The following is a 57,354-nucleotide window of genomic DNA, read 5'->3' on the forward strand; positions in this document are numbered from 1 at the left end:
TAGGTCGCTCACTCAACGTACTGACGAATTGTTCAATCATCTTGCGATGAAAAAACCTTCCTTTCATTACTGTGTGAGACTTGATACTTTCGCTTCGCGGCAAACCCCGAAAGGCCCACCGCCGCGTCGCCATCAAGCGCCCACACTTATCGGCTGTTAATTTTTAAAGATCGGTACGCATTCACCACCAAACCGGCACCGCGTTGCATCACCCTCACAACCCTTCGGTACCGCTTCGTTCTGCGTCGCTGCATCAGCAGCAGAGAAACGAGATTATGAAGAATCTTTTTCGCTTCGTCAACAACATTTTTTCGCTTCCGCTTAAAACCTTGTTGACGCTACGGCCACTGGTTTCCGCAGCGGCGCTCGTCCGCAAACGAGGAGCCGAATAGTAGGTGAGCAATGGCCGTATGACAAGGGTTTGACGGAAATATTTTTTTGGCGAGTCACTTTCGAGTCGAATTTACTACCACATCGAGCGGAATCGCCTGAGCCATCGCCGCGTAACCTGCATCGCTCGGATGGATGTGGTCGCCACTGTCATACCCCTCCTGCAAACGCGCAGGCTGGGCGGGATCGCGCAGCGCAGCATCGAAATCGACCACACCATCGAACGCTCCCGCGGTCCTGATCCATTGATTCGCCGCCAGCCGGATGCTTTCGCGTTGTGGTGGCAGCGAGGCAGGCGTGAGCGTCGCACCGAACACGCGCACGCCACGACGATGCGCCTCGGCAATCACCCGCTTGTAGCCGTCGATGAGGTCCTCGGCATTCACAGACGTATGCGGATAATCGCAATCAAGCCCGGCGCGCGGCGGCATCGAAGAGAAATTGATGTCATTGATGCCGATCAGCAGGATCGCCACTTTCACGCCCGGTCGCTCCAGCACATCCCGGCCGAAACGTTTAACGAGCGCCTCGCCATAGCAGGGCGAATCGTTAAGCAGACGGTTGCCGCTGATCCCTAGATTGACGACCGCAGTCGACCGGTCCCCTGCCTGAGTCAACCGGCGCGCGAACGCATCCGGCCAGCGGTGGTTTTCATTCAAGCTAGACCGCATGCCATCGGTAATGGAATCGCCGATCGTAGCAACGGCGGCTGCCGACGGCGCCTCCACGGACAACCCCGTCACCCACACAAACTGGGTGAACCGCTGATGAAATGCTCCTGACATAGAGTCATCAGTGTGATTGCCAGGCAGCGAGACGTAATTCACCTGATTCGACACGCGATGCCACGCCACCAGATTTTGATCCGCCCCCATGTACGAGCTGATCGCATACGGCGCACCGGCGACAATATCGACCTCGGCCGCATCGCTATCCAGTTCACTGCCGGGTGGCACTGTTACAGAGGCTCTCCCGCCAAACGTCACCTTGGCGCCGCCGTTCGCTTGTGTGGCCGCGCCACCCGCCGAACGCGCAATCCGTAAATCCTGGATCACCAACGGCGTCTTTCCATATTCGTTGCTGAGGTGAACCCGGACGGCGCGACCCGAAAGAGTTGGATACACGATTTGCCGGACCGTACGCCCAGCGATCTCCGGCGCCCTGTACAGCGGCGGCAGGTTAGCCTGCTGGGGAATCGACTGAAGGGCGGTCGCCCATGCGGACACCCAGTGCGTAGGAGCATCCGCGGCAATCGCTGCTGGTGCGACGGCGAATTGAACAAGCAGAACAGCGCCGCACACAGCGGCCAGAGTACGGAGGGTCATTCGGTTCGTGGGCAAAAAGCAAAGCGCCCATTGTGCCCGATCGATTGCGACGGGTGGCCGGCGCGAACAAACATCCCGATCACACCGCCCGCGCCTTCGCGAGCAAGGCAACGCAAGCTCAGTGAGCAGCGCCCGCCGTCATGTCCAACGCCAATGCTTGCGCCACTTCAATTCCGTCGATCGCCGCAGAATAAATCCCGCCGGCGTAACCCGCGCCCTCGCCGGCTGGATAGAGCCCTTCCACATTCATGCTCTGATAATCGTCTTTGCGGCGAATCCGGATCGGCGACGACGTGCGCGTCTCCACCCCCGTCAACACTGCATCGTCCATGGCGAAACCGGCGATCTTGCGGTCGAGTTGCGGCAGTGCTTCGCGGATGGCCTCGATGACATAGTCGGGCAGCGCCGTGCTGAGATCGGTCGGATGGACGCCTGGTTTATAGGAGGGGACAACCGAACCGAGCGACGTAGACGGCCGGCCGGCAATGAAGTCGCCCACCCGCTGGCCCGGCGCGCAGTAATTGCTGCCGCCCAGTTCGAACGCCCGCTCTTCCCATTTGCGCTGAAACGCGATGCCGGCAAGCGGCCCGCCCGGATAATCCTCCGGCGTAATGCCAACCACGATGCCGGCATTGGCGTTGCGCTCCGCCCGGGAATACTGGCTCATCCCGTTGGTAACCACGCGGCCCGGCTCCGAAGTCGCCGCGACCACCGTGCCACCAGGACACATGCAGAAGCTATACACCGCCCGGCCGTTGCTGCAGTGATGCACCACCTTGTAATCAGCGGCGCCCAGTTGCTTGTGCCCGGCAAACTTGCCAAAGCGGCTGCGGTCGATCATCCCTTGCGGATGTTCAATCCGGAATCCGAGCGAAAACGGCTTCGCTTCAATGTACACGCCGCGCTTGTGCAGCATTTCGAAGGTGTCGCGCGCGCTGTGACCGACTGCGAGCACCACGTGGTCGCACGGTAGTGTTTCACCATTGGACAACTGCAGAGCACGCACCTTGCCCTGCTCGATCTCAATATCCTCGACGCGCGTCTCAAACCGCACTTCGCCGCCGAGTTCATGAATGGTGGCGCGCATCTTCTCCACCATGCTGACCAGACGAAAAGTGCCGATATGCGGCCTGCTCAGATAGAGAATGTCTTCCGGCGCACCCGCTTTCACGAACTCATCGAGCACCTTGCGGCCGTAGTGATGCGGATCCTTGATCTGGCTGTAGAGCTTGCCGTCCGAGAATGTGCCGGCTCCGCCTTCACCGAACTGCACATTGGATTCGGGATTGAGCACGGACTTGCGCCACAGCCCGAACGTATCTTTAGTACGCTCACGAACAGCCTTGCCGCGCTCGAGAATAATGGGGCGAAAACCCATCTGGGCGAGGATCAACCCCGCGAACAGCCCACACGGCCCCATGCCGATCACCACCGGCCGCAGCGCCGTCATAGGCTCGGGCGCCTTCGCGACAAAGCGGTACGCCATGTCCGGTGTCACGGCGCAGTGAGGCACGCTCGCGAGGCGTTTCAGAGCGGCCGCTTCATCCTTCACCTCGACATCGACGATATACGTCAGCTTGATATCGGCGCGCTTGCGCGCATCGTGTGCGCGACGGAACACGGTGTAACGGACGAGTCCGTCCGGCGGTACGCCCAGCTCGGCGAGGCGCGCGAGAACGGCGGCATCGAGAGCGCTATCGGGGTGATCGAGCGGGAGTTTGACTTCGCTTAGACGTAACATGGGAACCAGGAATGCAGGGGGCGCAAAATTGCAGCCAATCCGCGATTTTATAGGTTCTGCAGCGGGCTAGGCCAGCAGCGGTTGAGCTAGAACCGTCCAAAGGCGTTATTTCGGACCGGAGCACCGCTATCGCAGCACCCCTGTTTCAGGCCCCGGACCTTTGATCACGTAACCTTTGCGTTCCAGGTCGCGGCGGTACCACTGGTTGGCATTCATACCGCAGTAAATCGCAAACACGATACTCAGCACCAGGCTGACCACATCGGCGGTGACGCCTGCGAACCCGATCAGGCCAATCGCCAGATCCACCGCCAGCAGCACCAGCGCGATCAGCCACATGCGCTTCATGAGTGCCCAGACAAAACCCAGCAGAAACGCCGACCAGCTAAAGCCAGTACTCACTTCGACCGTTTCAGTCTTCGTGGGATGTTGCAAATAGATCCGCTCCGCCATTTCTCTTTCGTCCTTGAGATTAATCTTCGCAAACTCACGCGTCGTGCCGGCCTCCACCGTACCCTATCTACACCGTCCGAACCCACCCTCAGTCAATCTCAAAAAAATCATTAACCGACCGGTCGGTTGGTTTATACTCCACCCACGGACAACTTTGGACGAGAGTGCTCGCCATGTACACGCAATCCCTCGACATATCAGGCAACGTTGCGCCGCTAGATGGTGCCGCCGGCTCGCCCGAACAGGCGCGTTTCGATGCGGTCATGGCCGCCGACGGCAAGATCGAACCGCAAGACTGGATGCCCGATGCCTATCGTAAAACGCTCGTGCGTCAGATTTCACAGCACGCGCATTCGGAAATCGTCGGCATGCTGCCCGAAGGCAACTGGATTACCCGCGCGCCGAGTCTGAAGCGCAAGGCAATTCTGCTCGCCAAGGTGCAGGACGAGGCGGGCCACGGTCTTTATCTATATAGCGCCGCTGAAACGCTCGCGGTTTCACGCGATCAGCTGATCGACGCCCTGCACGCCGGCAAAGCCAAATATTCGAGCATTTTCAATTATCCGACACCCACGTGGGCGGATGTCGGCGTGATCGGCTGGCTGGTCGACGGCGCGGCGATCATGAACCAGATCCCGCTGTGCCGCTGCACCTACGGCCCATATGCCCGGGCGATGATCCGCATCTGCAAGGAGGAGTCGTTCCACCAGCGCCAGGGATTCGACGCGCTGCTGTCGATGATGAGCGGCACCGAAGCGCAGCGCGAGATGGTCCAGCAGGCGGTGAACCGCTGGTGGTGGCCGGTGCTGATGATGTTCGGCCCGAGCGACAAGGATTCGATCCACAGCAATCAATCGTCGAAATGGGGCATCAAGCGCATTTCCAATGACGATCTGCGTCAAAAATTTGTCGACGCCACCGTCGACCAGGCCAAGGTCCTCGGCGTCACGCTGCCGGATCCAGACCTGAAGTGGAACGAAGCGCGCGGTCATCACGACTACGGCGACATCGACTGGGAAGAGTTCTGGCGCGTGGTCAACGGCGACGGCCCGTGCAACCGCGAGCGTCTCGCCACCCGCGTGAAAGCTCATAACGACGGCGCCTGGGTCCGCGAAGCGGCCCTCGCCCACGCGGAAAAGCAGCGCCAACGCGCGCAGCAGCACGCAGCGTAAGCACAGCGACGCAGCGACGATTAGCTCGATACAGGCACAGCGTCCGGCAGCAACAGGCACTAACAGACATTTAATAGCTGCCAACCGGTACGAGCCAACAGCAAAAGATTCAGGAGATTTCGAGAATGGACAAGTCGACAAACAAAGAGTGGCCGATCTGGGAAGTGTTCGTGCGCAGCAAGCAGGGCCTCGACCACAAGCACTGCGGCAGTCTGCACGCTGCCGACGCGCCGATGGCGCTGCGCATGGCGCGCGACGTGTACACCCGCCGTCAGGAAGGCGTGAGCATCTGGGTGGTGCCGTCCTCGGCGATCACCGCATCCGACCCGCAGAACAAGGCGGAGCTGTTCGAACCGGCTGGCGACAAGATCTATCGCCATCCGACGTTCTACACACTCCCCGACGAAGTCAACCACATGTAAGCGCGTCATGGACATCACGCCCCAACACCTTTCCTACGTGCTGCGTCTCGCGGACACCGCACTGATCCTCGGTCAGCGCAACGCCGAGTGGTGCGGTCACGGCCCGATTCTCGAAGAGGACATCGCGCTCGCCAACATGAGCCTCGACCTGATCGGCCAGGCGCGGCTGCTGTACACGCACGCCGCAACGCTCGAGCATGCGCTCACCGGCGCCAGCAAGAGCGAAGACGACTACGCGTATTTCCGCACCGAGCGCGAATTCGCCAACTACATGCTCGCCGAGTTGCCGCATTACGGGCCGCTCGCCGGCACCGCGCACGCGGACAAGGACTACGCGGTTACGATCGTGCGCAACTTCCTGTACTCGACGCTGATGGCGCATCTCTGGACGGCGCTTACCGCGTCGACCGACGCACAACTCGCGGCCATCGCCGCGAAGTCGATCAAGGAAACGCGCTACCACGTCCATCACGCCGGCGAATGGCTGATCCGGCTCGGCGACGGCACGGATGAGTCGCATCGCCGCGCGCAAGACGCGCTCGACTACCTGATGCCCTACACGCGCGAGTTCTTCAGCGTGGACGCGGTTGAGGAAGTCATCGCCGCAACGGGCATCGGTCCGCTGACCGCCGATCTGCAAGGCGCCTGGGAAGAAGACGTACGAGCCGCGCTCGACGAAGCCACGCTCACGTCACCTGAACCGGTGAAGCATGTCACGACGGGCAAGCTTGGCGAACACTCGGAACACATGGGCTACGTGCTGGCTGAGATGCAAAGCCTCGCGCGGCAGCACCCCGGCGCGAGCTGGTAGGCCCTGGAGCACAAGACGATGGCCGCGAACCTCACCACGACCATGGACCCGACGCTGGAGCGCGCATGGACAGCGCTAGAAGCGGTACCCGACCCGGAGATTCCGGTGGTGTCGATTCGCGAACTCGGCATCCTGCGCGACGTCCGGCGTGCTGCGGATGGCATGCTCGAAGTCGTCATCACCCCGACGTACTCCGGCTGCCCGGCCATGTCGCAGATTGCCGAGGACGTCGCACACGCGCTCGAGGCCGCGCAGCTCACGCCGTACCGCATCGCCACTGTCCTCGCCCCTGCCTGGACCACCGACTGGATGACCGCCGACGCGCGCGAAAAGCTGCGTGCCTACGGCATCGCCCCGCCCACCGGCAATTGCGCGAGCGATGTACCTCAGGAAAAAGTAATCCGCTTCGTCCGCACGGCAGCAGTCCCCGCCCCGGCGTGCCCGCGTTGCGGCTCGGTCCATACCGAACGTCTCGCGCAATTCGGCTCGACGGCCTGCAAGGCGCTGTACCGCTGTCTCGACTGCCGCGAACCCTTCGACTATTTCAAACCCTACTGATATGGCCACCCCGCAATTTCACCCCCTGCGTATCCGCGAAGTCCGGCCCGAAACCGCCGACGCGGTCTCGGTCGCCTTCGAAGTCCCCGCCGAACTGCGCGAGCAGTATCGCTTCACGCAGGGCCAGTTCGTCACGCTGAAGACGCACATCGACGGTGAGGAGACGCGCCGCTCGTATTCGATCTGCGTCGGCGTGACCGACTACGACCGCGACGGCGAACTGCGTATCGGCATCAAGCGCGTGCGGGGCGGCCGCTTTTCGAACTTCGCATTCGACACCCTGCAGCCCGGTCACACGATCGACGTGATGACGCCCGACGGCCGCTTCTTCACGCACCTGAACGCGGAACAGGGGCAGCAATACCTCGCCTTTTCCGGCGGTTCGGGCATCACGCCGGTGCTCGCGATCATCAAGACTACCCTCGAATTCGAGCCGCGCAGCACCTTCACGCTGGTCTACGGCAACCGCAGCGTCGACCAGATCATGTTTGCAGAAGAACTGGAAGACCTGAAGAATCGCTTCATGAACCGGTTCGTGCTGTATCACGTGCTGTCGGACGATCTGCAGGACGTCGAACTGTTCAACGGTGTGCTCGACCAGCAGAAGTGCGCAGCGTTTATCGAAAACCTGGTGCCAGCCGAAGTCATTGACGAAGCCTTTATCTGCGGTCCCGCGCCGATGATGGACGCCGCCGAGGCCGCGCTGAAAGCCGCGGGCCTGCCGACCGCCAAGGTCCACGTCGAACGGTTCGGCTCGCCACTGCCGCAGGCGGGCGTGCCGCCCGTCGAGATCACCGAAAACACGCCGGCGGCGGACCTCGAGATCATCCTCGACGGCAAAAAACGCAAGCTGCGCCTGCCTTACGAGGGCGTGAGCGTGCTCGACGTCGGCCTGAAGGCCGGCCTCGCGCTGCCATATGCCTGCAAGGGCGGCGTGTGCTGCACCTGCCGCGCCAAGGTGCTCGAAGGCGAAGTACGGATGGAAAAGAACTACACGCTCGAAGACCACGAAATCCGCGACGGCTTCGTGCTGACCTGCCAGTGCCATCCGGTGAGCGACCGGGTGGTGGTCAGCTACGATGAGCGTTAGACAACATTGCGGGCGCACATCTTCCACGATGCACGCCTGAGCGCTTTCAGCTCACCCGCGATCCGCTTACACTAAGGGCCGCTCGCGATCGGGACCTGGTTCCGCTCGCCACGCGGCCCTTTCTGTGACCGATTTGCCAGCGAGCTGTTGATGAGCACAATCCACCTGACTAACGGCGACGTCGCCGCCGACTCCCTGCGAAGCGCCCTGCGACAGGCGGGGCGCGACGATCCCGTGCAGTCGTTGCGCGACGATCTCGCGGTCGGTCCGCTGCGCGGGGTCGACGACACGCCCGAGGTGCGCGCCGAATTCTGGCAACGCGTGACGGACGGAGCCCCACACGACGGCGCACCACGCAATTTCCAGGGCGAATTCACCGAACAGGCAACATTGCTGGAGCAACTCGTGGCCGGTGACGCGCAGGTGGCCGTCTGGCACGCCGAAAGCGCGGCCGACCAGTTGACCCTGCGAAGGGTCTGCTACCACCTGCGCAACAGTCCTCAGCGCCTGAACGAAGTCCGCCTCTCGATCCGCGACCTTACCGACCCCGGTGCCTTCGCCCATAGCCGGCCAGACCACGCGACGTCGGTCGGGATGTTTGCGCCGGACATCCTGCAGACGCGGCTTCCGGACGTTGCGCCGATCTCGGTGCTGCGCATCAGCCGGCTCGCCCTCGAATGGCAGGAGGTCAAGCAGGCGAACGGCGAAACCCGCCGCTGGCGCGACAACACCTTCACGAGCGGCACGTTCGCCGAGCTGGACGCGCTCATCCTGGAACACGCCAGCGACGCCTGGCGCCCCGCCGCCCGTATCGCCGCGCAACTGATGGTCGCCGACCTGGGCTTTCTCGTCAGCGACAGCCTCGTGTTCTGGCGCTTCCGCGAACTGGCCGCAAGCGGGCGCGTGAGCCTGCGCGGCGATCCTTCCGCATGGCGCGCGCTGGAATTGCGCGCGGACCTTTCCACCTGTTCCAGCTAAGGACCCCAAGGACCATGGCCCGCACCCGCGCACCAGACCACGAAACCCAGCGCGACCAGATCCTCGAACTGGCCGCGGCCAAGTTCGCGCAGACGAGCTATCCAAGCACCTCGATGGCCGATCTGGCTGCCGCGAGCGGCACTTCGAAGGCGCGCCTCTACCACTATTACGAAAGCAAGGAAGCGATCCTGTTCGATCTGCTCGACCGCTACACCAGGCGCCTGATGCTGATCATCGCGGAAGTGGAAGGCTCGAGCCAGCGACGTGGCCTGACCGAGCGGGAAACCTTCGCCGAGCTGATCCGCGCGTTTCTGTCCGAATATGAGAACTCTCACAGCCGGCATGTCGCGCTGCTGAACGACGTCAAATATCTGGTCGACGCGCAACGCGAGATCATCCTGAATCGCCAGCGCGACGTGGTCGCGGCATTTGCGCGCCAGCTAACGCGCGCCTATCCGGAACGCGCCAACCGCGACAACCAGACAGCGCTGACGATGATGGTGTTCGGCATGATCAACTGGACTTTCACCTGGCTGAAGCCGGGCGGCCGGATGGGCTACGGGGAATTCGCGGAACAGGTCGTCGACATGGTCGACCATGGACTGCGGGCCAAGGATTAGCATCGAAATATTGCGATGCAACAGCTTCAAGAGACGGAGGTTGCCTGCAAGCCACAGTTGATGATGTGACGTATGCAGAATCAATAACTGTTAATAATCATATATATAAAAATAGGTTCCCAACAGAATAGAGCGTGACATCAAATCGATATCCGGGTTTTCCCTAGTTATGGGATTGCGCTTCCGATAGAATTTGACCTTGCGGTGCACCATGCCGCTAGATCAAAAGGAGAACCCAACCATGACCACGCCCACTACTCGCGCCGCCGAGCCGATCGTCACACCCGATCGCCTGTCGCAGGCAGCCGGTCACGCGCATGCTCTGGTGCGGGAGCTGACCGCTATCGACCGCGAACGCCTGCTGACGCACTTTCTCGCACTGGCCGAAGACGACCGCCTGCTGCGCTTCGGTCAGCTCGTGCCGGACCACGTAATCGAAAACTACGTGCGCGCCATCGATTTCACCCGTGACACCGTGTTCGGTGTTTTCGACAACCAGTTGCAACTGGTTGGCGTGGGCCACCTCGCCTATCTGCCCGTTGAGGGCGACAAGCGCACCGCCGAGTTCGGCGTATCGGTGCTGGAAAGCACGCGTGGCCAGGGCATTGGCAGCAAGCTGTTCGAGCGCGCCGCCATCCGCAGCCGCAACACGCACGTAAGCATGCTCTATATGCACTGCCTGTCGCGCAACTCCACGATGATGCACATCGCGAAGAAGGCCGGCATGAAGATCGAATACGCGTACGGCGAAGCCGATGCGTATCTGACACTGCCGCCGGCCGACCAGTCGAGCATCATCGCTGAAATGCTGCAGGAACAGGCCGCCGTGTTCGACTACGCGTTGAAGCGCCAGGCGCGTCAGGCTTCGAAGATTTTCGAATCGTTCATGCCGGCTGCGGCGGCGGCCTGAATCGCCTAAGCACATCCTCGCTGGATAAGCAAAAGGGCGGCTCAGCCGCCCTTTTGCTATTGCACCGCCGAAGTTTGCCGCCGCCGCGATTTCCCCTAGAACAGGCCAATATGTCCTAACACGGTCATCTGCTCCGCTCAAAGAATCGGCAACGCCGTCGTCTCCTTGAACGTCTCCAGCGAGAAACTCGATTTCACGTCGATCACTGACGGATGGTGCAGCAACCGGTCCTGCACGAAGCGCGAAAAGTGCGCCATGTCCTGAACCTGCACGCGCAGCAGGTAATCCATATCCCCCGTCATGGCATGGCAGGCGACCACCTCCGGCCAGGTCTGGACCGCGGCGCGAAACAGATCGGCATGCGTCGCGCCCGCTCGCACCGGTGCGCCGTCGCCGCGCGGGCTGATCGTCGGGACGCTGCGCTTTTCCAGCCGCACATTTACATACGCAAGCAAATCGAGGCCCAGCTGCTGGGCGTCGAGCAATGCGACATAGCCGCGAATCACGCCACTCTCCTCCAGCCGCCGGATACGTCGCAGACACGGACTGGGTGAGAGGCTCACCCGTTCTGCGATTTCCTGATTCGACAGTCGACCATTCTCCTGGAGGATGGTGAGAATTCGTCGATCGATGACATCCATCTCGATATTAGCCATCTTCTGCCACCAAACCCTATTTTTGAGCCATGAACTAGCGCCAGCCTACGCAATCACGATTAAGTTCGCAAGTTTCCATCGCGTACGCCCCTTTAAACTGGCGGCATTCGACACAGGAGACAGATATGCAGGTTCAAACGTGGGACAACCCCGTCGGCACCGACGGCTTCGAGTTCATCGAGTACACCGCGCCGGATCCCAAGGCACTGGGCAAGCTGTTTGAACAGATGGGCTTCACTGCGATCGCGCGGCATCGTCACAAGGACGTGACGCTGTACCGTCAGGGCGACATCAATTTCATCGTCAACGCGGAGCCCGATTCGTTCGCGCAGCGCTTCGCGCGCCTGCATGGCCCGTCGATCTGCGCCATCGCCTTTCGCGTACAGGACGCCGCCAAGGCGTACAGGCAGGCGCTCGAAAAAGGCGCATGGGGCTTCGATAACAAGACCGGCCCGATGGAACTGAACATTCCGGCGATCAAGGGCGTCGGCGATTCGCTGATCTATTTCGTGGACCGCTGGCGTGGCAAGAATGGCGCGGAGCCGAACAGCATCGGCGATATCGGCATCTACGATGTCGACTTCGTGCCGATTCCCGGCGCCAACCCGAACCCGGTCGGCCACGGCCTCACCTATATCGACCACCTGACGCACAACGTCCACCGCGGCCGCATGCAGGAATGGGCGGAGTTCTACGAGCGCCTCTTCAACTTCCGGGAAGTGCGTTACTTCGACATCGAAGGCAAGGTGACGGGCGTGAAGTCGAAGGCGATGACTTCACCGTGCGGCAAGATCCGTATTCCGATCAACGAAGAAGGCTCGGAAACTGCCGGTCAGATTCAGGAATACCTCGACGCGTATCACGGCGAAGGCATTCAGCACATTGCGCTCGGCAGCGACAACATCTACCGCACCGTCGACGGGCTGCGCGAGGCGAAGATTGCGTTGCTCGATACGATCGACACTTACTACGAACTGGTCGATCGGCGCGTGCCAAATCACGGCGAGCCGCTCGACGAGCTGCGCAGGCGCAAGATCCTGATCGACGGCGCGCCCGAAGATCTGCTGCTGCAGATCTTCACCGAAAACCAGATTGGCCCGATCTTCTTCGAGATCATTCAACGCAAGGGGAATCAGGGGTTCGGCGAAGGTAATTTCAAGGCGCTGTTCGAATCGATCGAGTTGGATCAGATCCGACGCGGCGTGGTGCAGGACAAGGCGTAGCCCCGGACCAACACCAACGCGCCATAAGAAAAGGGCGAGGATCGCAAGATCCCCGCCCTTTGTTGTTTCAGCAGCCGCCCAGCCTCAGGCGACCGCAAGAATTGGATCGACGAATCGCCTCAGCGATACATCACGAAAGCTGCTCGTCCTCGCTGGCCTCGCTCGAAGGCGTAGCACGATTGGAAGCAATGCGAGCGGGTGCGACGCGCGCCGTACAAGCCACCGCGTTTGCGAGGGTACTCGCGCTGTTGGAGCGCACCGGCGCGCTCATCGCAAAGAATGCGGCGGAGACCATCAGGAAGGTCTGGATATTTCTGGTGTTCATGCGTACTCCTTTTCTAACTGCCTGCTTGTCGTGAAGCTCCACCAACCGCGGAGCGTTGCGCGGACACGTGCACAGGTGGGTGGTTAGACTGGGTTTTCAAGATGGGTTCCGGGAAATTGAAGCTTTTACAGCTTGTTACACGATGCTCTGGAAATAATTCAACATCTCCCTTGACTGTCACAATCACGTCATTGGCACCGTAGCGATTCGCGCCGCAGTACAGCATTTTTAATGCCATGCGGCGGGTTTCTCCCAGTGCTACCATCACTTAAAACACGTCAATATGGCCACCCCGGCCGAAGCATTCACAAGATGCCGAGGCCAACAAGTTTTGGCGATCCCAAACAGGTTGGAGGAGTACAGACAATGAATGCCCCGCTAGACGCCGGTCAGCGAGCCTCGCTCGAAGCCGCGCTCAATTCCGTCACGCTCGACGACAAATACACGCTGGAACGCGGCCGCGCATACATGAGCGGCATCCAGGCCCTCGTGCGTCTGCCCATGTTGCAGCAGGAACGTGACAAAGCCGCAGGGCTCAATACTGCCGGGTTCATCTCCGGCTATCGCGGATCTCCGCTTGGCGGTCTCGACCAGTCGCTGTGGAAGGCGAAGCAGCATCTCGCCGCACACCAGGTCGTATTCCAGCCCGGCGTCAATGAAGACCTTGCCGCCACCGCCGTGTGGGGCTCGCAACAGGTCAACCTGTATCCGAACGCCAAATTCGACGGCGTCTTCTCGATGTGGTACGGCAAAGGCCCTGGCGTCGACCGTTCCGGCGACGTGCTCAAGCACGGCAATTCGGCCGGCTCGTCGCAACATGGCGGCGTCCTCGTGCTCGCCGGCGACGACCATGCCGCCAAGTCCTCGACGCTCGCGCATCAGTCCGAGCACATGTTCAAGGCTTGCGGCCTGCCGGTGCTGTTTCCGTCGAACGTGCAGGAATACCTCGACTTCGGCCTGCACGGCTGGGCCATGAGCCGCTATTCCGGTCTGTGGGTCGCGATGAAGTGCGTGACAGATGTGGTCGAATCGTCGGCTTCGGTGGATATCGACCCGCACCGCACGAAAATCGTGCTGCCTGAAGATTTCGCCATGCCGGACGGTGGCCTGAATATCCGTTGGCCCGATCCGCCGCTGGTCCAGGAAGCGCGTCTGCTCGACTACAAGTGGTACGCCGCGCTCGCCTACGTGCGCGCCAACAAGCTGGACCGCGTGGAAATCGATTCGCCGCAGGCGCGCTTCGGCATCATGACGGCTGGCAAGGCTTATCTCGACGTGCGTCAGGCGCTGACCGACCTCGGACTCGACGACGACACCTGCTCGCGCATCGGCATCCGCCTTTACAAGGTGGGTTGCGTGTGGCCGCTCGAAGCGCAAGGCGCACATAGTTTCGCGCAAGGGCTCGAAGAAATTCTGGTGGTCGAGGAAAAGCGCCAGATCCTCGAATACGCGATCAAGGAAGAGCTGTACAACTGGCCCGACGCACAACGTCCGCGCGTATTCGGCAAATTCGACGAGAAGGATGGCGCCGGCGGCGAATGGTCCGTGCCGATGGGCAACTGGCTGCTACCGGCGCACTACGAGTTATCGCCAGCGATCATCGCCAAGGCCATCGCCACGCGTCTGGAAAAGTTCGACCTGCCTTCCGATGTACGCGCACGCATTGCTACGCGTATTGCCGTAATCGAGGCGAAGGAAAAAGCGCTGGCCCGGCCGCGCGTCGAAGTCGAGCGCAAGCCGTGGTTCTGCTCCGGCTGCCCGCACAACACGTCGACCAATGTGCCGGAAGGTTCGCGGGCGATGGCGGGTATCGGCTGTCACTACATGACCGTGTGGATGGACCGCAGCACCAGCACGTTCAGCCAGATGGGCGGTGAAGGCGTGGCATGGGTTGGCCAGGCGCCGTTCACCAACGACAAGCATGTCTTTGCCAACCTCGGCGACGGCACCTACTTCCACTCGGGACTGCTGGCGATTCGCGCGGCGATAGCCTCGAAAGCGAATATTACCTACAAGATTCTGTACAACGACGCGGTTGCGATGACGGGCGGCCAACCGGTCGACGGCGTGCTGACCGTGCCGCAGATCACGCATCAGCTTGCCGCCGAGGGCGCAGCGAAAATCGTGATCGTCACCGACGAGCCGGAGAAGTACCACGCGAACGTCGGTCTCGCGCCGGGCATCACGATCCATCATCGCGACCAGCTCGACGACGTGCAGCGTGAGCTGCGCGAGATCGCCGGCACCTCGATCCTGATCTACGACCAGACCTGTGCAACCGAGAAGCGCCGCCGTCGCAAACGCGGCACGTATCCGGATCCGGCGCGCCGCGTGGTGATCAACGAAGCAGTCTGCGAAGGCTGCGGCGACTGCTCGGTGAAGTCCAACTGTCTGTCGGTCGAACCGCTGGATACCGAGTACGGCACCAAGCGTCAGATCAACCAGTCGACCTGCAACAAAGACTTCTCGTGCGTGAACGGCTTCTGCCCGAGCTTCGTCTCGGTTGAAGGCGGACAGTTGAAGAAGCCTAAGGCTTCATCTGGCGCGAGCGCAGAGGCGATGCCACCGGTGCCCATGCCTGAGCTGCCGTCGATCGAGCGTCCGTATGGCGTGCTCGTCACCGGCGTAGGCGGTACGGGCGTGGTGACGATCGGCGCGCTGCTCGGCATGGCCGCTCACCTCGAGAGCAAGGGCGTGACGGTACTGGACGTGACCGGCCTCGCGCAAAAGGGCGGCGCCGTGATGAGCCACGTGCAGATCGCGAAGCAGCCCGCCGACATCCACGCAACGCGCATCGCCATGGGCGAAGCCAGTCTTGTGATCGGCTGCGACGCGATCGTGACTGCCAGCGACGAATGCGTCTCGCGGATGCAGGTGGGCCGCACGCGCGTCGTGCTGAACAGCGCGCACACGCCGACCGCAGCATTCATCAAGAACCCGAACTGGCAATTCCCGGGTGCCGATGCGGAATCGGATGTACGCACGGGCGCTGGCGAGGCAGGGGTCGACGCAATCGACGCCAACCACTTCGCTGTTGCGCTGCTCGGCGATGCGATCTATACGAACCCGTTCGTGCTCGGCTACGCCTGGCAAAAGGGCTGGGTACCGCTGACGTATGAATCGCTGATGCGTGCCATCGAACTGAACGCGGTGCAGGTTGAAAAGAACCGTTCAGCATTCGAATGGGGCCGCCGTGCGGCACATGACCTCGCGGCTGTGCGCAAGATCGCGCAATCGCAAGGCCGCACCGCGACGACGGAAACCGCCAGCAGCAAGATCATCTCGCTGCATACGCCGAAGGCACTCGACACGCTGATCGAAAAGCGCGCCGGCTATCTGACCGCGTGGCAAAACGAAGCCTACGCAGCGCGCTACCGCGAACTGGTGGCGCAGGTGCGAGTGGCGGAATCGGCGCTCGACTCGGGCGACGGTCAATTGCCGTTGACCGAGGCAGTGGCAAAGAACCTCCATAAGCTGATGGCCTACAAGGACGAGTACGAAGTCGCCCGTCTGTACGCCGATCCGGCCTTCATGGAAAAGCTGAAGGCAAGTTTCGAGGGGGACTGGAAGGTCAATATCCACCTCGCGCCGCCGGCTTTCTCGAAGAAGGACGCGCACGGTCATCTGATCAAGAAGAAGTACGGTCCTTGGATTCTCAGCGCCATGCGTGTGCTTGCGAAACTCAAGTTCCTGCGCGGCACCGCGTTCGATGTATTCGGCAAGACGGAAGAGCGTCGCACCGAGCGGGCGCTGATCGGCGAGTATGAGGCGCTGGTGCGTGAAGTGATCGGCGGCCTGAGCGCGCAGAAGCACACGTTGGCGGTCGAACTGGCGAACCTGCCGGACGGCATCCGTGGCTACGGACACGTGAAGGAAAACAACCTGAAGGGTGTGCGGGTCAAGTGGCAGGAATTGCTCGGTCGCTGGCGCACGCCGCAAGGCAGCCAGGCACAGCACGCCGCGTGATGGCGGTGAGATGCCCGTGCAGCACGCGGGCATCTCACAAGCGCGCCGCAAAAAGCGGCGCACCATCAGAAAGAACAGCGACCGTTATTGCGCGTTCGCTTTCACACGCGCATTTGCCGAAGCCACCGCCGTCATGTTGATAATCCGGCGCACGGTCGCGGCCGGCGTCAGGATATGCACCGGCTTTTCCGCGCCGAGCAGGAACGGTCCCACCGTCACGCCTTCGCCACCGATCATCTTCAGCAGGTTGTACGTGATGTTTGCCGCTTCGACGTTCGGCATGATCAGCAGGTTAGCTTCGCCTGTCAGCCTGGTGCCCGGAAACGCAGCCTTGCGGACCATCTCCGACAACGCAGCGTCACCATGCATCTCACCGTCGATCTCCAGCTCCGGCGCACGTTCCACGATCAGCTTGCGCGCTTCGGCCATGCGTTGCGACGAAGCCGACGGCACGCTGCCGAAGTTCGAATTCGACAACAGCGCGACCTTCGGCGTAATGCCGAACTTCTCGATCTCGCTAGCAGCCAGCACCGTCATATCGGCGAGTTGCTCGGCAGTCGGCACTTCGTTGATGTACGTATCGCAGATAAACAGGTTGCGGCCAGGCAGCATCAGCAGATTCATCGCCGCCAGGTTCTGCACGTTTTCCGCCTTGCCGAGCACCTGTTCGACGAATTTCAGATGGCTCTGGTACGTGTCGATCATCCCGCAGATCATGCCGTCGGCATCCCCCACACGCACGAGCAGCGCACCGATCAACGTGTTGAACTTGCGCAGCGCGGCCTTCGCGACTTCCGGCGTGACGCCTTCACGCGCACCGATCTCGTGGTACTCCTGCCAGCACTTCTGATAGCGCGGATCGTCTTCCGGATTGACGATCTCGAAATCTTCGCCGCACTTGAGCTTCGAGCCCATCTTCTTCAGACGCATGTCGATCACCGCCGGACGGCCGACGAGGATCGGCTTCGCGATCTTCTCCAGCAACACGAACTGCGCCGCACGCAGCACGCGTTCGTCTTCACCTTCGGCAAACACGATGCGCGCCGGCGCCGATTTCGCCGCAGCAAACACCGGACGCATCACCATGCCGGTACGATAGACCGTGGTGCCGAGCTCTTCGCGATACGCGTCCATGTCCTTGATCGGACGGGTCGCCACACCTGAATCCATCGCAGCCTGCGCGACGGCCGGCGCAATCTTGATGATCAGACGCGGGTCAAACGGTTTCGGGATCAGGTAGTCCGGGCCGAATTCGAGCGTGTGCCCCTCATAGGCCTTCGCCACTTCGTCGCCCTGGTCGGTTTCTTCGGCCAGTTCAGCGATCGCGCGCACGCAGGCGAGTTTCATCTCTTCCGTGATGGTCGTCGCGCCCACGTCGAGTGCGCCGCGGAAGATGAACGGGAAGCACAGCACGTTGTTGACCTGGTTCGGATAATCCGAACGGCCCGTGGCGATAATCGCGTCCGGGCGCACCTTCTTCGCTTCTTCCGGACGAATCTCCGGTTCCGGGTTGGCCAGCGCGAGAATCAGCGGCTGGGTGCCCATTTCCACGACCATTTCGGGCTTCAGCACGCCGGCGCTCGAGCAACCGAGGAACACATCGGCGCCGCGAATCGCATCGCCCAACGTACGCGCGCCGGTGTTCGCCGCATAACGTTCCTTCGACGGATCCAGATTGCCGCGGCCTTCGTAGATCACGCCCTTCGAATCGGTGACGAGCACGTTCTTCTTCGAAAGACCCAGATGCACCAGCAGGTCGAGACACGCAATCGCCGCGGCGCCCGCACCCGAGCAAACCAGCTTCACTTCTTCGAGCTTTTTGCCGACCACTTTCAGGCCGTTCAGAATCGCCGCCGATGCGATGATCGCCGTACCGTGCTGGTCGTCGTGGAAGACGGGAATCTTCATGCGCTCGCGCAGCTTCTTCTCGATGTAGAAGCACTCCGGCGCCTTGATGTCTTCGAGGTTGATGCCGCCGAGCGTCGGCTCGAGCATCGCGATCGCTTCGACCAGTTTGTCGGGATCGTTCTCGGCGAGTTCGATATCGAACACGTCGATGCCGGCAAACTTCTTGAACAGACAGCCCTTGCCTTCCATCACCGGCTTCGCGGCCAGCGGGCCGATGTTGCCGAGGCCGAGCACGGCGGTGCCGTTGGTAATCACGCCGACGAGGTTGCCGCGCGAGGTGTACTTCTGCGCGTCGAGCGGTTCATCGAAGATCGCCATGCAGGCCGCGGCGACGCCTGGCGAGTACGCCAGCGAGAGGTCGAGCTGATTGGAGAGTGGCTTGGTCGGCGTGACCGAGATCTTGCCGGGCTTCGGATTCTGGTGATACGCGAGAGCGCTTTGCTTCAGTTGTTCGTCCATTTTTTAGCCTGCGAGACGTAAGTGATCGGGCCCGGCTCAGTGCGCCGTGTGCCTCGCTCGCATGGATCGAATGGGTAATCGACTGCAGCGGTTCTCGCTTGCGCCGGTTAGGCGCAACGTCGAACCTGAGCGGTTAGCAAGACGGTGCAGAGCTTTTGCGGGGGAGTTAGTGTACACCCCGCATGAGTCGTGACGAGTAGCGTTTACCGCCGGTAACCACGGGCGAAACAAGGACCTGGAATGTTGCGGCGCGTCATCGATATGGAGGCGTCCCGCCGCCTCGGCAGGACTTTGCGAAGAGCGTGCCGCGAGTCATTCGAGCGCGGCGCCGCGACGTTCGGGAATCAGGAACAGCGTCGCGAGAATATCGAGCAGATAGATTGAAGCGAGCAACCCTAGAGCCGCGCCGAACGAGTAGCGCGCAGCCAGCGCTCCGACCACGACCGGCCCAAATCCACCGACGGCTCGCCCGATATTGAACAGCACGTTTTGCGCAGTGGCTCGCGCCTCGGTGGGATACAACTCGGAAATCAGCGCACCGTAGCCGCCGATCATGCCGTTGACGAACACCCCCATCACCGCACCGCCGATCAGCAGCGCGAACGGCGTGCTGAGGTGCGCATAGACGAATACCATCACGACTGCGCCGGCCTGGTAAAACAGGAAGGTCGGCTTGCGTCCGAAGCGGTCAGCCGCGATGCCGAAGAGCCAGATGCCGAGCGCCATGCCGAGCACCGTCGCGGAAGTCCACAAACCGGATTTGGTCAGCGAATAGCCGAAGGTCTTCGACAGGTAGCTCGGCAACCAGATCATCAGACCGTAGTAACCGAAATTCTGCACAGAGCAAAGGATCACAACGCCAACGCTCGCGCACGTGGTGCGAGCGTCGGCGATCAGGAGCCGCAATGGCAGCTTGCGCGACGTGGTCCGTTGCCCCGCGCGAGCTACTTGCCGCGCTTGCTCGGCACGTTCGACGAACAACGCCGGTTCCTCGACGCGCCGCCGCACCACGAACGACACCACGGCGGGCGCCAGTCCCAGCGCAAACATGCCGCGCCAGCCGATGACCGGCAACAGCAACGGCGTCAGCAGCGCCGCGGCCAGCACGCCGAGTTGCCAGCCCAACCCCACATACGACGACACTCGCGCTCGCTGCGCCGCGGGCCACGCCTCGGCGACCAGCGTCATGCCAATGCCGAACTCGCCGCCGAGTCCGAGCCCGGCGATGGTCCGGTAAGCCAGCAGATCCGCGTAGCCTTGCGCCAGCGCGCACAGGCCGGTGAAGACGGCGAAGATCAGGATGGTCCACGTGAGCATCCGCACCCGGCCGAAATAGTCGCTCAACACGCCGAAGAGAACGCCGCCCGCCACGGCACCGATCAGCGTCCACGTGACAAGCGAGCCGGCCTGAGTGGACGAGAGGTGAAGGTCGAGGGCGATCACCGGCAACATGAAGCCGAGGATCAACAGATCGAAACCGTCCATCGCGTAACCGAGCACTGCTGCGAGCAGCGCCCGGCCGGCATAGCCACGTTGCGCGGCCGCGCGGGTGGGGGTGGAAGAAGAGGCGACTGTCATCGAAAGCATCCCGTAGGGCACGGCCACGCAGAGGAGATCGGCGCCGCCCGTCCGTGAAAATTCGCGTGAGTGTAATCGGCGCTTGCCCGGGCCACAAGCAAGCCAAAAAGACCGCCGCGCGACACGCGGCGACGCGACCATCGGCGCACCCTTCCCCACCCAAAAGCGTCGTCTCGCCGCTTCCGCTTGCCGCTGCTATCGCCGCCTTTACGGGTTTTCACGCACGACCGGCTCCTCGGACGTGTCCGAATCGGGTAAAATGTCGGCCTACGCGCGTAGCAAAACCGGCCTGCACTCCACTGACCGGCTACGTATTCCGCCCATCAGGCGCGGAACACTCCGCTTGCTGCGCCACCGGGCCAATGCGCCCGCGCCCTCTCGCTCACACCAAGGATCCGCCCATGACAGGCTTCGATCGCCAGACGATCTCCGACACGACCGCCAAGATGCTGCTGGAAGTGCAAGCAGTTCACTTCAACGCGGAAAAACCGTACATCTTCACGTCCGGCTGGGCGAGCCCGGTGTATATCGACTGCCGCAAGCTGATCTCGTATCCGCGCGTGCGCCGCGGCCTGATGGAAATGGCCGAAGCCACCATCCTGCGCGACGTCGGCTACGAGCAGATCGACGCGGTCGCCGGTGGCGAAACCGCCGGCATCCCGTTCGCGGCCTGGCTGTCCGACCGCCTGATGGTGCCGATGCAATACGTGCGCAAGAAGCCGAAGGGTTTCGGCCGCAACGCACAGATCGAAGGTCTGCTGACCGAAGGCCAGCGCGTGCTGCTGGTAGAAGACCTGACCACCGACAGCCGCAGCAAGATCAACTTCATCAACGCGCTGCGCACCGCGGGCGCGACGGTGAACCACTGCTTCGTACTGTTCCACTACAACATCTTCAAGGAAAGCGTGTCGGTGCTGAAAGACATCGACGTCGATCTGCACGCGCTTGCCACCTGGTGGGACGTCCTGCGCATCGCCAAGGAAAAAGGCTACTTCGACACGAAGACGCTCGACGAAGTGGAAAAATTCCTGCACGCACCGGCTGAGTGGTCGGCCGCGCACGGCGGCGCGACCGCGTCGCCGCAGTAAGCACCAGGTTTCAAGTACGTAGGCCGGGAAGGGACCGCCGCAACGCGGTCTGGTTCTAACGCACGCCGCTGGTGGATGCAAAAAAAGCTGCCTGTCTTTCCGACAGGCAGCTTTTTTTATGCCGCTCGCAGCGACACGTCAGGCAACGCGATCACTGATCGCTCAGTTCCCCCGCGGTCCCCGACGACAGATTCGCCAGACCGTTGCTCTGCGCGTACTGAAACAGTTCGGAATCGCGTTCGAGACCGAGTTTGCGCATCGCGGTGTTCTTCTGCGTGCTGATGGTCTTGATGCTGCGGTTCAACTGCTCCGAGATTTCCTTGATCGTCATCCCGGACACGAACAGCCGCACCACTTCCAGTTCGCGCTTCGACAGCATCACCTCGTCGGTCTTGCCGCCGGCGTTCATGCGCAATGTCTCGAGCGAGGCCTTGACCGATGGACTCATGTATTCGAGATGGCGGCTGACGTGCTGGACCGCGAGCCCGATATGGCTCAGATCGTCCGCCTTGTTGACGACCGAGGTCACGCCGAGTTCGCTGAGGCGCTTGAGCAGCGCGGCGTTCTCGAGCATCGTCAGGACGACGATAGGCAGATTGGGAAAATTGCGGCGCAAGTAACCGATCAGCGGAAGACCGTCACCGTACTGCCCGCCGGGCATGGCGAGATCGGTCACCAGCACGTCGCAGGGAACGGTCTGCAGAATCTTCATGAGTTCCGTTGACTGGCGCGCGCGTGCAACAACTTCGATGCCGGGGAATTTAAGCAGCGCTTGCTCTGCGCCGAACAAAATCACTGGGTGATCATCGGCTACAACGACTCTGACTGGTTCTGGCATGGCTCTCCTTCGCTTGATAGCACGCTCTCCGAAACTTCAGCCATGCATCATTCTAAATTCCAGGTTCTAAATTCGTGACTTCCCTTGCGTTGCCGGCCCACGGGCGCAATTCCGCTGACTATAGCTGATTTCACCTGTCCGCGGCCTGTCAGAACGGGCGCTACAAGGCCCCCGCTCAACCAAATGTTAATCTTGATTCGACCGCGGAACACAAAATAGGGACAATAATGATCCTGAGGATGGACGCTCACACCCCTGGCTGCATGGGACCGGCGTAACTGCGCTGCATGGGACCGGAGTACCGCGCTAAAAGCGCGAACTCTGGTTGACAGCTAAAGCGCAGGCGCCGGTCGACAAAGGAGAATAGGCACATGCATTCGCGTTGCCTGGTCGTTTCGCTTGCTTCGCCCCGCTCCAGATCGTCGTCTTTTGCCATTGCGACGCTCAGTCTCGCGCTTGCCGTCGCGCATGGGCCGCGTGCGCTCGCGGACGGGCCCTTTACGTTGACCAGTACCAATTTCCGCGATGGCGGCACGGTCGACACCGCCCAGGTTTTCGATCAGGACGACTGCAAGGGTGCGAACCGCTCGCCGCAGTTATCGTGGCACGATGCGCCTGCAGGCACGCGCAGCTTTGCCGTCACTATCTTCGATCCCGACGCACCCGGTCCCGGCTGGTGGCACTGGGCCGTCGCGGAGATCCCTGCGAATATCGACCGCTTGCCTGAGAATGCGAGCGCGTCAGGCTACATAAAGAAGCTTGGCGCCGTCGAGGCGCGCAACGACTTCGAGATCGACGGCTATGGCGGACCGTGTCCGCCGGCCGGCAAGCCGCACCGCTATGTGATCACCGTGTATGCGCTCAACACGACCGATCTGCGGCTCGCCCAGGGCCGCCCGGCGTTCATGTTCGACCACGAGATCGGCACTGCAACGATCGGTAGTGCAAAAATGGTGGTGAACTACGGGCGCTAAAACACGCGCCCGCAAAAGCCGCGGCGTTGCGGTTACCCAGGTCCGGCGGATGGCGCAGTATCGCCGCGGCCAACCCGCCGCCGCGCGCTCGCACCGCTCGTCCTCGTCCTCCCTTCAACTTTCCTGGAGCATCTCATGCCGAAGATCGTCATCGTTTATCACAGCGGATATGGCCATACGAAGAAAGCCGCCGAAGCTGTGCTCGCCGGCACGCTCGCGGCCGGCGCCGACGCCAGACTGCTCGCAGTCGGCGATGTCGACGATGCCGGCTGGGCCGAACTCGACGCCGCCGACGCCATCATTTTCGGCGCGCCGACCTACATGGGCGGTCCATCGGCTGACTTCAAGAAATTCGCCGACGCCAGTTCGAAGGTATGGTTCGGCCAGAAGTGGAAAGACAAGATCGCCGCCGGCTTCACCAACTCCGCGACGATGAACGGCGACAAGTTCTCGACCATCCAATACTTCGTCACGCTGGCGATGCAGCACAGCATGATCTGGGCGGGCACCGGCATGATGCCGGCCAACACCAAGGCGGCGACGCGCGACGACCTGAACTACGTCGGCGGCTCTACGGGTCTGCTCACGCAATCGCCGGCGGATGCCACGCCGGAAGAAGCCCCGCCGCCAGGCGACCTTGAAACGGCCAAAGCATTCGGCGCGCGGGTCGCAGCCGTGACGGCGCGCTGGAGTGCCGCGAAGTAGACGTCTCCCGGTCCGCGGCGGGTGCGAATCCCCCGTCAACGGATTGCATCTGCCGCATAAAACCGTCATCTCAATGTCATTTGCACGGCGCAACGTCGTTTTTCGACGATGTTTGCGCACGCGTGCCGTCGTCAGGTCTTAAAATAGCGTTCCGGCGCAACTCAGCGCCACCGTTTTCCCCGCCGTTTTCCCGTAAGCCAGTGAGAGTGAGATGAGCACGAAAGTATTTGTCGACGGACAGGAAGGCACGACCGGCCTGAAGATTTTCGAATACCTGTCGCAACGCGCCGACGTAGAGATCCTGCGTATCGAAGAAGCGAAGCGCAAGGACATCAAGGAGCGCCGTCGTCTCATCAACGCGTCGGATGTCACGTTCCTGTGCCTGCCCGATGTGGCCTCGCGCGAATCGGCTTCGCTCGTCGCGAACGACCACACCGTCCTGATCGACGCGAGCACGGCGTTTCGCACCAGCGCGGACTGGGCTTACGGCCTGCCGGAGCTGGCGCGCTCGCAACGCGAACGGCTGCGTACGGCCAAACGCATTGCCGTGCCGGGCTGCCACGCATCGGCGTTCGTGCTGGCCATGCGCCCGCTCGTCGAAGCGGGCGTGGTCGCGCCGGAGTTCGCTGCGCACAGCTATTCGATCACCGGCTACAGCGGCGGCGGCAAAAAGATGATTGCCGACTACGAAGCCGGCGGCAACGACCGGCTGAAGAGCCCGCGTCCTTACGCGCTCGGTCTGACGCACAAGCATCTGCCGGAGATGGCAGCGCATACGGGTCTGAAGTCGGCACCGGTATTCACGCCGATCGTCGGCGAGTTCTACAAGGGTCTGGCGGTCACTACCTTCTTCTCGCCGAGCCAGTTGGCGAAGAAAGCCACGCCGCAAGATGTGGTCGCGCTCTTCAACGAATACTACGCAGGCGAAGCATTCGTGCGCGTCGCTCCGTTCGACGCCGAAGCCAACCTCGACGGTGGCTTCTTCGACGTGCAGGCGAACAACGACACCAATCGCGTCGACCTGTTCGTGTTTGGCAATGAAGAACGCTTCGTCACCGTCGCGCGTCTGGACAATCTGGGCAAGGGCGCATCGGGCGCAGCCATCCAGTGCATGAACCTCGCGATAGGCACCGCCGAAGACAGCGGATTGAAACACTAAGCGCTTCTTTCCCGACGGCGCTTCGACGCCATTCAAGCCAAAAGGCCGGTTTTATAAACCGGCCTTTTGCGTTTTAAATCCCTGCTTGAATATTTCAAATCGCTTGCGAGTAATCGGTACTACTCCCAATTACTTTCGAACAAAATCCGGCCGTTATACATGGATCGGTAAATCGTGCAGAACAGCGAATTAATCTGCATAGATTGCCGCCTAGGGAAACACCCGATTTTTCCACGAACGGTCGTTCGCAGATGATAGAGCCTTTTTGCCCAAAGCCCTGACAGGCAAGCGTGTGCTGCAAAGCAACGCTTCAGCTGCTGCATCCGAAAATTCGTTTTTTGTTTAAAAGGCTCGCAAACCTCACGGTGGCAAGAGTCGCGCGTTTTAGAGGCTGTTTGAATCGACCTTTTTAGACGGTTCAGTCAATTGACAGCCCTTAAACGCGCAGCGAAATTACTTCGCACAATTACACGAAAGGGAGACAGCAGCATGTCGTACGCCATAATTAGAGGCCTTGTACTGGCTATTTTGACCGCCTGCCTGGTGGTCGGGTGTGGTGGCGGCAACGCCAGCAATCCTGCAGCGATCAACACGCCGCAATGTTCCGGATCGAGCTGTCCCACGCAAGGGCCGCCGCCGCAGGGCACGGTCGCTTCGCTCTGTCCTGCGACCGCCGATATCGGCAATACGACCTATCTGGGCGGCGCCGGCAGCGGCGAAGTGGTGAGTCTGAACATCAACGCGACGGCGATGACTTACACGCTGTCGTGGCTCGAATCCCCCATTCCGCTTGCGACGGGCAACGTGACCCCGACCCGCGTAGGTGTGAAGATCACAGGCTCGGTGGCGCATCCGCCTACCGGGGCCTTGCCGACTGCCGAGCAGATACGCTGCGCGTTCATCCTCGAGCCGGGCACGGGCTCTGGGCCCAACGGTACCTACAACACCACCGCTGACTTCAACACCGCCAATCCGCCGACGATCTTCATCGGCCAGGGTGTGGCAGGCGGCGGTATTCCGGGCGCCACGATCCAGTTCGCCGGCATATTGGGCCTCGGCGCGGTGGATAACCGCCATTTCGACTTTTATCCGTTCCTCGGCTTCGCCAGCACGACCACGGATATTACGAAGCTGCCGGGCACCTACAACGGCCTCCTCTATCACCTGACGCCTTCTGGTAATTCGGGCAACTATGCAACCGTCGGCACGAACACCATCGAAACCTTCGATGCGACCGGCACCTGCACGTCCACCCAAAGCACCACCGGCTTCTCGCCCAATACGGGCGGCTGCCTGACGACGGGTAACCCATACACGGTCGACGCCAACGGCTATCTCGATAGCACCGAGGCTCCGCAGATCATTGCGCAGACGATACCGACCGGCAAATCGGGCGTCGCGCACATGATCCTCGGCCAGTTGAACGGTGCCACCATCCCGCTCGTGGTGCGCACTGGCAACGTCAATACCAACCTTCTGTCGTTGGCGGTCGACGACGAGTCCGGCATCGCCATGCTCGCTCCGGCCACGGCACTTGCCTCAGGCGGCTTCGACGGCGGTTATGTCGGCGCGGATTCGAACTTCAACTACACCGCGACGCTCATCAACGGCGCCACGGGCACCTTCGTCAATCCGGCAACCTCGAGCGCCGAAGATGGATTCGCCCTGACCTACGGTGTCGCGGCAAGTCCGGGGCTGGTCAATGTCACCGCCACGACGACCAGCGGCGGCAGCGCTACCGGCTACGCGATCGCTGCGGGCGGCCTGTACGCCATCCTCATCCAGGGTGAGGAAAACAACGGCGTGGCATCGACTTCGGCCATATCGGGTACAGCGGAAACGCCGTACTTCGGCGTCGGCGCCAACGTCAACAAGTAACGAGACGATCAGATCGAGGGGATGGCCGGACAGGGAGCCGGCCATCGAAAACGAGAACATTCAGGAGGGGGCAGTATGAAATGGAAAATCCTTGCGGCACTGGCATTGACAGCGCCGTTGGTAACGGCGTGCGGCGGTGGCGGCGGCAGTTCGCCGGCGCCGGTGGTCACAGCGCTGTGTCCCACCACGCTTGACTACAACACGGTCTACACCGGAGGCGGCGGCGACGGCGAACTGGTCAAGCTGCAGCTCGATACGACCAAGATGACCTGGCAGATCAGCTACATCGAGTCGCCAATTCCGCAAACCACGGGCACCGTCACCCCGACGCGGGCAGGCACGACCGCCAGCGGCACGTTGACTCCGGTCACGCAATTGCCGACCGCCAAGCTCAACCAGTGCGCGTATCAGCTGAACGGCGCGAGCCTCGACCCGACCCGCCCGGCCCGCATCTTCGTCGGCGAAGGCGTGGCAGGCGGCACGATCCCCGGCGCGCAGATCCAGTTTGCCGGTGTGCTCGGCGTAGGCGCCGTGCCCGATACGACGTTCCCGTACTACCCGTTCATCGGCTTTTCGTCGATTGAAACGAACATCGCGAGCCTCGCCGGTACGTACAACCAGCTCGGCTACCACCAGGTTCCCTCGCAGGACTTCCTGCCGGTCGCAGTGGACTCGAAGATCACGATCAACGCCGACGGCACGTGGACTGAGTGCGACAACTCCGGCGTCAATGCCGGTAAGTGCGAGCAACCCGGGACCAACCTCGTACAGTCGGCCGACGGTAGCGGAGCGTTCGAAACCGACAACTTCCAGGGCCAGGCGAAAGCCACGCTCGCCACCACGCCGCAGGCCAAGGGCTTCATGATCGTCGGCCAGCTGCGCGGCCAGCTCGTGCCGATCCTCGTGCGCACCGGCGTCGCCAATCCGGCGGCCTTGCTGGCGGACGACGAATCCGGCATTTCGATTCTGGCGCCGCAAACCGCGGTCGCGGTGAACTCGCAGAACGGTGAGTACATCGGCGTGGACAGCCAGTTCGACTACCGCACCACGGCACTCGAAGGCACCCAGGCCACGTTGCTCGATCCGTTCAATGCGTCGCAGGCGTCGCTCGCAACCGCGCTCAATCTCGACTTCACCGAGGCGATTCCAGGCGAGGTGACGACGACCCAGGTCGGCGCATCGACGGGCACCACGCCGACCGGAAATATGATCTTCACGGGTGGCGTGTTCGGCTACCTCGACCTGACGACGCCAGCGTCGCCCTACTTCACGATCGGCGCATTCGTCCAGTGATGGACGCAGTGAGCACTGTCACCACGTAACGAGGCGACCGCTCCCCGGCCGCAGCCGCAGCCGGGGTCCGTCCGGAACGCGACGACCACGCGGGAAACCCACCCCGCCGCCGCGCGTAGCAGGAGCGCCCGCTCAGGAGGAACGTCATGAAAAGAATGCTCATCGCGGCGCTGACCGCGTGCCTCTCGCTTAGTGCCCACGCCCAGCAGGCAGGCGACAACGTCGCCGTGCTCGGCTGGTTCCACGTGGCGCCGAAGGACTCCAGTTCGGCGCTCACGACCAATGTCGCACCGACGCCGATCAACACGCCGCTGCGTCTGCCGAACTCGTTCACTTCGAGCGGCACCGGTCTGTCGACCAACAACGCGAACACAGCCGGTCTCGTGATCACCCACTTCTTCACGGACCATATTGCGCTGTCGTCGGTCGCGGGCGTGCCACCGGTGTTCAAGGTTTACGGTCAGGGCACAATCAAGCCGCCGGGGCCGGCCGGCGCACTTGGCAGTCAGAATCTGGGAGACCCGTCGAGCAATCCGATCATCAAGAGTGTGCGCCAATGGAGTCCGGCGGCGATCCTGCAGTACTACTTCGGCCAGCCCACCTCGAAGTTCCGGCCGTTCCTCGGTCTCGGGGTGTCGTACAACTGGTTCTCGGACATTCAGTTGAATCCGAACTTCGTCACCTCGACGCAGAACAACCTTGGCTCGGTGCTCGCCGCGGGCGCCGGCAAGCCGGGTACTACGCAGGTGTCGGCCAAGGCGTCGTCGTCATGGCAACCGGTGTTCAATGCGGGCGCGGAGTACAACATCACGGATCACTGGGGTCTGCTGGCTTCGATCACGTACATCCCGCTGAAGACGACCTCGTCGGTGATCGTCAAGGCAGCCGACGGCACCGAACTCGCGGTAAGCCGGGCCACGCTGAAGGCGGATCCGATCATCTCGTTCCTCGCCGTTTCGTATAAGTTCTAGTTGGCACGGAGGAAACGCCGCTGCACGAAAACGCAGGACGAAAAAAAAGCCCGCCTACTTGGGCGGGCTGAATCCATATCAGAGGAGACATGGAGGAGACAAGGCAAATCATAGCAAAGCGTTTGGTGCGACGCAACATCGGAATTAGGGTTGACCCTCGATGTTGCGTTTATGCAACATCGGGTGAAATCCCGGTAACTACGGCGACGCCCCTGCCACACCCTGCCAGTCCGTACGAAGTCCCTCCTAGCGGCGCACCAGCGCCATCATCGCGCCGAAGCCCACGAACACGCCGCCCGTCAGACGGTTGAACGCCCGCGCCACGTTGCGGCTCTTCAGCCGCGCGCCGATGTGAGTGCCAAAGCCTGCGTAGACCAGATACCAGCTCACCTCGATCACCGCGAAAGTGGCGACCAGAACGCCGAATTGCGGAAGCGTCGGACGGCTGGCGTCGATGAACTGCGGCAGCAAAGCAGCGGCGAACAGAATCGCCTTCGGATTGCTGCCCGCCACCAGAAAGCCGTTGCGAAACAACGCAAAACGCGAACGCGCCGGTTTCGCGGCGAGTTCATCGGTGCGGTGAGCCACGCCCTCGTCGGCAGGAGCCCGCCAGGCCTTGATGCCGAGATAGACCAGGTACGCCGCGCCAATCATCCGCAGCGCGTTGAACATGGCTGGCCACGCTTCGAGGAACACGCCCAGTCCCGCCGCCGAGACCGACAGCATCAAAACGAGCGCCGACAGACAACCGGCCATCGTCGCACCCGAGCGGCGCAGCCCGTGCTGTGCGCCATGTGTCATGACGAGCAGCATGTTCGGACCGGGAATGGCGGAAACGACGAAGACGGTGGCAACGTACAGACACCAGGTATGCAGGTTCATGAATGAATGGCACGGTAAAAAATCAGCGGGACAGGCATTATGCCTGCCCCTGCGGCCGCAAGGTGCAGGGGACTTCCGTTGCGACCGCGTTACTACGCCCGCTTCGCGCGCTCAGCGCCCGGCGCGGCGGGCCGACACCTCTCCTAGCACCGCGAAGTCCTTCTCACCGTCACCGTGCGCGATGGCATCAATCAGGTTATCGCGCACCAGACTCCCCACCGGCATTGGCGTCGATACCGCATCGGCGGCGGCCAGCGCCAGACGCACGTCCTTCAGTCCAAGACGCGCCTTGAACAGCGCCGGCTCATAGCGCCGCTCCGCAATCAGCTTGCCGTAGCCCTGATAGACCGGGCCCGTGAACAGGCCCGCGGTGATCACGTCGAGAAAATCCTGCATCGCCACGCCGTGCGCTGTGACGAGGCTCGCCGCCTCGCCGAGCGTTTCGACCGCCGAGGCGAGCATGAAATTGGCAGCGAGCTTCATGACGTTCGCCTGTTGTGGCTGCGAACCGATGCGCCAGGTCTTCTGGCCAATCACGTCGAGCACCGGCTGCACACGCTCGATAGCTTCAGCCGGGCCACCCGCGACGATGGTCAGCTTGCCTGCCGCCGCCACGTCGGGGCGTCCCAGTACGGGCGCGGCGACATAGTGCAGTCCACGCGTTGCATGGGCGTGAGCCAGCTCTTCAGCCAGCGCCACGGAAATCGTCGCCATGTTCACGTGAATCAGCCCGCGCGGCGCGTGTTCCAGCAACGTCGCGTCGATCACCGCACGCAGCGCCGTATCGTCGGCGAGCATCGAAAACACGGCGTCGCCGGTAAATGCCTCGGCGGGCAAACCGACCACCGCCGCACCCTCCGCGACCAGCGGTTGCGCGCGCTCCGGCGAACGGTTCCAGACCCGCACCGTGTGACCCGCTTTCAGCATGTTGCGCACCATGGCGACGCCCATCTCGCCGAGACCGATAAAACCGATGTCCATCTCTCGCTCCACTCTCTCGAAGAGGTGAAAGTAGAGCACAGCGCCGCGAGACGTGCAGCCAGCGCGCAATGCCCCCCGGTGCCATACTGACGCGATGGTCACCGCGACATTCCGCTTCTATGAGGAGCTGAACGACTTCCTCGCCCGGCCGCTGCGCCGGCGCGCGTTCAGTTGCGCCTGCGCGGATGCCGCCACGGCCAAGCACATGATCGAAGCGCTCGGTGTGCCGCATACGGAAGTCGAATTGATCCTGGTGAACGGCGAATCGGTTGGCTTCGAGCGTCAGCTGGCGGACGGCGACCGCGTGGCGGTTTATCCGAAGTTCGAGGCGCTCGACATCCAGCCGCTGCTGCGCGTGCGCGAACACCCATTGCGTGTGACGCGCTTTATCGCCGATGCCCACCTCGGCGGCCTCGCGCAACTGCTGCGGCTAGCCGGCTTCGACACGCTCTACGACAACCACTACCCCGACGCCGACATCGAAGTGCTGGCCGCCGCCGAACAGCGCATCGTGCTGACCCGTGACCGCGAATTGCTCAAGCGGCGCACGATCACCCACGGCTGCTATGTCCGCACGCTCAAACCCAAGGCGCAATTGCGCGAGATTTTCGACAGGCTCGATCTGGCCGGCAGCGCCCGTCCGTTTCGCTTGTGCCTGACCTGCAACGTTCCGCTGCGGCGTATTCCCAAAGATGAGGTGGCAGGCCGCGCGCCCGAAGGCGTGCTCGAACGCCACAGCCAGTTCGTCACCTGCGACGTGTGCCGGCGCGTGTTCTGGGAAGGCACTCATTGGCAGCGCATGCGAGCGTTAATGGACAGCATGGCGGATGAGCGCGCCTGAGCTAACCCACGACGTTTGACTCCGCTGGAACCCGTGTCCGGCTGGCAGGCCAGCGCGGATGCGTACAATGCGGGATTCCCTACCCTGCCGAGGCTTTCCGAATGCCGATGAAAAAAACCGACCTTGAGAAGAACAAGGCCCTCAAACTGACCAATTCCATGAAGCTGGCGACCGCCGACCGCTTCGGCAAAGGCTCCGCCGCTACGCCCGTGCTCGACCGCCGCGAACAACGCAAGCTCGACCAGGCGCAGGGACTCGTGCCTTTTGCGTGCAAGCTGAACGCGGAACTCGTCGAGCAACTGAAGGAACGCGCAGCTACGCATCCGGAAGGCATGACGGGCCTCCTGACCGAAGTGATCCGCCGCGGTCTGCCAGCAGACGCGTCGTAACATCTCACCGGTCTGCTGCGCTGAGTTCAGTTCATTTCAGCAACTGAACCGCGCAGGACAAGATCCGCGACATCCCTGAAAGACGCCCGTTCATGCCGCTACCTAAACCAGATTGCGTAGCAGGCTGGCGGTTTCCTGGAGCGTCGGCAAGACCCGATGCAAAGCGGCATTGGCCGACTCCTGGCCGATCGGCATGCTAACGCTGATCGCCGCCACCACCGAGCCGTGCCGGTCGCGCAACGGCACCGCGACTCCGCGCATACCCAGCTCGAGCTGTTGATCCGTGACGACGTAGCCGTTGCGGCGCACCTCACCCAGCACCTCGCGAAGCTGCTCGATGGTGGAGTAGGTTTGTGGCGTGAAAACCTTGATTTCGTAAGACGCGAGCCATCGTTCGATGACCTCCGGCGTCTGAAAGGCAAGCAGCACCAGACCCGCCGACGACAACGGCGCCGCCGCCCGCGACCCCAGCACGAAGCCGACCGCCATCGCCCGGTTCACGCCATTGCGGGCTACGTAGACCACATCCTGTTCGTCGAGAATCGCGACCAGCGCGGTTTCCTGCAGTGTCGCCGTGATCCGCTGCAGGAACGGCTGCACGGTGCGCGGCAAGCGCGCCGAGTCCAGATAGGATTGACCGAGGCGCAGCACGCGCGGCGCAAGCCAGAACAGCTTGCCGTCGGTATCCACGTAACCGAGTTCGCGCAGCGTCAGCAGGTAGCGGCGCGCCGCCGTTCGCGATAGACCCGCGCGCGCTGCGACCATCGTTGGCGTCATGCGCGCATGTTCCTCGTCAAACGCTTCGATGATCGCCAGCGCTTTGGCCGCGCCGGCGATCCAGTCCTTGTCATCCATGGTTTCCGCCTGATGTCCGCCGGGCGCCGACCTGCAAACAGGTCAACGCGATTGCGCGATTATCGCGCGAGACATCCAGTAACGGCTGTTTGAAAATCCCAGGCTTTCACTCACCAGGATTGGGCGAATCCGAACCGCTCGGCCAGGTTCTCCTGCGCGGCCTTCCGGTTGTCGGCAGTAGGCGGAAACACGCACCAGCAACCGTCGTCGTGCCGGAAGAAAAACAGACTCCGGTCACCCTCCGCCAAGGCGGTTTCGACGCGTACATAGCGTCTGCCGCCCGCGCGCGTGCGGCTGAATTCGGTGACACGAATGGGATTCGACGGAGCCGGCGCCAGCCACTTCTCGACCAGAAAGCGCAGGGATTGTTCGCAGGCAGCTCTCATGACCGTCTCCACGAGCGTTCGTCCTGGGCGACGTCCCGCGTGTCGTCGACGATGTCGCTATCTTCCGTGGACGGCTCGTCGGCTTCAGCGGCGGCCAGTTCGATGGCCCGGCTGGTCGCCGCGGCCCGCAGCGTACTGCAATGAGTAGCGTGTCTGATGTCCGAGAGTAGACGGACAAGCTGTCGTGCTGATCTGCGTTTCATCGAACACCCCCCGCACTGCACCAGTAACTTGAGAAAGCACTTTAACTTTATGCCTCGATGGCGCACCGCTGTGAGGTTTTTGACTAAATAGCAACAGTCACGATCAAACTCGTGCGCGCCGGGCGTCTGCGCCGCCCGACCTCAATGTGCGCGCATTGGCGCAGTGCGGTATGTGCGCTGGCGACCGCAACGCACTGATGGGACTGGCGACTGGCCGGGCGGCACCTGATTCGGAACCGCACCGCAGTGACACCGGTTAAACGGCGCGCCGGCGACAATCTTGAAGGGGGAGAAATACGGAGTGGTGCTCGGGACTCTGCGGCCGTACGCGCCTGGAAAAAAGTGCGCGGGGCAAAAAACTCAGCCCCGATCAACCGATTACCAGCACCACGCGTTCTTATGGGCTGACGCTGGGCGCACTGGCTGGCTGCGTCAAATCCGGGCGGCCCAGAATGTCCGGCTCCACAGACGATACAGGAGCCACCGGCGTGCCAGATGCAACCGGCGTGTTCAATGCGCTCGCAGGCGGGGCCACCACCCGGTTGGCCGCCATCATTGGCGCCGGCACGATCGGTACGGGCGCGGCCGTGGTCACCGTCGAGGCGGCGGGAAGCGGCGTGCTTGTCACAACGCTCGACTTGACAGGGTCAGTGCGCACAACCGTCTTCAGATAGTGATCGACGAGCCCGAAGAAGCGATCGTAGAACTTGCCCGACGGAATCGTCTCGCTGGAGATTTTCACCATCTCGTCGTTGTTCGAGCGGATCGGCAACGACACCGAACCGATGATGCTCAGACCGACGCTCGCCGACGTATCGCTTTTCTTCATCGCAAAGCCGTCTTGGACCGCATTCACGTAGACGATGCTCGTGTCGCTGGCTTCTTCACCCGGCGTGCAAACGACGTGAAACTCCACCATCACGTGCGAATCGCCGGTGGGCTGGAAGTTCTTGGTGCCGTCGACGGTATCGGGATGCGTCAATGTCGTCATGTAGCCCTGGCTCAGCAGCGCGCGACGCGCGGCTTCGCAGGTGTCGGCGGTGCTAGCGTTGAAATTGCGGGCGAAGGGGCTCGCGCCCGTATCGAACTGTTCCTGCTGGAATTTCGGTTGTGACGAGCTTGAACAGGCGGCAAGCCCGAGCAGCCCAAACAACGAGGCTACGGTAGCTTTAGAAAATGAGGTACGCATGATTCCGGAAGGCAGACTACTTAACGTCGAATGGCATGCATTGTAGAGCGGTTGCCTGACAGAGCGAAAACAATGGGCAAAGCGCGTAACACGTTGAAACAAAAAGGTTTGTAGGCTTTCCGTCAGCGTGGTGTGCGGGGCGATGTCAGAATGGCCAGTGGTCCGACTGAGGCGGCGGGCCGGTCATCGGAATGCCTCGTGCGCCTCGGGGCTACGCGGCTTGCCCGACCGGTAAGGTCAGGTCATCGGATCAAGGCGCGGCCGAAGCCGTGCCAGCGGCCGACAGACCGATCGAAGACGAACCCGGCACCGCGCTTGCCGAAGGAATGTAGAACGTGCGAGCACCACCAACGGATGTGGCGCAGTCGGCCGCGTGGCCGTCGCATGCTGCGTCGTCCGCGACCGAACGCGCCGCGCCGCCCTGTTCGGCGACAACCGGCGCAAACGTCTCGACCCGTGTGCTCACCATCTGCGCGTAAGCCATCGAACCGCCGTAGCTCTTCAACGCGAGACTCATATTGCCGCCAGCCGATTGCATGTAACCGTGCAGGATGGCAGAGCCCGCCTCGATATTGGCGGTCGGCTCGGTCAGGTCTTTGACGTTGCGCAGCAGCCCGCGGTGTGCGGCCGGTACGACCTGCATCAGGCCCGTGGCGCCACGCGGGCCTTTGGCTTTTTCTTTAAACCGGGATTCGATCGAGATGATCGCCAGCAGAAGCGCCGGCGGCAGCGAGTATTTGGCTGCGGCAGACTGAACGGCGGACGAGATTTGCTCGGCCTTCGCCTTGGCGAGGCCGAACTTTTGCGTCAGATATTCCGAGATACGGTCGTGGTCGCTCTCTTCGGCCATCGCGCTCTGCATGAAACAAAGCGACAGCATGATCAGACAAAGTAGTCGGCTCATGAGCGGATAACGTTCGAGAGGAGAAGGTCGTATTATACCGATGCTCGAAAAAGAGGCAGCAAATCTTCAGAACATACGGAAAAATACTAATCCGGGCCGGAACGAGCAGTGCCACATCCGGTAGATATTGCAGCGGTATTGATTCTCGGGGCCACGGCCCTATGTGTTGGTGTTGATCAACGACGGCAATCAGAGAGGCATGAACAAACCCGAATTCTCCGAGCCTGATAGCGCGCGTCCCGACCTGTTGTGCTTCCTGGTCGCGATTGCTGCCGCGTCGTACGCGTTGACTAACGAATGGCGCGTGGACCATGTGGTCCAATGCTGCCGTCAGTGGCTCGACAAGAACCGGCTGAAAATGCACTGGCTCGACCGGGTGCGGATCGGCCAGCTGGCACTGAAGATCGCCAGCAAAGACCTGCTGGATGCAGGTGTCGCGGTTCGCCTGTCGAGCGTGAATGCGCTGTTCACCAGCGAGATGGAACTCAACGAGGCGAGCACCATGGTGCAAAGGATGATGGCGCTGTGTTACGAAGCGCTTTGAGCCATTTCAACCGCTCAGTGCTCGACGAGGGGTCGGCCTTTACGCAGACTACCGAAGAGCGTGCGTGGCCCCACGTCACGTCCGCCCTTCTTTTCGCATCCGCTTGGCTTCGTACATGGCCTGATCGGCCCGATCGATGAGGGTAGTCATCTCGACGCCGTCATCTGGAAGTACGGCTGCGCCGACACTGATATCGAGGTCGAGCACGCGCCCCTCGAACTCGAACGGCTCACGCACCTGTTCGACCATGCGCATGCCAAGCCGCTCGGCGTCGGCCTTCGAGTGGATACCGGGCAAGATGACGGCGAATTCGTCGCCGCCCACGCGCGCCACCGTGTCCGAACGCCGCGCCGTCATGTGCATGCGATCGGCGGCTGCCTTGATCGCCGCATCGCCTGCCCGGTGGCCGTAACGGTCGTTGATGGGTTTCAGGTCGTTGAGGTCGAGATTGAGAATGCCGAGCGGTTCCGAAGACCGTTGAGCGAGGTGAATCGCCTGCCGCAGCCGGTCGTAAAACAGCGCACGGTTCGGCAACCCTGTCAGCGCGTCACGCGTAGCCAGAAGATAAAGCTCGCTGGTCTCGTGCTTCGCCGCATGAAACATCGCGGCGGCAATCAGTTCGGACATCAGTTCGAGCGCGCGAATGTCGCCGTCAGTGAACGCGTCCGCCGCGGCGCCCACAACCTTCAGCACACCCACCGTCGTATCCATATGCCTGAGCGGCGTGACGATCATCGAGCGCAGGCCGACTCGCCGGCAAGCCTCCCGGTCGACGCGGGCGTCGATTTCCGAGTCGACACATCGCAGGATCTCGCCGCTCTCGACGCAAAGACCGGACAGGCTGCCGTTACGCTTGAGCCGCAAACCCAGCAGCGTGGCAGCGATGCCCGAGCTCGCCCGGTAGACCATTTCATCGCCCTCAGCAAGCTCGAGGACGGCGCCGTCGGCGTGCGTCAGTTGCTGAACCCGCTCGGTGACGAAACTCATGACGCCGCCAAGATCGAGTCCCAGTTTGGCGATCTCTGTCTGCGCTCTGACGATCGCGAGAAGCGTTTCGCTGCTGGGAACAGCGTCACTGAAGGCTCTCTGCAAGGTTCTCTCCGACGGGCAAGTTACCGGGACACATTCTACGGGACAAAAAATTGACGAAGTGACCGCTGCGCTGGCGACAAACAGCCAAACTTGCCCCCGGTGCGCCTCGGTGAATAGAGTGCATCGTCTTCCACGAATGCCAAAGCGGGTTGGTGTAGGGATGTATTGAAAATAACCTAGGGATTTGCTGTTTTTGACGTACCCGCTCCCCATTTCGCAGACTTTCGGTTTCGTGTATTTTGGCGGCAGCTTCGCCTTTCTTTCTGACGTTGGGGATCGTCTTGTTTCTGCAAGAAAACGAAGGAACACACGCGTGAGCCTTGACGAATACTACGGACGACTGGGCTTGCCAAATACTGCTTCGCCTGCGGAGATAAAGCGGGCGCATCGGCGCTTGCGGGCGAAGTACCACCCCGACCGCAACAAAGGCGCGGAGTCCAACGTCGAGCCGGCATTCAAGCTGGTTCAGGAGGCGTTCGAGATTCTCACGGGCGAGCGCGAAGCGCCACCGCACATGCGCACGCGCGCACATGACGCGGCTCGCAATGCAGCTCATCAACAGCAGGAACACACGACAGGGGCAGGACACACCGAACGGACCGCGAGGTCTGCATCGGGCCGAGCGGGCGCGTATGGACCGAATCGCGGACCGCTGCCCATGCGCGGAGCAAACCGGCTCACCCAGCTATACGTACCTGTCGAAGTGGCGTTGAACGGTGGCGAGGCCGCGACCCGCTATGAAGTCACTGAAACCTGCCATCGATGCCGGGGCAAGGGCTTCCAGTCCACGGTCGCACAGTGTTCAGGTTGCGGCGGGTGGGGTCAGACAGGCGACGGGATGCGTTGCGGCACCTGCTCCGGTGGAGGACGTACTACGAGCAAGCATTCGTGCCCGTCGTGCGACGGCACGGGGACGCAAAGCTACTGGAACTCGGACACCGTCGCAGTCCCTGCTGGCGCATGGGATGGTCAGAGACTCGTCGTGGCGGGCGGCGGATTTCCAGGTGTGAACGGTGGCGCTGCCGGCGACGCGATCTTCTCGATCGCGGTTGTATGTGGCGCCGACTTTACGCGTGAAGGACTGAACCTGAGCGGAGAACTGCAGGTCGATTTTGTGACTGCGACGCTTGGAGGGTCCATCGAAGCAAAGGTGCTCGGGCGCGATCTGCGCATTACGGTTCTGCCGAACTCGCAGCAGGGAAGCATTATCCGTCTCCCGGCGCGCGGATTATCGGACAAGGCAGGAAATCAGGGCGATCTGAGGCTTCGCATCGCGCTTGCCATGCCCGCGGCCGCGACGCATTTAACAGACGAGCAACGTCAGGCTTTTCAGGAAATGTTTGCGGATGCGGCGCACCGTGGTGCGCCGGATAGCCCGGACAGCTGACATTTCGCGCTGCCTTGTATCCCGCTTCACGCGCTGCAACGCGGTAATGACGGGCGGCGACCGCCTTCAATGACGCTCCAGATACGTTCCTCGGTGGCACCCATGAAACGCCTGGCGATGACAGCCTGACATTCATCGCAGCGGTAGTGCTCAAGTGCGAGCGTACCGTTGCACTCGGCCACGCCGATCAACGTCACACCATCCTGACGTTGAGTATCAACCGGGCATCCGTCAATGTCGGCACATCTTTCGCAGACTTCCATGGCGCCTCCGGAATCAAATGACCAATCCACTGGCTAGCGTCTGCTTACTTCGCTCAAAAGAGGCCCGCATGGCGCGGGCCAAATTGATGCACCCGCAGAGGAGACAACACGGGCAGATTCAGTATCCGGCTCCGCGCAAGGCGGGCGCAACAGCAAAAAAATAAATAAAAAAGGGCTTGAAGCCGGTGTTCACTGTGTTTCAGTCGCGTTTCGGCGTCCGGTCACTACCCGGCCTGCCTGAGGGTAACGGCGAGGCACGCCACTTGCTCAGCAGTAACCCATTCCCGGCAAACCGGCTGGAGATCCTTAAGGAATCCGTCCGGTTCACGCTTTGTGCCCGTCTGAACGGGCGGTCTCACGACCGGAATGCTTGTTCGCCGCTAGCGCGGATTCTGCCCATCAGGAGGTAAATATGGACCCGGTCTCACATGGCATCATTTTCTGGCTAATTATCGGAGGCATTGCTGGTGCCTTGGCGGGGCGCATCGTCGACGGTGGCGGCTTCGGCATCGTCGTCGACATCATTGTCGGGATTGTCGGCGCCTTCATAGGTGGATGGCTTGGCGGAGCGCTCGGCCTGCATCTGGGCGGCGGCATTATCGGCTCGCTGATAACGGCGCTCATTGGCGCAGTTATTCTGCTCTTCATTATTCGTCTTTTCAGTCGCGGCCGAGCGAGCTCGCTCTAGCAACGGCTTTTTGAAGAGTCCGACCTGGACCGGGCGCGCCGTCTGCGCCGGTCCAGGCGACAAGCCCGCAGGGCTCATCAGCCCGGTGCGGCTCGCTAAGACGCTAAAGCGTCTGAATGCCCAGGATAATCACTGCAGCGATCGAGGACATGAAAATCACCGCTCCGATCGTGCGTCTGCGGTTCAGTTCGGTCCACAAAATCACACCGGTCAACGACAGCAGAATCATGCTACCGGCCATCGAATCGGCAAGCAGAATCCAGCCGACGCCCGCCCCCGTCGAGCGATGCAAACCTTCGAGCGTCGCAACGAGGCCTTGATCGCGCCGTTCGACGCTAACAAACGTGCCGCCCTTCCAGTAGTCCGCACTGACGAGATAGTTCGGCGCGTTGAAGCGCACCTCCCAATGCTCCGGTTGAATCACCGACTGATCGCCCCACGTGACTGGGCCGGACGGATCACGCGTGACGCGCTCCGCGGGCCGGTCGAGTTTCAGTTCGGTACGCAGCCAGCCGGCCAGTTCGCGCGGCGTCCTGAACTGCGCCGCATCCACAGGCATCTGCACGGTCGAAACGACCGGACCGCCGACCTTGATCTTCATCGTTGCGCGATGATTCTGCAGAAAACCGGTCACACCGAACAGCAAACCCAGCACCGCACCCCACAGACCGATCCAGCCGTGCACCTTGCGCAGCCATTTGAGAAAGGTGCTGCGAAACGAACGCGAGCCGCTGGCGCGGGATCGAGGCCGGTCTTTGAATTCCGTATCTGCGCCGGTACGGGTCGCGAGGTCGTTCATCGGATACCTGTTGATCAAAAGTCGATGGTGGATGTGAGTTCGAGCGTGCGGCCGAGGCCGACCGCGAGCTGATTCGAACCCGCCGCGCTCCAGTAGCGCTTGTTGGTGGCGTTTTCCAGATTCGCCTGGAACGACACGCGCTTGCCGTACACACGCGTCGCGTAACGCAAGCCCGCGGTGTAAATCGTGGCGCCGCCGATCCACGCCTGATCGGCGCTGTTCACCGGACGCGGCCCCACGTAGTACATCCCGCCGTTGACCGACAGGCCTGCGAGCACCGGCACGCGATATTCGGCGAACAGACTCGCCGTGACGTGCGGTGTGTTTTCCGGCGTCTTGCCGACCAGCGTCGAATCCGACGAGTCGAGTTGCTTCGCGTCGAGATAGACCGTCGACGCCGTCAACGAAATGTCCTTCGTCACATCGCCCTGCACCGAAAACTCGATGCCGCGAAAACGTGCGTTGCCGTCCATGACGTAGACGTTGTCGGCATTCGTATCGGCCGAGGGCTGACGCAGATTGAAGAGCGCGAGCGACACCAGCGCACGGTCCGCCACCCGGGTGCGAACGCCCACTTCCTCCTGCCGGCTCACGGCCGCTGGCAGGATCTGATTGGCGTTTGCAGCCGTGGACGGTGCGCTGCCGGCCGACTCGAGCGCCTCGACGTAGCTTGCATAGACGCTCGTGTTGGGCGTGAGGCGATAGCTGAGGCTGCCGGACGGCGACGTCCTGTTGATGTCCTGGCTCGGCGTGCCCAGCTGCGAACTCATATATTCGGAGCGGCGCACGCCAGCGATGAATTGCAGACGCGAGGTCAGGTCGACCTGGTCGAACAGGTACACGCCGCTGTTGCGGATGTGCTGCGCGTAGAACTGCTTCGGCGTGCCGCTCGCGGTCAGCTTAGTGATCGACACGGGGTCGTAGAGATTCTGGCTCGCCGTGTAGAAGTAGGTCGTGAAGTCCGGCTGGAACAACCAGTTCTGCATGACGCCGGCCGTCAGCGTGTGACCGATCGGGCCCGTCTTGAACGCACCGGTCGTTTCGAGCCGTACGTTTTTGTTCTCGTACATCTGGCCGTTCTGCTCGCTGGCTTGCAAGCTGCCGGCGCCCGTCGCAACGCTGTACTTCTGGAACACCCAGGCCCAACGGTCGCGCCGTGTGATCGACTGGCCGATCGAGAAGTCCACGTTCCAGTTTTCGGACAGCGCGTAGTCGGCGCGCAGCAGCTGGGTATCGGCGCTCGATCTGGTCGGATGCGCGTTGCTGACCAGCAGCTTCGACGGATCGGGTATCGCCGGCAGCGTGATGACGCCGTTCTTTGCGGTGAGCGGCACGACACCCGCCTGTTCAACGATGCTCGATTCGACGTGCTCGAAGTCGTATTGCAGCTTGAGCTTGCTGTTCAGTTTCCAGTCGAGCGCGGCACTGACAAACTTGCGGTAGCCACGATCGCCGTCGATCGGCGTCTCGACGTGTTCGTCCATCGCGTTGACGCGAATGCCGAACTGGTTGTCCTGTCCGAAGCGCCGGGAGAGATCGACCGCGACGCCGTACGAACCGTTCGAGTCGGCGAGCGCCGTCACGCTCGTGACGGGCTCGGCGCCCGCCCGCTTCATGACCATGTTGACGACGCCGGCTGGAACGGTGAAGCCGTAGTAGAGCGCCGACGCGCCCTTCAGAACTTCGACGCGCTCCTTGTCTTCCATCGGCATCCAGACGTTGTTGTCGATCGGCAGGATGCCGTCGATGTAGTAGCTCGAGCGGTTGTCGAGCGCGATGCCGCGGATCGCCAGGTTGTCGTACGCGAGACCGTTCAACTGCAGGCGAGTTACGCCGGCTACGTTGCGCAGCGCGTCGTAGAGACCGGTATCGCCTTGGGCGTCCATCACATCGCGCGTCACCACGTTGACGGTTGCGGGCACGTCGAGCGCGTCGAGGCCCTTGTAGGGGCCGGTTTCGATGCTCGAGGGAGCGAAATGTTTGGACTTCTCGCTGATGACTTTCACCGGGGCGAGTTGGCTGGCGTTGTCCGCGGTGGTGCTTGCGGTGGCTTTCGCGCCACTTTTGACGCTGCTGTCTGCGTTTGCTTTCGCGGTGCTGTCGGGCACCTCGGCCGTGTCCGCCGCCTGCGCGGAAGTGGTGATCACGCTCGCCGCGAGTAGTGTGCCGATCCAGTTTCGTCTACGTCGAGTCGCCAAAAGGTTGTACCGCATACCGCCATGCATGAAGATTTTCCCCGTACCGAACGCCAGCTCGGCGCGATACGGACCGGTTTGGACCATGGTGCGCCGGAAATATTACGAATATTAATGCGAATCATTATCGTTTGAAAGTAAATTGGATGCAACCTTTCTGAACGATGACGAGGATTTTCGATGGGGCGCGGGTGGGTGCTTGCCGGTTGACGACTCAGCTGGCGGCAGCTCGTCTCGCGGCAAATGTCCGCGCAAACATGTTCCGAATCTGCGGATGGCTGCTTATAGTGGAGCCGTGCGAGCTTCCTTCTTCAGGACAGGCACCTTCGACAGGGACAGCGAAATGACTACTTCTTCCGAGCTGGTGAACAGTCCGCAGGACGCGACGCCGGAGTCTCTGCTGGCTCTGATCAAATACCTCGACCTCGCGCTGGACAAAGGGAAGTCCGTCGTGATGATGCGGCACGAGGCCGGGGTGTGTTCAGTTTATGTTGGTGACCCGGGGGATGAGGAGAATCCGTTGGGTCGCCAGGGAACTATCGCAGTAGGCGTGGCCGACGAGATACTTGAACTGACGCGGGCTGGGGTGAACAGGCTAGAGGTCGGGGATCAGGTGTATCGGTTTGTTCGGAGTTTTACGCATGTTGCGGGTGTGGGGGCGGTGGTTTTTGGGCCGGCTTAGGAGCACGCCAACCGAGGTCAGCGCGCGCTCCGATATATGATTCTACACAAAGATGTTTGTGAAAATCGCGCCAATAAAATCAACGACTTGCGGACATCCCTGATCGGATCGGAGTTTGTGAAAACCAGCCTGAATGCCCTTGGAGCAGCCAAATATGTTTGTGAAAATCGGATCTCATCGCGCGAATTGGGCGATGTCCTGCCGCTCCCCAAGATTGGAGTGAAGTTTGGCTCCAGCTTTGAACTCGAGGCTGACTGATTCGGCCACGACGTCTCGAAGAGCGTGGATATCTTCAATCGTTTCGTACACGCTGCGCTCCCTTGAGCGTTAGCCACCTGCGCCCAACATAGGACCATCGCTTCGCATTCGCCAAGTCAAGGGGGCGTGTCGCTTAAAAGTGTTTTTGGAGTATTCGTTTCGCTTAATACGTCGGCCGAGGCACTATCGGTGACCGGAAGCGGGAGATCCAGCTGCAGTGATGCGAGCGCCTCGGCATTGAGGGAGGTAACGCAGCGAAACGCAGTCTCCTGCTTTCTTTGAAGCTCGGCGTACAGATCCGCGCACCGGTCGATGTGATCCCTGGCGTAGTTTCTTGCGCGCAACGACTTAAGGTTCAGGTTTGCGATGAAGATGCCGGACATGACGGCAGCCATGGCTGCGCTGATTGCCGCCCCCGAGTCGCCGCGCACGAGCGGCCAACCGTTCTCAAAGACTGCTACACCGTGGTCGATTAAAGTCATGCACAGTTCGACCGTTTGGAATGCGTTATCGGTCGCGACCTCCAAGAGATCGTTGGACTGGCGAGAGAAGGCGCTTTTGGCTTCTGGCGTAGTCGCCGCATTGCGCGCAATCCGCAACCGGACCACCTCGTCAAACTCTTTTGCATCTTTTTCGAACAGCAACCGCAGCTTTGGCTCGATAGCGTCCATTTGCCCGTGGATGTGCTGCAGGAGACGCTCGACAGGCCGGCATTCTTCTTTTTCCAAACTTTTTCTGCATACCGTACGAATCAGCTTGGCCGCGAGCAGCCCCATCAGCGCGGCCGCACTGCCTGATCCTGGGGAGGCTTTTCCTGCGCCGAAATCATCAAGCAGTTGGTTCGCCGGCCGGGTGAGTAGCTCGCCCTCGGGTGCACCGGAGCCATTGGGAGTCATGTGAGTCTCAAAAGTTTAGTTTTCCGCAATGTTGGCCCGTATAACCCAGGCTCTTTTACTTAGAGCGGAAAGGTCGAATGCTCATTGAATGGAAACTTTGTGTTCACCAACTCTACAATCGCAGCGCCAATCCTCTTCCCTAATTGCTTCGTGAGGGAGTTGACGGTAATTTGAAAGGAGTCGTCGAGCACGCGCCATTTCTCCATCCAAGCTGCTGGGAATGGAGCATCAGACGACTGGATTGCAGGCGTTAGCCTGTGTAGCATCCAGCCGACTTCGCAATACCGATTCATGAACAGCGCGAACTGTTCTTCCTCGAACCGGGGCAAAATTGGGAGTGGTTCTCGCCCCTTCATCCATCCCTTTGCGCCGGCGAGAGACAGGCGTGCGCCGTGAACTTCAAAGTCGAAAAGAGCGTCCCACTGAGCAAGCTCGTCTCGGGTTTCCTGTGTGAGGCCACTAAGGCTGCCAGTCATTTTTCGACGGACTTCAAACTCGGTGTCCTTGCGTAGCCTTTTCATAGCCGCGATATCAAGCGGTTTGCCTGGGGTTATACCTTCGATGCTATAGAAGTCGGCGATCTTTTGGAGAGCCGCTGAGGTCAAAGCGAGATTGTCAAATGTATTCCGAAGCAGTGTATAGGCGTGATAGGGATAGCCACAGATTGCAATTCGCTCGGCTCCACACAAGGACTGGAAACCATGGGCAAGACGAGGGACGAATATTCCATAAAATTCGGAAAGTGGCGCAGTCACTTTGGGACGACTAACCGTATTGACCAGCTCAACCGTTTCGAGAAAAAAACACTTGAAAGCATCGGACAGCGCAAGATAGCCCCGGTATCGAAGAATCGCCTGTTTGTGATTCTGCTCCTCGTCGAAAACAAGGCGCGCGCGACCGTAGGGGACACCGTCGCTTTCCGAAATGGCATCAAGACGTTTTACGAATTCTTCTGGAGAGAGCGCCATTTCGGAAGATGTCCAACATTGTTAGTAAACGAACTTGACGGTCAGGCGCCATCCGACGAGGGCGTCTTTCGCTGCCTTGCCAGTTCGACTAGCTTTGCAGGCAGCGAATCCATAAAGTTTTTTAGAGTTTTGGGGTCATTCCGGTCCAAGGCGTCGATACCCAGTGTCATCGACATCTGCGCCACTTCGTCTGCCGCCGCGTCCAGATCCGTCTTCCATCTAGTGAGAACGCTCACCTTGTGGTGCGCCATCGCCATGAACTCGGCGTTGCGTTGTCGGATATCAGCAAGATGCTCGCCATTGATGACGTCGCGCGGCGAAATGAATTTACCGTCGAAGTCGACGTAGAGCGAGGCGTTTTTCAGATCGTTAGACTCTTGGTGAAACCTGTTCTGTAACTCCTTGAAAGCTCCGTGCGCTGCTGCGGTATCGTTGCTCTGTTCAGCTTCCACTTCCGATGCCGATTTCGATAGGAAATAGGCATCGGCCTTGTTCTTGGCTTCGTGGCGCGAAAAGGCTCGTGTCAGACGCTTCATGTCAATTTTTTCGCCTCCCAGAAGCGAGAAAACTGATACGCAAAGCATGTCAGCCTTTCCACACTCCTCAAGGGATATTTGGTGAAGCAGCAGGGCTCGCGCCACTGCTCCCGTCCCTGCGAGGTGCACAGCTTCATCGTAGAGCTCATCCGCATTCTGGAAGGTTTTCTCCAAGCCGTCGATGAGCGTTTGTGCAAGCTCCTTCGCATCAGGACCGAGTGGCATTGGAACCTTCCAGGAAATTGGGAAACTCGATTGTCGACGACCCACGCTGTGATGTCGAATGGCTAATGTTGGCCGGTCGATGCAAGACGGCAATGGGCATCACGCGACCCTAAATCGCTTTCAACCCGTTGCGCCCAACGACCGGTCGGCGGTGAAGTGGCCGTACTCAGGAGCGAGCGTACTCCTCTGCCGACTCCCCCGTCACTTATCTATCTGCGGATGGTCTGCGCGACTCTGTTGCTGTTTCCTCAAGATGACATGAATGGTTGCCAGATAAAAGTAGAACATCCAACTCAACCATAGACTTGCGTCGTATCCGGTCTTTTGTTGATCATTGTGGTGACGAATCCCGAAATTGTTCGCGAGATTGAATAAATCCCTTTCGTCCGCGGAAGTAAGAAGAGACTTGATCTCGGAACGAGTGTACTCCAGTACATCAGCGAGATCACGAACGGCTTGCCTGCGGTCATCGAGCGTCGCGCCATGGCGGCGGTAACGCAGGATCGCAGCGCTGATTCGATTTGATATATTGGAATCGCTTGAAGGAATGTCCGCATCAAATATCTTCTCGAATCCTTGCTGGGGCTTGTGAAGTATTTCGCCGTTCTCTGACAGTTCAAACGGCTTCGCATAGTGGCCCAACACAGCGTTCACTTTGTCACGGTACTCGATCTGACCTTGCTGTTTATTGAACGTCTCCCAGTGCATGCCACATTGGGCGTAGCTGTGAAAGGAGCCGTCTATCGGCTTTGAAACCTGCTGAAACAGAAATTCGACGACGTCAAAAAAATCGTCTTCCGTGTAAGTTTCTCCACAGACATGAGGAGGCCATAGGTTTTTCTTACGAACGGCGAGGAGCAACTCGAGATCTATATCGCGCACGTTGCCGTTGATATGCCCTGCATCCACACACTCATATCCAAAGGCTTCGCAGAAGTATCCATCTTCGGACATCTGGTCGTACACGCGAATGTAAAGATCGATAATATCTTTTAACGGCAGACCCGATTGATTTGGATTTGTTCCTCTACGCTGGGAGTAGTAGGAGTGCGCCATAGGAGCAAGGACGGAGGACATGAGAGTTCGAATACTACTCGCAAAGACAGACTTTGGGATGCGGCGGCATAGAAAGCATGTATCCCAGAGGGTGTGGTGCATCACTATGCGCACCTGGAGGGGGTGCCTGTCGTCGTTCGACGCGATATCTAGACGCTTCCCACCACCCACCACGATACTGCGGTGGCCGCTTGATCGACACGCGCTACGAGGAACTAACCTTTGGGGGCTTGTTGCCAACCTCTGGATGATTCTGAGGAAGCTGCGGCATCTTTGCGTCTTCATTCTCGCTGCCTTGTTCAACCGCGACGTTGCCGCGGTTCCAACGCCGTAACGCCGGTGGTTGGCAAAGCAAATTGTTCGGGACGACTCCTTAGTCAGTCACGCAAGTCGGCCTTCCGATTTAGCGCGCCTACGCAAGCAGCTTCCCGTCGGCTACGAGTTTCCGCGCAATGTCTGGCTCGGAGCAACGGTAGAGAACCAGGCTTCCGCGAGCAAGAGGATCAAACACCTGCTTCAATTCTCCTCGCCGTCCGTACGCTTCCTCTCCTGTGAACCACTACGTTCCGCGATCGATCTGTCAGATTTCCTACTGCCTAACCGACTGGGCAACCGCGTTGACTGGGTGATAGCAGGAGGTGAGTCCGGCGCGCACTCGAGACCTATGGATCCTCGATGGCCTGTCGAGATTCAACAGCAATGCTTCGAAGCAAAAGTGCCATTCCATTTCAAACAATGGGGTCATTGGGCGCCGCTGGAATACGTTGCGGAAGCTCTGCGAAAGAGCACGCCAATTAAGATTTTCCGGCAGGACCAGTCTGAAGTGTCCGTTGCGGCAGTCGGCAAAGGCAAGACCGGGCGCGTGCTGCTCGGACGGCATTGGGATCAGTTTCCGAAGACATCATTCAAGTGATATCCTGCGCTGTGCGGCCGCGTGGAGATTGCAGGCGCACGCTTACCGCTGGACGCTCACTCGGGGCCAGTCCATCGCAGTTCCTCTCCCTGCCATTCGTAGTGAAGCGGGCGCTTTTTGCGCCGCTTCGCGTCCACCGACAGGTTCATGACTTGCCCGGCTTCGATCAGACGAAGAAGTGATGCCTGCAGGTCGCTCTCGAACCAGTCCGTTTCCTCAAGGATGTCCGCGAACGCACGGGTATCGATCGTCCGCGGACCCTCTTTTAGATAGATGCGCCAGAAGTGGTCAACGTCGACCGTCCCGGCATGTCCTGCATCAGAGTCAAGGAAACCCTCAGAGTCGAACAGATCCCCCATTCCCGTCTGCTGCCGCTGACGACCAGACATCTGGCCGCTAGTGAGTGGCGAACGGCTGGCTTTAATTTCATCAGGGTTTTCACCGCGACTAGGACAGATGCTCGGCTTCAGCATGCGTTCGCTTACGATTCAAAGGAGAAAATTGCGGTTAGACTCGAGGCTTGTTCGGGGCAAGCTAACGTTGTCCTCCAGAACACGTTCCGCATCAAAGAGAACAAACTAAAGTCCGCCGACAATGTCAGATCTGATCGAAGATTTCCGCCAAAGTATCCGACAGCTGAAACCGGACGGTGACGACGGTTTTGAAGGTCTCATGGCCGCCGTCTTGAGCGATTTAACCAAGCGAAGTTTTGCGCTGGCAAGCGCAGGTTCGCAGCATGGCAAGGACGGTCAATCCGCGCTGGACGGTGGCGTCATCGTGTTCGAGGCAAAGCGCTATGACGATGCGGTCCCCAAGGACAAAATCTATACGAAGATTCTCGAGATCGCCGCGGACAAGAGCAGCACGACCGAACTCTACATCCTCGCAGCCACTGGCCCTATTTCAGCGCAGCACATTACTACTCTGAAAGATGGCGGGCAGCGGCTTTCGATGGCGCTGATGGTGTTGGCTTGGCCTGAAACAGGTTTATCGGAACTCGCTGCCCTTATCGCGATGACGCCGGAAGTGTCGACGAAATTTATCGGCAAGCATACTTCCATCAACGAAGCCCAACTTGATAACCAATTGTCGGCGGTGCGCGCGCATCCGCAATTCCAAGCACGGTCAGACGAGCTTCTGGTTATTTTGCGGCAGCCCAGTATCGCTCCGGCTTTTGCGCTCAAGGAAAACGTAACTTGGCTGTCAGAGGCCTTTTCGGACAAACGGCGCGCCCGCAGCGTCTTCGGCCAGGCCCTTAGTCCTGAAGACCCGACGATTTCAGGTACGATCGACCGTACGAATCTCAGGACCAAAGTTGCTAATAAGGTCTTTGCCAAACCCGATGGCGTCGTTACCGCTATCCTCGGCGCTGACGGCAATGGAAAATCTTGGATTTTCGCCCAGGCTTGGAGCCATCAATCCAATCCGCCGCTAACCATCATCATTGTGCCCGACGATATCGATGCCGCGCCTTCGCTTGAATATTGTCAAGACCTTCTGATCTCCAAGCTGCTTACGCAGACGGGTGAGACGCGTAGATCCGACGCCAGGGAGCGCTGGCTCTCGCATTTCGAGCGCTGGCAACGCAACCCCGATTGCGCCGCCCCACGATTGGTTGTTTTTATGGATGGCATAAATCAGCGCGACAGCGTCAAGTGGCTGCGGTTCATGGACTCCATGAGCGCGGTAGTTGCCCAGCTTGGCGGTACGCTGGTCTTTAGCTGCCGGCAGCTTTTCTATCGAGACAACCTCGAGAACAAACTGGTCAGCCGGGTCGTAGTGATCGACGTTCCAGAATGGACTGATGCTGAACTGGAGGAGCTGCTGAAAGAACGAGGGACGTCAATCGCCGCCCTCGATGCGGCGATAGTTCGCAGTCTGCGAAACCCTCGGATTTTCGGGGTTGCGGCCGCCCTCTTCAAGGCCGAAGAAATCACGGGATTTGGCGAGTTGAGCGTCAGCCGGCTGCTCTTCGAGCATATTCGCAGCGGCACTGCCGCGGAGGGCACCGCCGTCTCGTCTAAGCAGTTTGCGGCCGACATCTGCACCCATGCCGAAAACATCGTACAACGTCTCAAGCAACGGCAAATCGACGGCCTTAACGAATTTGATATGCCTGCCCTAGTAACGGCCGGTCGTCCCAATCAAACCATATCTGAACAGTTTGTTATTACCTCGGCAGGTCGCTTCTTCGAGGTACTGGACGAAAATCCCAACAAGTACGTCCTGAAGGATGAAGGCTTACCACTTGCGCTGGGACTTGCGTTGGTCCGGACAGCGAGGGAAGCGCTGCGGAAGCAAAAAAGCATCGACGAAGCACTCGCCAATATCCTTGATCCAATAGCAGCGCTGGACAGGACCAGCGACATCCTGCTAGGCGCTATTCTCTCGGCGGTGCTCGAAGCCGCGCCCCAAGAAGTCGTGGCATCGCTGGTACGCTCGTTCGTAATGCTGCAGAACCTCGATTCGAAACGCTATCCGGAATTTCGTAACCTGTTTGGCCGGAATCCCCAGGCGTTTCTTGCGGCCCTCGAGTATTCAGCGCTGACCGGCGGTATAGCCTCAAATCTGTCCTGGCTGACTGACGCCGCCGACGATCTGAGCGGCAACAAGGACTTCGAAACCGAACTGGAGGCCGCCATACACCGCTGGCTCAATATGTACTCGCTTGCCCCGGAGCGGATGGTCCCGATCCCGAGAAATTCAGAGCACGCGGCAGAATACGAAAGAAAGCGAGCTGAGCGCGAGGGGCAACTGTCCGCGACCATTGCATCTTTGTCTCCGACAGAATATGACCTTTTAGCGGGCATGACCCAGGAGAGTCGCGGTGACTATAGCCAACTTAGTCTCATTGCCTTTCAAGCCCTGGCAGGCCGCCCGCTCGCACCCTTTGCCGAAAGCCTGAGGAACTGGTGCTTCGCAGCCTCGCTCAATGGCGGTTACCGCGATCACCACGATGATTTCGATAATCTCCTACATTTCAACCTAGTCGACTGGGCAGCCACCAAGGACGCTCTGCGGCACGTGGCCAAGCCGCTACGCCGGACCGGCATGTCTCAAGTAGGGCAGTGGGCACTCGTTTATGTACTGCGCGCCACCGGCGACAGCGGAGATGCGGAGGAGGCCGGTCGTATCGCCGAAGAATTGACCAAGGATCGCGAGCCTATCAGGGGCTGGCGAGCGATCGAGGACTATTGTGCGACCGATCCCTGCGATCCAGCGTCGGAAGAGCCGGACAACATTGTCGAGACCGCCAGTGCCTATGGGGCAATCAATCCTGCCGAACTGTGCCGCTTGATGGGCAACAGACAGGGCGATTATTTCTTCAGGACCGCCCAACCAGGCCTCGCTCGCTTCCGCCCCGAGGTGGCCGTCGAGGTCTTACGAGCCTTGGCGGACCAAGCCGTGACACGGGCGCAGCCTGAGTTCCGCCAAGCCATCTTCTTGCTCGAAAGTCATACCGTTGGTTTGGAAGATCGAGTCGCGATGCCCTACGTCGAGAAAGCGCGTGAGATTGCCCAAGCGGTACTGGATGCGAACGAGGATAGGAACGACGAAGGTTGGGTTGCTGCCCAATATGCCCTTAGCGTGGCGTTTCCTCACATGACCGGTGACGAGCAGTTTGACGCGTTGATCAATCATCCTAAAGACAGAACCATTCTAATAGAGCTTGGCTACAGCTTCCAGCCGATCGACGAAACCAAATTGGAGAGTGCGCTGGACCAGGCGACGACAGAGAACAACTTCGTCGCGCAATTCCGCATCTTGTGCTTCGCGGAATATTCGCGAACGTCCTTGACAGCGCGTACCAAGGATATGGTGCTCGGGCTACTGGCCTCGACAAACAGTCACGTCCGCTTGTCAGCGTTGGCCCTCATCCAGGCAACAGCAGATCCCTTCCTGCTCGCAGGCCTCGTCCTGTGCGGCTGGAGTGCTGCGACGCTCGACGCCGTGTCAGACAAGGTCGAAATACTCCATGGATCGCAAGCGTTGGTGCTGGCTGCTGAGCAGGGCTCGATTACCCTCGAGGCGTGCCTCGACCGAATCGCGCCTTCCGCTTATGAGAGCCTCGCCGAACGCCTTGGACCCGAGGCCGTAATCGCGATCGCTGATCGTCTCAATACGGGCATCCACAGGGCCGCCGAATTTCAGGTCACTGGTAACCTGCCGGACATTGAGCAGAGTTTCGAGGGTCGCCATTGGTCCGTGATCTTCGAGGTCTCCGAAAAGCCGCCGCAAGTGGACATTCCGCACGAACGAATTCAGCGGCTCGCCGAAACCGGCGACGCCTGGTATGAGCGACGAAAGCAGAGTCAGGAAGCGGCTGACCGCTTCGAGCGGGACCTGACAGAGGCTGGAGCACTGCTTATCATCCAGTCTGTCACTGTCGCGCTCATCGCGGCAATCGACAAGGTGACGCCTGCTCTCGTGGATACCTGGCAAACGCTCATCCTGAGGTTGGACAGTAAATCCCTCAGCAATTTGCACAATATCGCTTTGGTCGTTGCCGAGGTCATATCCAAAAGAAATGTAGGCGCGAGCCTGAAGCTGTTTGAGCGGTTGAGGATGAGCTCCGCACATGTAAGGGTCACGTTCGGCCGAGACAAGGTAGACCTCGAAGCCGTCACGGCTTGGGGTGCAGCCGATAGCGCCGAAATGAAAGACCTCTGCTTCGCTCGACTCGACCGGATAGGCAACGATCATGACCTCGCCATGGAGGTTCTTGCGGCCATCAGGTCTGAGCGCCTTAACGTCCTGCGCGACTACGTCGTCGACCGTCGACACCGCCCCGAACCTGCGCATCGCGCGCGTGCCGTCATGGTGGCAGGTCTGTCACCTGATGAGCCTTGGGCTATCGAGACAGTCCAGATGCTGAAGGACGAACATGGATTTCTCCGGCGCGCCTATGAGGGCGCGACATACGCAATGGAACGCCATCAGTGGTCTCGCCATTGGGCTGCCCAGATGTGCACTGCAAGCGATCCCGTGGATCTTTGGCGCGCAACTGTCCTACTCGCGAAAATCGTCGATGGCCGCTTCAAATGGTCTGATGTAGAAGGTGATGCGCCCAGTCCACTCATCAAACGCTTCGGTACTACGCTTAACAGCCCGATCCGTGATCGGATTCGCAAATGGAAGAACAGGCGGAACTCGAAGCTGTTTGGGATGAATGTTCCCAACAAGACCTTTCTGCCGGGCGATTAGAGTCCAGATCATCACCACGTGCCGTCGTCGAGTCCAAACCGTTAGCGCTCTAGCCGCGCACTCAAAAAACGCCACGAGAAAACCGTCGCCCATCTGCGTTGTCTTTGCCAGACCGGCGTGCATCACGCCCTCCGTTGTGCGAGCCTCAACGTGCTGACGTGACTGCCAGGCCAGTGAAATCGCGCCAAATCGCCGGGCGGGGGACTCGAATCTCGCCCGGGGACTTCGTTGCCAGTAATAGCTTTTCACAAACATATTTGCAAATTCACAAACTATATTGTCAATTCACAAACATAGTTGTCGCTGATCAATACACGGCTCGCGCCCCCCGCCCTCACTCCACCGTCACCGACTTAGCCAGATTCCGCGGCTTGTCCACATCCGTCCCTCTCGCACACGCCGTGTGATACGCCAGCAACTGCAGCGGCACAACATGAAGAATCGGCGACAGCAACCCATAATGCTCAGGCATCCGAATCACATGCAGACCTTCGTCATTGACGATCCGCGTATCCGCATCCGCGAACACATAAAGCTGACCACCGCGCGCCCGCACTTCCTGAATATTCGACTTTAGCTTTTCAAGCAGCGCGTCGTTCGGCGCCACCGTCACCACCGGCATTGCCTCGGTCACCAGCGCCAGCGGCCCATGCTTCAACTCACCTGCCGGATAAGCCTCAGCGTGAATATATGAAATCTCCTTGAGCTTCAGCGCACCCTCAAGCGCGATCGGATAGTGCAGCCCACGCCCGAGGAACAGCGCATTTTCCTTGCGTGAAAACTCCTCCGACCAGGCGATGATCTGCGGCTCAAGCGCCAGCACGCTATTGAGCGCCGCCGGCAAGTGACGTAGCTGCCTGATGTAATCCGCTTCCTGCGACGCATTCACATGCCCGCGCAGCTTGCCCAGCGTAACCGCCAGCACAAACAACGCCACGAGTTGCGTAGTAAAAGCCTTGGTCGACGCCACACCAATCTCGCGTCCTGCATGCGTGAGGAACGAAAACTCCGTCTGCCGTACCATCGCACTCGTGCCGACGTTGCACACCGCCAGCGTATGCTGATGCCCAAGTGACTGCGCATGCTTCAACGCCGCGAGCGTATCCGCCGTTTCGCCCGACTGCGAGATCACCACCACCAGCGCCTTGGGATTCGGCACCGACTCGCGATAGCGATACTCGCTCGCAATCTCTACCTGGGTCGGAATCTTCGCCACCGATTCCAGCCAGTACTTCGCCGTCAGTCCCGAGTAATAGCTCGTGCCGCACGCCAGAATCAGCAGGCTGTCGATACCCTCAAACACCTTCTGCGCACCGTCACCAAACAGCGCTGCATCGAAGGTCTCGGCTTGCGGAATCGTGTCAGTAATCGCGCGCGGCTGCTCGAAGATTTCCTTCTGCATGAAGTGCCGATACGGGCCAAGCTCGACCGCGCCACCATACGCCGCCACCTGACGCACTTCGCGCTGGACAATGTCGCCATCGCGGTCGGCAATTCGCACCTGTTCGAGCGCCAGCTCGCACACGTCGCCTTCCTCGAGGAAGATAAAGCGCTCAGTGCTGCCAGCAAGCGCCAGCGCATCCGAAGCGAGGAAGTTCTCACCATCGCCCAATCCAACGACCAGCGGCGAACCCTGACGCGCACCCACCACCGTATGCGGTTGATCCTTATGCAGCACGGCAATCGCATACGCGCCATGCAACTGCTTCACCGCGGAACGCACCGCAGCGAACAGATCGCCCTGATACAGGCTATGCACCAGATGCGCGATCACTTCCGTATCGGTCTGCGAGACGAACTCGTAGCCCTTGCCGCGCAGCATTTCACGCAGTGCTTCATAGTTCTCGATAATGCCGTTGTGAACCAGCGCGAGCGCGTTTCGCGAGAAGATCGGATGAGCGTTGTCCGTGACCGGCGCGCCGTGCGTGGCCCAGCGTGTATGCGCGATCCCCGTGATCCCTTCAAGGTGAGTCTCGCGCACCTGATCGTCGAGATCCGCCACCCGGGCGACGCTACGCGCGCGCAGCGGTTCACCGTTGGCCAGCACGGCGACGCCGCACGAGTCGTAGCCGCGATATTCGAGACGACGCAATCCTTCGATCAGGACGGGGACGATATTACGTTGCGCAACCGCGCCGACAATGCCGCACATAGATTCTGAGTCCTTTGCAGGGGTTCGGTTTCAAGGCGTGCACTGCACGCACGCCGGGTGAGCTTCAGCTTTTCTTTTTGGTCGGGCGTACGAAACCCGTCTTGCTCGTCTGGGTCTTGTCGTTCAGCACCAGCACATTGTCCCCGACGTCTTTCCAGATCGTCGTGCCCGCGGCAATCGTCACGCCGCGGCCGACGCGTACCGGCGCGACAAACTGCGTATCCGAGCCGACAAACACATCGTCCTCGATGACCGTGCGGTGCTTGTTCGCACCGTCGTAATTGCAGGTGATGGTGCCCGCGCCGATGTTCACCCGCGCGCCGACATCCGCATCGCCGATATAGGTGAGATGCCCCGCCTTCGAGCCATGGCCCAGCACGGCATTCTTCACTTCGACGAAGTTGCCCACATGCGATTCGTCCCGCAGCGTCGCCCCTGGCCGTAGCCGGGCATACGGTCCAAGCCCCACGTTCGCACCGATTTCGGCGCCTTCGATATGCGTGAACGCTTCCACGTGGCTACCCGCACCAATCGTGGCATCGCGAATCACGCAGTTGGGCCCGATCGTCACGTTGTCTGCGAGCGTCACATGCCCTTCGAACACGCAGTTCACGTCGATCGACACATCGCGCCCGCATTCGAGCGTGCCGCGCACGTCGATACGCGCCGGGTCGGCCAGGGTCACGCCGGCTACCAGCAGGGCTTCCGCGACGTTTTGCTGGTGAATCCGCTCCAGCTCGGCCAACTGTTGCTTGCTGTTGACGCCAAGCGTCTCCCACTCTTCATCGGGCTGGGCCGTGACAACCTCAAAACCGGCTTCGGTTGCGCGCTCGACCACATCGGTGAGGTAGTACTCGCCCTGCGCGTTGTCGTTCTTCAGCGCGGCGAGCCACATGCCGAGCTGCGCGGTCGGCGTCACGACAATGCCCGTATTGATTTCGGCGATACGCAGCTGTTCCGGCGTCGCATCCTTCTGCTCGACGATCCGCACCACGCAGCCGGTCTGGTCGCGCACGATGCGACCGTACCCCGTGGGATCGTCGAGCATCACCGTGAGGACGCCGTAGCAGCCCTCGGCGGCACTGTCGACGAGGCGCTTGAGCGTGCTCGCCCGCGTGAGCGGCACGTCACCGTACAGCACCAGCGTCGGCACGCCGGGATCGAGTAACGGCAAAGCCTGCTTCACGGCGTGGCCTGTGCCGAGCTGCTGTTCCTGGACGGCGAACAGCACATCGGGCGCGGCTACCGCAGCGCGCACGGCTTCACCGCCATGGCCGATCACCACGACGAGGCGGCTGGGCTCGAGCGTACGAGCGGTGTCGATAACGTGAGACAGAAGTGGCCGGCCGGCCAGGGGATGCAGCACCTTGGGCA

51 protein-coding genes and 1 pseudogene (1 of these 52 only partly in view) are annotated in these 57,354 nt (G+C 60.7%); 26 read left to right on the top strand and 26 right to left on the bottom strand.

The window, feature by feature from the left end; translation table 11 throughout:
- Window positions 1–446: 446 nt before the first annotated feature.
- The 3 genes from P3T17_RS35085 to P3T17_RS35095 form a co-directional block, all read right to left on the bottom strand.
- Complete coding sequence (locus P3T17_RS35085; RefSeq protein ID WP_429411494.1) at window positions 447–1,715, bottom strand: SGNH/GDSL hydrolase family protein; 1,269 nt, start codon at window positions 1,713–1,715, stop codon at window positions 447–449.
- 118 nt (window positions 1,716–1,833) lie between these two features.
- Entirely contained in the window at window positions 1,834–3,456 is a 1,623-nt protein-coding gene (locus tag P3T17_RS35090; protein WP_429411496.1) for an NAD(P)/FAD-dependent oxidoreductase, read from the bottom strand.
- A gap of 126 nt (window positions 3,457–3,582) precedes the next feature.
- Complete coding sequence (locus P3T17_RS35095) at window positions 3,583–3,966, bottom strand: DUF2628 domain-containing protein (RefSeq protein ID WP_429411498.1); 384 nt, start codon at window positions 3,964–3,966, stop codon at window positions 3,583–3,585.
- Between the two features lie 116 nt (window positions 3,967–4,082).
- Here P3T17_RS35095 and paaA point away from each other — a divergent pair, with 116 nt between their 5' ends.
- From paaA to P3T17_RS35135, 8 genes are all read left to right on the top strand, one after another.
- On the top strand, window positions 4,083–5,081 hold the full coding sequence (gene paaA / locus P3T17_RS35100) for a 1,2-phenylacetyl-CoA epoxidase subunit PaaA (RefSeq protein ID WP_429411500.1): 999 nt from the start codon (window positions 4,083–4,085) through the stop codon (window positions 5,079–5,081).
- 125 nt (window positions 5,082–5,206) lie between these two features.
- On the top strand, window positions 5,207–5,503 hold the full coding sequence (gene paaB / locus P3T17_RS35105; RefSeq protein ID WP_429411502.1) for a 1,2-phenylacetyl-CoA epoxidase subunit PaaB: 297 nt from the start codon (window positions 5,207–5,209) through the stop codon (window positions 5,501–5,503).
- A gap of 7 nt (window positions 5,504–5,510) precedes the next feature.
- Window positions 5,511–6,314 (top strand): 1,2-phenylacetyl-CoA epoxidase subunit PaaC, encoded by an 804-nt coding sequence (gene paaC, locus P3T17_RS35110; protein WP_429411504.1) that lies wholly within the window; start codon window positions 5,511–5,513, stop codon window positions 6,312–6,314.
- A gap of 18 nt (window positions 6,315–6,332) precedes the next feature.
- On the top strand, window positions 6,333–6,872 hold the full coding sequence (paaD, locus tag P3T17_RS35115) for a 1,2-phenylacetyl-CoA epoxidase subunit PaaD (RefSeq protein WP_429411506.1): 540 nt from the start codon (window positions 6,333–6,335) through the stop codon (window positions 6,870–6,872).
- Between the two features lies 1 nt (window position 6,873).
- A complete protein-coding gene (paaE, locus tag P3T17_RS35120) occupies window positions 6,874–7,962 on the top strand; it encodes a 1,2-phenylacetyl-CoA epoxidase subunit PaaE (protein WP_429411508.1) in 1,089 nt (362 codons plus the stop codon).
- A 150-nt stretch (window positions 7,963–8,112) separates the two neighbouring features.
- Entirely contained in the window at window positions 8,113–8,940 is an 828-nt protein-coding gene (locus P3T17_RS35125) for a DUF1835 domain-containing protein (RefSeq protein ID WP_429411510.1), read from the top strand.
- Between the two features lie 14 nt (window positions 8,941–8,954).
- Window positions 8,955–9,560 carry a TetR/AcrR family transcriptional regulator gene (locus tag P3T17_RS35130; RefSeq protein ID WP_074262725.1) on the top strand — a complete coding sequence of 202 codons (606 nt, stop codon included), beginning with the start codon at window positions 8,955–8,957 and terminating at the stop codon, window positions 9,558–9,560.
- A gap of 241 nt (window positions 9,561–9,801) precedes the next feature.
- A complete protein-coding gene (locus P3T17_RS35135) occupies window positions 9,802–10,470 on the top strand; it encodes a GNAT family N-acetyltransferase (protein ID WP_429411512.1) in 669 nt (222 codons plus the stop codon).
- 137 nt (window positions 10,471–10,607) lie between these two features.
- On the opposite strand, the gene P3T17_RS35140 is transcribed toward P3T17_RS35135, so the two are convergent.
- Window positions 10,608–11,126: an Lrp/AsnC family transcriptional regulator gene (locus tag P3T17_RS35140; protein ID WP_429411514.1), complete on the bottom strand. Its 519-nt coding sequence runs from the start codon at window positions 11,124–11,126 to the stop codon at window positions 10,608–10,610.
- 125 nt (window positions 11,127–11,251) lie between these two features.
- Here P3T17_RS35140 and hppD point away from each other — a divergent pair, with 125 nt between their 5' ends.
- Entirely contained in the window at window positions 11,252–12,349 is a 1,098-nt protein-coding gene (hppD, locus tag P3T17_RS35145) for a 4-hydroxyphenylpyruvate dioxygenase (RefSeq protein ID WP_074262728.1), read from the top strand.
- A 130-nt stretch (window positions 12,350–12,479) separates the two neighbouring features.
- On the opposite strand, the gene P3T17_RS35150 is transcribed toward hppD, so the two are convergent.
- Entirely contained in the window at window positions 12,480–12,674 is a 195-nt protein-coding gene (locus P3T17_RS35150) for a hypothetical protein (protein ID WP_074262729.1), read from the bottom strand.
- A 366-nt stretch (window positions 12,675–13,040) separates the two neighbouring features.
- On the opposite strand from P3T17_RS35150, the gene P3T17_RS35155 reads away from it, so the two are divergent.
- Entirely contained in the window at window positions 13,041–16,640 is a 3,600-nt protein-coding gene (locus tag P3T17_RS35155) for an indolepyruvate ferredoxin oxidoreductase family protein (protein WP_429411516.1), read from the top strand.
- An 84-nt stretch (window positions 16,641–16,724) separates the two neighbouring features.
- Here P3T17_RS35155 and P3T17_RS35160 read toward each other — a convergent pair whose 3' ends face one another.
- Together P3T17_RS35160 and P3T17_RS35165 are read right to left on the bottom strand one after the other, a co-directional pair.
- Complete coding sequence (locus P3T17_RS35160) at window positions 16,725–19,007, bottom strand: NADP-dependent malic enzyme (RefSeq protein ID WP_074262731.1); 2,283 nt, start codon at window positions 19,005–19,007, stop codon at window positions 16,725–16,727.
- Window positions 19,008–19,319: 312 nt separating this feature from the next.
- Window positions 19,320–20,585, bottom strand: coding sequence for an MFS transporter (locus tag P3T17_RS35165; protein ID WP_074262732.1), 1,266 nt, complete (start codon window positions 20,583–20,585; stop codon window positions 19,320–19,322).
- 401 nt (window positions 20,586–20,986) lie between these two features.
- Between P3T17_RS35165 and P3T17_RS35170 the strand changes: the two genes are divergently transcribed.
- Entirely contained in the window at window positions 20,987–21,673 is a 687-nt protein-coding gene (locus P3T17_RS35170; protein WP_074262733.1) for an orotate phosphoribosyltransferase, read from the top strand.
- 151 nt (window positions 21,674–21,824) lie between these two features.
- Here P3T17_RS35170 and P3T17_RS35175 read toward each other — a convergent pair whose 3' ends face one another.
- Window positions 21,825–22,511 (bottom strand): response regulator, encoded by a 687-nt coding sequence (locus P3T17_RS35175; RefSeq protein WP_074262734.1) that lies wholly within the window; start codon window positions 22,509–22,511, stop codon window positions 21,825–21,827.
- Between the two features lie 371 nt (window positions 22,512–22,882).
- Here P3T17_RS35175 and P3T17_RS35180 point away from each other — a divergent pair, with 371 nt between their 5' ends.
- From P3T17_RS35180 to P3T17_RS35205, 6 genes are all read left to right on the top strand, one after another.
- Window positions 22,883–23,485 carry a YbhB/YbcL family Raf kinase inhibitor-like protein gene (locus tag P3T17_RS35180; RefSeq protein WP_074262735.1) on the top strand — a complete coding sequence of 201 codons (603 nt, stop codon included), beginning with the start codon at window positions 22,883–22,885 and terminating at the stop codon, window positions 23,483–23,485.
- A 135-nt stretch (window positions 23,486–23,620) separates the two neighbouring features.
- Complete coding sequence (locus P3T17_RS35185; RefSeq protein ID WP_429411518.1) at window positions 23,621–24,190, top strand: flavodoxin family protein; 570 nt, start codon at window positions 23,621–23,623, stop codon at window positions 24,188–24,190.
- Between the two features lie 211 nt (window positions 24,191–24,401).
- Complete coding sequence (gene argC, locus P3T17_RS35190) at window positions 24,402–25,349, top strand: N-acetyl-gamma-glutamyl-phosphate reductase (protein WP_429411520.1); 948 nt, start codon at window positions 24,402–24,404, stop codon at window positions 25,347–25,349.
- A 489-nt stretch (window positions 25,350–25,838) separates the two neighbouring features.
- Window positions 25,839–27,227 carry a DUF2957 domain-containing protein gene (locus tag P3T17_RS35195; protein WP_429287806.1) on the top strand — a complete coding sequence of 463 codons (1,389 nt, stop codon included), beginning with the start codon at window positions 25,839–25,841 and terminating at the stop codon, window positions 27,225–27,227.
- Window positions 27,228–27,302: 75 nt separating this feature from the next.
- The gene (locus P3T17_RS35200; RefSeq protein ID WP_429411522.1) at window positions 27,303–28,520 is read left to right on the top strand and encodes a DUF2957 domain-containing protein; all 1,218 of its coding nucleotides are present in this window, start codon (window positions 27,303–27,305) and stop codon (window positions 28,518–28,520) included.
- Window positions 28,521–28,666: 146 nt separating this feature from the next.
- Window positions 28,667–29,491: an OmpW/AlkL family protein gene (locus P3T17_RS35205; protein WP_429411524.1), complete on the top strand. Its 825-nt coding sequence runs from the start codon at window positions 28,667–28,669 to the stop codon at window positions 29,489–29,491.
- Between the two features lie 246 nt (window positions 29,492–29,737).
- On the opposite strand, the gene P3T17_RS35210 is transcribed toward P3T17_RS35205, so the two are convergent.
- Together P3T17_RS35210 and P3T17_RS35215 are read right to left on the bottom strand one after the other, a co-directional pair.
- The gene (locus tag P3T17_RS35210; protein ID WP_429411526.1) at window positions 29,738–30,373 is read right to left on the bottom strand and encodes a LysE family translocator; all 636 of its coding nucleotides are present in this window, start codon (window positions 30,371–30,373) and stop codon (window positions 29,738–29,740) included.
- A gap of 111 nt (window positions 30,374–30,484) precedes the next feature.
- The gene (locus P3T17_RS35215) at window positions 30,485–31,354 is read right to left on the bottom strand and encodes an NAD(P)-dependent oxidoreductase (protein WP_429411528.1); all 870 of its coding nucleotides are present in this window, start codon (window positions 31,352–31,354) and stop codon (window positions 30,485–30,487) included.
- Window positions 31,355–31,448: 94 nt separating this feature from the next.
- On the opposite strand from P3T17_RS35215, the gene P3T17_RS35220 reads away from it, so the two are divergent.
- Window positions 31,449–32,195 (top strand): Mut7-C RNAse domain-containing protein, encoded by a 747-nt coding sequence (locus P3T17_RS35220; protein WP_429411530.1) that lies wholly within the window; start codon window positions 31,449–31,451, stop codon window positions 32,193–32,195.
- A 101-nt stretch (window positions 32,196–32,296) separates the two neighbouring features.
- Complete coding sequence (locus tag P3T17_RS35225; protein ID WP_429411532.1) at window positions 32,297–32,584, top strand: hypothetical protein; 288 nt, start codon at window positions 32,297–32,299, stop codon at window positions 32,582–32,584.
- Window positions 32,585–32,686: 102 nt separating this feature from the next.
- On the opposite strand, the gene P3T17_RS35230 is transcribed toward P3T17_RS35225, so the two are convergent.
- The 5 genes from P3T17_RS35230 to P3T17_RS35250 all read right to left on the bottom strand — a co-directional run bounded on the left by P3T17_RS35230 (window position 32,687) and on the right by P3T17_RS35250 (window position 36,121).
- Entirely contained in the window at window positions 32,687–33,439 is a 753-nt protein-coding gene (locus P3T17_RS35230; RefSeq protein ID WP_429411535.1) for an IclR family transcriptional regulator domain-containing protein, read from the bottom strand.
- Between the two features lie 110 nt (window positions 33,440–33,549).
- Window positions 33,550–33,825: a hypothetical protein gene (locus tag P3T17_RS35235; RefSeq protein WP_074262746.1), complete on the bottom strand. Its 276-nt coding sequence runs from the start codon at window positions 33,823–33,825 to the stop codon at window positions 33,550–33,552.
- Window positions 33,822–34,028: a hypothetical protein gene (locus P3T17_RS35240; RefSeq protein WP_429411538.1), complete on the bottom strand. Its 207-nt coding sequence runs from the start codon at window positions 34,026–34,028 to the stop codon at window positions 33,822–33,824. The genes P3T17_RS35235 and P3T17_RS35240 overlap by 4 nt, the downstream gene beginning before the upstream one ends.
- Before the next feature lie 397 nt (window positions 34,029–34,425).
- Window positions 34,426–35,217, bottom strand: a complete 792-nt coding sequence (locus P3T17_RS35245) for a DUF2242 domain-containing protein (RefSeq protein ID WP_429411540.1) — start codon at window positions 35,215–35,217, stop codon at window positions 34,426–34,428.
- Between the two features lie 250 nt (window positions 35,218–35,467).
- Entirely contained in the window at window positions 35,468–36,121 is a 654-nt protein-coding gene (locus P3T17_RS35250; protein ID WP_429411542.1) for a lytic transglycosylase domain-containing protein, read from the bottom strand.
- A 199-nt stretch (window positions 36,122–36,320) separates the two neighbouring features.
- On the opposite strand from P3T17_RS35250, the gene P3T17_RS35255 reads away from it, so the two are divergent.
- Entirely contained in the window at window positions 36,321–36,665 is a 345-nt protein-coding gene (locus P3T17_RS35255) for a hypothetical protein (RefSeq protein ID WP_429287798.1), read from the top strand.
- A 75-nt stretch (window positions 36,666–36,740) separates the two neighbouring features.
- Here the strand turns inward: P3T17_RS35255 and P3T17_RS35260 are convergent, their stop codons facing one another.
- Complete coding sequence (locus P3T17_RS35260; protein WP_254368718.1) at window positions 36,741–37,757, bottom strand: sensor domain-containing diguanylate cyclase; 1,017 nt, start codon at window positions 37,755–37,757, stop codon at window positions 36,741–36,743.
- 313 nt (window positions 37,758–38,070) lie between these two features.
- Here P3T17_RS35260 and P3T17_RS35265 point away from each other — a divergent pair, with 313 nt between their 5' ends.
- Window positions 38,071–39,144, top strand: a complete 1,074-nt coding sequence (locus P3T17_RS35265; RefSeq protein ID WP_429411544.1) for a DnaJ C-terminal domain-containing protein — start codon at window positions 38,071–38,073, stop codon at window positions 39,142–39,144.
- A gap of 26 nt (window positions 39,145–39,170) precedes the next feature.
- On the opposite strand, the gene P3T17_RS35270 is transcribed toward P3T17_RS35265, so the two are convergent.
- Window positions 39,171–39,407 (bottom strand): hypothetical protein, encoded by a 237-nt coding sequence (locus P3T17_RS35270; RefSeq protein WP_429411546.1) that lies wholly within the window; start codon window positions 39,405–39,407, stop codon window positions 39,171–39,173.
- 412 nt (window positions 39,408–39,819) lie between these two features.
- Between P3T17_RS35270 and P3T17_RS35275 the strand changes: the two genes are divergently transcribed.
- Complete coding sequence (locus tag P3T17_RS35275) at window positions 39,820–40,095, top strand: GlsB/YeaQ/YmgE family stress response membrane protein (RefSeq protein WP_074262751.1); 276 nt, start codon at window positions 39,820–39,822, stop codon at window positions 40,093–40,095.
- A gap of 103 nt (window positions 40,096–40,198) precedes the next feature.
- Here the strand turns inward: P3T17_RS35275 and P3T17_RS35280 are convergent, their stop codons facing one another.
- Entirely contained in the window at window positions 40,199–40,894 is a 696-nt protein-coding gene (locus P3T17_RS35280; protein ID WP_429287796.1) for a PepSY-associated TM helix domain-containing protein, read from the bottom strand.
- A 14-nt stretch (window positions 40,895–40,908) separates the two neighbouring features.
- On the bottom strand, window positions 40,909–43,176 hold the full coding sequence (locus tag P3T17_RS35285) for a TonB-dependent receptor (RefSeq protein ID WP_429411548.1): 2,268 nt from the start codon (window positions 43,174–43,176) through the stop codon (window positions 40,909–40,911).
- Between the two features lie 256 nt (window positions 43,177–43,432).
- On the opposite strand from P3T17_RS35285, the gene P3T17_RS35290 reads away from it, so the two are divergent.
- A complete protein-coding gene (locus P3T17_RS35290; RefSeq protein ID WP_429411551.1) occupies window positions 43,433–43,771 on the top strand; it encodes a hypothetical protein in 339 nt (112 codons plus the stop codon).
- Between the two features lie 36 nt (window positions 43,772–43,807).
- Window positions 43,808–44,029 (top strand): hypothetical protein, encoded by a 222-nt coding sequence (locus tag P3T17_RS35295; RefSeq protein ID WP_429411553.1) that lies wholly within the window; start codon window positions 43,808–43,810, stop codon window positions 44,027–44,029.
- A 116-nt stretch (window positions 44,030–44,145) separates the two neighbouring features.
- On the opposite strand, the gene P3T17_RS35300 is transcribed toward P3T17_RS35295, so the two are convergent.
- The 4 genes from P3T17_RS35300 to P3T17_RS35315 all read right to left on the bottom strand — a co-directional run bounded on the left by P3T17_RS35300 (window position 44,146) and on the right by P3T17_RS35315 (window position 47,731).
- Window positions 44,146–44,925, bottom strand: coding sequence for a cyclodeaminase/cyclohydrolase family protein (locus P3T17_RS35300; RefSeq protein ID WP_429411555.1), 780 nt, complete (start codon window positions 44,923–44,925; stop codon window positions 44,146–44,148).
- 59 nt (window positions 44,926–44,984) lie between these two features.
- Complete coding sequence (locus P3T17_RS35305; RefSeq protein WP_429411557.1) at window positions 44,985–45,893, bottom strand: hypothetical protein; 909 nt, start codon at window positions 45,891–45,893, stop codon at window positions 44,985–44,987.
- 41 nt (window positions 45,894–45,934) lie between these two features.
- Window positions 45,935–46,654, bottom strand: coding sequence for an AbiV family abortive infection protein (locus P3T17_RS35310; RefSeq protein WP_429411559.1), 720 nt, complete (start codon window positions 46,652–46,654; stop codon window positions 45,935–45,937).
- Between the two features lie 201 nt (window positions 46,655–46,855).
- Window positions 46,856–47,731 carry a hypothetical protein gene (locus tag P3T17_RS35315; protein ID WP_429411562.1) on the bottom strand — a complete coding sequence of 292 codons (876 nt, stop codon included), beginning with the start codon at window positions 47,729–47,731 and terminating at the stop codon, window positions 46,856–46,858.
- 391 nt (window positions 47,732–48,122) lie between these two features.
- Between P3T17_RS35315 and P3T17_RS35320 the strand changes: the two are divergent.
- Window positions 48,123–48,623, top strand: a pseudogene (locus P3T17_RS35320) (DUF5131 family protein); the annotation flags it as partial.
- 56 nt (window positions 48,624–48,679) lie between these two features.
- Here the strand turns inward: P3T17_RS35320 and P3T17_RS35325 are convergent.
- Window positions 48,680–49,096: a hypothetical protein gene (locus tag P3T17_RS35325; protein WP_429411564.1), complete on the bottom strand. Its 417-nt coding sequence runs from the start codon at window positions 49,094–49,096 to the stop codon at window positions 48,680–48,682.
- A gap of 121 nt (window positions 49,097–49,217) precedes the next feature.
- Between P3T17_RS35325 and P3T17_RS35330 the strand changes: the two genes are divergently transcribed.
- Window positions 49,218–53,828 (top strand): hypothetical protein, encoded by a 4,611-nt coding sequence (locus P3T17_RS35330; protein WP_429411566.1) that lies wholly within the window; start codon window positions 49,218–49,220, stop codon window positions 53,826–53,828.
- A gap of 334 nt (window positions 53,829–54,162) precedes the next feature.
- Here the strand turns inward: P3T17_RS35330 and glmS are convergent, their stop codons facing one another.
- Both glmS and glmU read right to left on the bottom strand, forming a co-directional pair.
- Complete coding sequence (glmS, locus tag P3T17_RS35335) at window positions 54,163–55,980, bottom strand: glutamine--fructose-6-phosphate transaminase (isomerizing) (RefSeq protein WP_429411568.1); 1,818 nt, start codon at window positions 55,978–55,980, stop codon at window positions 54,163–54,165.
- Window positions 55,981–56,044: 64 nt separating this feature from the next.
- A protein-coding gene (gene glmU, locus P3T17_RS35340; RefSeq protein ID WP_429411570.1) for a bifunctional UDP-N-acetylglucosamine diphosphorylase/glucosamine-1-phosphate N-acetyltransferase GlmU crosses the window boundary here: on the bottom strand, window positions 56,045–57,354 show its 3' portion. The gene runs 52 nt beyond the window's last position; the window shows 1,310 of its 1,362 coding nt (coding positions 53–1,362); its start codon lies off the right edge, out of view; its stop codon occupies window positions 56,045–56,047.

This window comes from Paraburkholderia sp. GAS82, assembly GCF_050436285.1.
In the GTDB taxonomy this organism is placed as follows: domain Bacteria; phylum Pseudomonadota; class Gammaproteobacteria; order Burkholderiales; family Burkholderiaceae; genus Paraburkholderia; species Paraburkholderia phenazinium_B.

Coding starts and splice junctions, on each gene's coding strand:
- P3T17_RS35170 (WP_074262733.1), top strand. CDS start 20,987: ATGACAGGCTTCGATCGCCAGACGATCTCCGACACGACCGCCAAGATG.
- P3T17_RS35160 (WP_074262731.1), bottom strand. CDS start 19,007: ATGGACGAACAACTGAAGCAAAGCGCTCTCGCGTATCACCAGAATCCG.
- P3T17_RS35200 (WP_429411522.1), top strand. CDS start 27,303: ATGAAATGGAAAATCCTTGCGGCACTGGCATTGACAGCGCCGTTGGTA.
- P3T17_RS35180 (WP_074262735.1), top strand. CDS start 22,883: ATGCATTCGCGTTGCCTGGTCGTTTCGCTTGCTTCGCCCCGCTCCAGA.
- P3T17_RS35325 (WP_429411564.1), bottom strand. CDS start 49,096: ATGCTGAAGCCGAGCATCTGTCCTAGTCGCGGTGAAAACCCTGATGAA.
- P3T17_RS35140 (WP_429411514.1), bottom strand. CDS start 11,126: ATGGCTAATATCGAGATGGATGTCATCGATCGACGAATTCTCACCATC.
- P3T17_RS35165 (WP_074262732.1), bottom strand. CDS start 20,585: ATGACAGTCGCCTCTTCTTCCACCCCCACCCGCGCGGCCGCGCAACGT.
- paaC (WP_429411504.1), top strand. CDS start 5,511: ATGGACATCACGCCCCAACACCTTTCCTACGTGCTGCGTCTCGCGGAC.
- P3T17_RS35255 (WP_429287798.1), top strand. CDS start 36,321: ATGAACAAACCCGAATTCTCCGAGCCTGATAGCGCGCGTCCCGACCTG.
- P3T17_RS35225 (WP_429411532.1), top strand. CDS start 32,297: ATGCCGATGAAAAAAACCGACCTTGAGAAGAACAAGGCCCTCAAACTG.
- P3T17_RS35235 (WP_074262746.1), bottom strand. CDS start 33,825: ATGAGAGCTGCCTGCGAACAATCCCTGCGCTTTCTGGTCGAGAAGTGG.
- P3T17_RS35150 (WP_074262729.1), bottom strand. CDS start 12,674: ATGAACACCAGAAATATCCAGACCTTCCTGATGGTCTCCGCCGCATTC.
- P3T17_RS35135 (WP_429411512.1), top strand. CDS start 9,802: ATGACCACGCCCACTACTCGCGCCGCCGAGCCGATCGTCACACCCGAT.
- paaA (WP_429411500.1), top strand. CDS start 4,083: ATGTACACGCAATCCCTCGACATATCAGGCAACGTTGCGCCGCTAGAT.
- P3T17_RS35305 (WP_429411557.1), bottom strand. CDS start 45,893: ATGGCGCTCTCTCCAGAAGAATTCGTAAAACGTCTTGATGCCATTTCG.
- P3T17_RS35220 (WP_429411530.1), top strand. CDS start 31,449: ATGGTCACCGCGACATTCCGCTTCTATGAGGAGCTGAACGACTTCCTC.
- P3T17_RS35185 (WP_429411518.1), top strand. CDS start 23,621: ATGCCGAAGATCGTCATCGTTTATCACAGCGGATATGGCCATACGAAG.
- paaE (WP_429411508.1), top strand. CDS start 6,874: ATGGCCACCCCGCAATTTCACCCCCTGCGTATCCGCGAAGTCCGGCCC.
- argC (WP_429411520.1), top strand. CDS start 24,402: ATGAGCACGAAAGTATTTGTCGACGGACAGGAAGGCACGACCGGCCTG.
- P3T17_RS35195 (WP_429287806.1), top strand. CDS start 25,839: ATGTCGTACGCCATAATTAGAGGCCTTGTACTGGCTATTTTGACCGCC.
- glmS (WP_429411568.1), bottom strand. CDS start 55,980: ATGTGCGGCATTGTCGGCGCGGTTGCGCAACGTAATATCGTCCCCGTC.
- P3T17_RS35310 (WP_429411559.1), bottom strand. CDS start 46,654: ATGCCACTCGGTCCTGATGCGAAGGAGCTTGCACAAACGCTCATCGAC.
- P3T17_RS35125 (WP_429411510.1), top strand. CDS start 8,113: ATGAGCACAATCCACCTGACTAACGGCGACGTCGCCGCCGACTCCCTG.
- paaB (WP_429411502.1), top strand. CDS start 5,207: ATGGACAAGTCGACAAACAAAGAGTGGCCGATCTGGGAAGTGTTCGTG.
- P3T17_RS35285 (WP_429411548.1), bottom strand. CDS start 43,176: ATGGTCCAAACCGGTCCGTATCGCGCCGAGCTGGCGTTCGGTACGGGG.
- P3T17_RS35280 (WP_429287796.1), bottom strand. CDS start 40,894: ATGAACGACCTCGCGACCCGTACCGGCGCAGATACGGAATTCAAAGAC.
- P3T17_RS35270 (WP_429411546.1), bottom strand. CDS start 39,407: ATGGAAGTCTGCGAAAGATGTGCCGACATTGACGGATGCCCGGTTGAT.
- paaD (WP_429411506.1), top strand. CDS start 6,333: ATGGCCGCGAACCTCACCACGACCATGGACCCGACGCTGGAGCGCGCA.
- P3T17_RS35240 (WP_429411538.1), bottom strand. CDS start 34,028: ATGAAACGCAGATCAGCACGACAGCTTGTCCGTCTACTCTCGGACATC.
- P3T17_RS35175 (WP_074262734.1), bottom strand. CDS start 22,511: ATGCCAGAACCAGTCAGAGTCGTTGTAGCCGATGATCACCCAGTGATT.
- P3T17_RS35300 (WP_429411555.1), bottom strand. CDS start 44,925: ATGACTCCCAATGGCTCCGGTGCACCCGAGGGCGAGCTACTCACCCGG.
- P3T17_RS35295 (WP_429411553.1), top strand. CDS start 43,808: ATGATTCTACACAAAGATGTTTGTGAAAATCGCGCCAATAAAATCAAC.
- P3T17_RS35085 (WP_429411494.1), bottom strand. CDS start 1,715: ATGACCCTCCGTACTCTGGCCGCTGTGTGCGGCGCTGTTCTGCTTGTT.
- hppD (WP_074262728.1), top strand. CDS start 11,252: ATGCAGGTTCAAACGTGGGACAACCCCGTCGGCACCGACGGCTTCGAG.
- P3T17_RS35230 (WP_429411535.1), bottom strand. CDS start 33,439: ATGGATGACAAGGACTGGATCGCCGGCGCGGCCAAAGCGCTGGCGATC.
- P3T17_RS35155 (WP_429411516.1), top strand. CDS start 13,041: ATGAATGCCCCGCTAGACGCCGGTCAGCGAGCCTCGCTCGAAGCCGCG.
- P3T17_RS35215 (WP_429411528.1), bottom strand. CDS start 31,354: ATGGACATCGGTTTTATCGGTCTCGGCGAGATGGGCGTCGCCATGGTG.
- P3T17_RS35250 (WP_429411542.1), bottom strand. CDS start 36,121: ATGAGCCGACTACTTTGTCTGATCATGCTGTCGCTTTGTTTCATGCAG.
- P3T17_RS35315 (WP_429411562.1), bottom strand. CDS start 47,731: ATGTCCTCCGTCCTTGCTCCTATGGCGCACTCCTACTACTCCCAGCGT.
- P3T17_RS35210 (WP_429411526.1), bottom strand. CDS start 30,373: ATGAACCTGCATACCTGGTGTCTGTACGTTGCCACCGTCTTCGTCGTT.
- P3T17_RS35330 (WP_429411566.1), top strand. CDS start 49,218: ATGTCAGATCTGATCGAAGATTTCCGCCAAAGTATCCGACAGCTGAAA.
- P3T17_RS35290 (WP_429411551.1), top strand. CDS start 43,433: ATGACTACTTCTTCCGAGCTGGTGAACAGTCCGCAGGACGCGACGCCG.
- P3T17_RS35205 (WP_429411524.1), top strand. CDS start 28,667: ATGAAAAGAATGCTCATCGCGGCGCTGACCGCGTGCCTCTCGCTTAGT.
- P3T17_RS35275 (WP_074262751.1), top strand. CDS start 39,820: ATGGACCCGGTCTCACATGGCATCATTTTCTGGCTAATTATCGGAGGC.
- P3T17_RS35245 (WP_429411540.1), bottom strand. CDS start 35,217: ATGCGTACCTCATTTTCTAAAGCTACCGTAGCCTCGTTGTTTGGGCTG.
- P3T17_RS35090 (WP_429411496.1), bottom strand. CDS start 3,456: ATGTTACGTCTAAGCGAAGTCAAACTCCCGCTCGATCACCCCGATAGC.
- P3T17_RS35130 (WP_074262725.1), top strand. CDS start 8,955: ATGGCCCGCACCCGCGCACCAGACCACGAAACCCAGCGCGACCAGATC.